At 66.4% G+C, this 57671-nt stretch carries 48 protein-coding genes and 2 pseudogenes (1 of these 50 running past the window's edge); 8 read left to right on the forward strand and 42 right to left on the reverse strand.

The window, feature by feature from the left end; genetic code table 11:
- The 14 genes and pseudogenes from AC1DP9_RS26400 to AC1DP9_RS26465 all read right to left on the reverse strand — a co-directional run.
- Nucleotides 1–488: pseudogene (locus AC1DP9_RS26400) on the reverse strand (hemagglutinin); the annotation flags it as partial.
- A gap of 62 nt (nucleotides 489–550) precedes the next feature.
- Nucleotides 551–1012: pseudogene (locus AC1DP9_RS26405) on the reverse strand (DUF2846 domain-containing protein).
- A 227-nt stretch (nucleotides 1013–1239) separates the two neighbouring features.
- A complete protein-coding gene (locus AC1DP9_RS26410) occupies nucleotides 1240–1443 on the reverse strand; it encodes a hypothetical protein (RefSeq protein ID WP_144203472.1) in 204 nt (67 codons plus the stop codon).
- Between the two features lie 3 nt (nucleotides 1444–1446).
- A complete protein-coding gene (locus AC1DP9_RS26415; protein ID WP_477108927.1) occupies nucleotides 1447–2271 on the reverse strand; it encodes a hypothetical protein in 825 nt (274 codons plus the stop codon).
- Nucleotides 2272–2330: 59 nt separating this feature from the next.
- Nucleotides 2331–4091: a filamentous hemagglutinin N-terminal domain-containing protein gene (locus AC1DP9_RS26420; RefSeq protein ID WP_477108928.1), complete on the reverse strand. Its 1761-nt coding sequence runs from the start codon at nucleotides 4089–4091 to the stop codon at nucleotides 2331–2333.
- A 419-nt stretch (nucleotides 4092–4510) separates the two neighbouring features.
- On the reverse strand, nucleotides 4511–5257 hold the full coding sequence (locus AC1DP9_RS26425) for a hypothetical protein (protein WP_477108929.1): 747 nt from the start codon (nucleotides 5255–5257) through the stop codon (nucleotides 4511–4513).
- Between the two features lie 70 nt (nucleotides 5258–5327).
- On the reverse strand, nucleotides 5328–6155 hold the full coding sequence (locus tag AC1DP9_RS26430; RefSeq protein WP_477108930.1) for a M55 family metallopeptidase: 828 nt from the start codon (nucleotides 6153–6155) through the stop codon (nucleotides 5328–5330).
- Nucleotide 6156: 1 nt separating this feature from the next.
- A complete protein-coding gene (locus AC1DP9_RS26435; protein ID WP_477108931.1) occupies nucleotides 6157–7185 on the reverse strand; it encodes a DmpA family aminopeptidase in 1029 nt (342 codons plus the stop codon).
- A gap of 7 nt (nucleotides 7186–7192) precedes the next feature.
- Complete coding sequence (gsiD, locus tag AC1DP9_RS26440) at nucleotides 7193–8098, reverse strand: glutathione ABC transporter permease GsiD (RefSeq protein ID WP_092289329.1); 906 nt, start codon at nucleotides 8096–8098, stop codon at nucleotides 7193–7195.
- 9 nt (nucleotides 8099–8107) lie between these two features.
- Nucleotides 8108–9028, reverse strand: a complete 921-nt coding sequence (gsiC, locus tag AC1DP9_RS26445) for a glutathione ABC transporter permease GsiC (protein WP_092289330.1) — start codon at nucleotides 9026–9028, stop codon at nucleotides 8108–8110.
- Nucleotides 9029–9221: 193 nt separating this feature from the next.
- Nucleotides 9222–10778 (reverse strand): glutathione ABC transporter substrate-binding protein GsiB, encoded by a 1557-nt coding sequence (gsiB, locus tag AC1DP9_RS26450; RefSeq protein ID WP_092289332.1) that lies wholly within the window; start codon nucleotides 10776–10778, stop codon nucleotides 9222–9224.
- Between the two features lie 66 nt (nucleotides 10779–10844).
- Nucleotides 10845–12737, reverse strand: a complete 1893-nt coding sequence (locus AC1DP9_RS26455; protein ID WP_441645280.1) for a dipeptide ABC transporter ATP-binding protein — start codon at nucleotides 12735–12737, stop codon at nucleotides 10845–10847.
- 89 nt (nucleotides 12738–12826) lie between these two features.
- The gene (locus AC1DP9_RS26460) at nucleotides 12827–13801 is read right to left on the reverse strand and encodes an isoaspartyl peptidase/L-asparaginase family protein (protein ID WP_092289336.1); all 975 of its coding nucleotides are present in this window, start codon (nucleotides 13799–13801) and stop codon (nucleotides 12827–12829) included.
- Between the two features lie 8 nt (nucleotides 13802–13809).
- Complete coding sequence (locus AC1DP9_RS26465) at nucleotides 13810–14724, reverse strand: MurR/RpiR family transcriptional regulator (protein WP_441593600.1); 915 nt, start codon at nucleotides 14722–14724, stop codon at nucleotides 13810–13812.
- A 279-nt stretch (nucleotides 14725–15003) separates the two neighbouring features.
- On the opposite strand from AC1DP9_RS26465, the gene AC1DP9_RS26470 reads away from it, so the two are divergent.
- Nucleotides 15004–16938, forward strand: a complete 1935-nt coding sequence (locus AC1DP9_RS26470) for an ATP-binding cassette domain-containing protein (protein ID WP_477108932.1) — start codon at nucleotides 15004–15006, stop codon at nucleotides 16936–16938.
- A 54-nt stretch (nucleotides 16939–16992) separates the two neighbouring features.
- Here the strand turns inward: AC1DP9_RS26470 and AC1DP9_RS26475 are convergent, their stop codons facing one another.
- From AC1DP9_RS26475 to alr, 6 genes are all read right to left on the reverse strand, one after another.
- The gene (locus AC1DP9_RS26475) at nucleotides 16993–17478 is read right to left on the reverse strand and encodes a disulfide bond formation protein B (RefSeq protein ID WP_477108933.1); all 486 of its coding nucleotides are present in this window, start codon (nucleotides 17476–17478) and stop codon (nucleotides 16993–16995) included.
- Between the two features lie 129 nt (nucleotides 17479–17607).
- Nucleotides 17608–18903, reverse strand: a complete 1296-nt coding sequence (gene oxlT / locus AC1DP9_RS26480) for an oxalate/formate MFS antiporter (RefSeq protein WP_477108934.1) — start codon at nucleotides 18901–18903, stop codon at nucleotides 17608–17610.
- 103 nt (nucleotides 18904–19006) lie between these two features.
- Nucleotides 19007–20575 (reverse strand): gamma-glutamyltransferase family protein, encoded by a 1569-nt coding sequence (locus tag AC1DP9_RS26485; protein WP_477108957.1) that lies wholly within the window; start codon nucleotides 20573–20575, stop codon nucleotides 19007–19009.
- Between the two features lie 215 nt (nucleotides 20576–20790).
- Nucleotides 20791–21570 (reverse strand): GntR family transcriptional regulator, encoded by a 780-nt coding sequence (locus tag AC1DP9_RS26490; RefSeq protein ID WP_477108935.1) that lies wholly within the window; start codon nucleotides 21568–21570, stop codon nucleotides 20791–20793.
- Between the two features lie 25 nt (nucleotides 21571–21595).
- Nucleotides 21596–22963, reverse strand: coding sequence for a DNA repair protein RadA (gene radA, locus AC1DP9_RS26495; RefSeq protein WP_477108936.1), 1368 nt, complete (start codon nucleotides 22961–22963; stop codon nucleotides 21596–21598).
- 46 nt (nucleotides 22964–23009) lie between these two features.
- Complete coding sequence (gene alr, locus AC1DP9_RS26500) at nucleotides 23010–24119, reverse strand: alanine racemase (RefSeq protein WP_477108937.1); 1110 nt, start codon at nucleotides 24117–24119, stop codon at nucleotides 23010–23012.
- Between the two features lie 485 nt (nucleotides 24120–24604).
- On the opposite strand from alr, the gene lplT reads away from it, so the two are divergent.
- Entirely contained in the window at nucleotides 24605–25924 is a 1320-nt protein-coding gene (gene lplT, locus AC1DP9_RS26505; RefSeq protein ID WP_477108938.1) for a lysophospholipid transporter LplT, read from the forward strand.
- 60 nt (nucleotides 25925–25984) lie between these two features.
- On the opposite strand, the gene AC1DP9_RS26510 is transcribed toward lplT, so the two are convergent.
- The 6 genes from AC1DP9_RS26510 to tsaB all read right to left on the reverse strand — a co-directional run bounded on the left by AC1DP9_RS26510 (nucleotide 25985) and on the right by tsaB (nucleotide 35275).
- On the reverse strand, nucleotides 25985–28909 hold the full coding sequence (locus AC1DP9_RS26510) for a putative mucin/carbohydrate-binding domain-containing protein (protein WP_477108939.1): 2925 nt from the start codon (nucleotides 28907–28909) through the stop codon (nucleotides 25985–25987).
- 69 nt (nucleotides 28910–28978) lie between these two features.
- The gene (locus AC1DP9_RS26515) at nucleotides 28979–31933 is read right to left on the reverse strand and encodes a putative mucin/carbohydrate-binding domain-containing protein (RefSeq protein ID WP_477108940.1); all 2955 of its coding nucleotides are present in this window, start codon (nucleotides 31931–31933) and stop codon (nucleotides 28979–28981) included.
- A gap of 91 nt (nucleotides 31934–32024) precedes the next feature.
- Nucleotides 32025–33158, reverse strand: a complete 1134-nt coding sequence (locus AC1DP9_RS26520) for a DUF1853 family protein (RefSeq protein ID WP_477108941.1) — start codon at nucleotides 33156–33158, stop codon at nucleotides 32025–32027.
- On the reverse strand, nucleotides 33139–33975 hold the full coding sequence (locus tag AC1DP9_RS26525) for a uracil-DNA glycosylase (RefSeq protein WP_477108942.1): 837 nt from the start codon (nucleotides 33973–33975) through the stop codon (nucleotides 33139–33141). Before AC1DP9_RS26525 ends, AC1DP9_RS26520 begins: the two co-directional genes overlap by 20 nt.
- Entirely contained in the window at nucleotides 33972–34508 is a 537-nt protein-coding gene (gene rimI / locus AC1DP9_RS26530) for a ribosomal protein S18-alanine N-acetyltransferase (protein ID WP_441593594.1), read from the reverse strand. The genes AC1DP9_RS26525 and rimI overlap by 4 nt, the downstream gene beginning before the upstream one ends.
- Nucleotides 34505–35275, reverse strand: a complete 771-nt coding sequence (gene tsaB / locus AC1DP9_RS26535) for a tRNA (adenosine(37)-N6)-threonylcarbamoyltransferase complex dimerization subunit type 1 TsaB (RefSeq protein WP_477108943.1) — start codon at nucleotides 35273–35275, stop codon at nucleotides 34505–34507. The genes rimI and tsaB overlap by 4 nt, the downstream gene beginning before the upstream one ends.
- Nucleotides 35276–35450: 175 nt before the next feature.
- Here tsaB and AC1DP9_RS26540 point away from each other — a divergent pair, with 175 nt between their 5' ends.
- Nucleotides 35451–35720, forward strand: a complete 270-nt coding sequence (locus AC1DP9_RS26540) for an acyl-CoA-binding protein (protein WP_477108944.1) — start codon at nucleotides 35451–35453, stop codon at nucleotides 35718–35720.
- A 7-nt stretch (nucleotides 35721–35727) separates the two neighbouring features.
- Here AC1DP9_RS26540 and AC1DP9_RS26545 read toward each other — a convergent pair whose 3' ends face one another.
- Nucleotides 35728–37185: a DHA2 family efflux MFS transporter permease subunit gene (locus AC1DP9_RS26545; RefSeq protein ID WP_477108945.1), complete on the reverse strand. Its 1458-nt coding sequence runs from the start codon at nucleotides 37183–37185 to the stop codon at nucleotides 35728–35730.
- Complete coding sequence (locus tag AC1DP9_RS26550; protein WP_092289366.1) at nucleotides 37182–37652, reverse strand: SRPBCC family protein; 471 nt, start codon at nucleotides 37650–37652, stop codon at nucleotides 37182–37184. The genes AC1DP9_RS26545 and AC1DP9_RS26550 overlap by 4 nt, the downstream gene beginning before the upstream one ends.
- A 284-nt stretch (nucleotides 37653–37936) precedes the next feature.
- Between AC1DP9_RS26550 and AC1DP9_RS26555 the strand changes: the two genes are divergently transcribed.
- Nucleotides 37937–38347: a VOC family protein gene (locus AC1DP9_RS26555; RefSeq protein ID WP_477108958.1), complete on the forward strand. Its 411-nt coding sequence runs from the start codon at nucleotides 37937–37939 to the stop codon at nucleotides 38345–38347.
- Nucleotides 38348–38420: 73 nt separating this feature from the next.
- On the opposite strand, the gene aceB is transcribed toward AC1DP9_RS26555, so the two are convergent.
- Nucleotides 38421–40007 (reverse strand): malate synthase A, encoded by a 1587-nt coding sequence (gene aceB, locus AC1DP9_RS26560; RefSeq protein WP_477108946.1) that lies wholly within the window; start codon nucleotides 40005–40007, stop codon nucleotides 38421–38423.
- Nucleotides 40008–40056: 49 nt separating this feature from the next.
- Entirely contained in the window at nucleotides 40057–40758 is a 702-nt protein-coding gene (locus AC1DP9_RS26565) for a haloacid dehalogenase type II (protein ID WP_477108947.1), read from the reverse strand.
- A 155-nt stretch (nucleotides 40759–40913) separates the two neighbouring features.
- Here AC1DP9_RS26565 and AC1DP9_RS26570 point away from each other — a divergent pair, with 155 nt between their 5' ends.
- The 4 genes from AC1DP9_RS26570 (at nucleotide 40914) to AC1DP9_RS26585 (ending at nucleotide 45932) form a co-directional block, all read left to right on the forward strand.
- Nucleotides 40914–41870 (forward strand): LysR family transcriptional regulator, encoded by a 957-nt coding sequence (locus AC1DP9_RS26570; protein ID WP_092289372.1) that lies wholly within the window; start codon nucleotides 40914–40916, stop codon nucleotides 41868–41870.
- Between the two features lie 136 nt (nucleotides 41871–42006).
- Nucleotides 42007–42441, forward strand: coding sequence for a universal stress protein (locus tag AC1DP9_RS26575; protein WP_092289374.1), 435 nt, complete (start codon nucleotides 42007–42009; stop codon nucleotides 42439–42441).
- A 624-nt stretch (nucleotides 42442–43065) separates the two neighbouring features.
- Entirely contained in the window at nucleotides 43066–44280 is a 1215-nt protein-coding gene (locus tag AC1DP9_RS26580; RefSeq protein WP_477108948.1) for a DUF3131 domain-containing protein, read from the forward strand.
- An 80-nt stretch (nucleotides 44281–44360) separates the two neighbouring features.
- Nucleotides 44361–45932 carry a glucoamylase family protein gene (locus AC1DP9_RS26585; protein WP_477108949.1) on the forward strand — a complete coding sequence of 524 codons (1572 nt, stop codon included), beginning with the start codon at nucleotides 44361–44363 and terminating at the stop codon, nucleotides 45930–45932.
- Between the two features lie 90 nt (nucleotides 45933–46022).
- Here the strand turns inward: AC1DP9_RS26585 and aceA are convergent, their stop codons facing one another.
- The 12 genes from aceA to AC1DP9_RS26645 form a co-directional block, all read right to left on the reverse strand.
- Nucleotides 46023–47318 (reverse strand): isocitrate lyase, encoded by a 1296-nt coding sequence (gene aceA, locus AC1DP9_RS26590; protein ID WP_092289378.1) that lies wholly within the window; start codon nucleotides 47316–47318, stop codon nucleotides 46023–46025.
- Nucleotides 47319–47617: 299 nt separating this feature from the next.
- On the reverse strand, nucleotides 47618–48613 hold the full coding sequence (locus AC1DP9_RS26595; protein ID WP_477108950.1) for an alpha/beta fold hydrolase: 996 nt from the start codon (nucleotides 48611–48613) through the stop codon (nucleotides 47618–47620).
- Between the two features lie 120 nt (nucleotides 48614–48733).
- On the reverse strand, nucleotides 48734–49150 hold the full coding sequence (locus AC1DP9_RS26600) for a gamma-glutamylcyclotransferase family protein (protein WP_477108951.1): 417 nt from the start codon (nucleotides 49148–49150) through the stop codon (nucleotides 48734–48736).
- Nucleotides 49151–49230: 80 nt separating this feature from the next.
- Nucleotides 49231–50046 carry a LytR/AlgR family response regulator transcription factor gene (locus AC1DP9_RS26605; RefSeq protein ID WP_477108952.1) on the reverse strand — a complete coding sequence of 272 codons (816 nt, stop codon included), beginning with the start codon at nucleotides 50044–50046 and terminating at the stop codon, nucleotides 49231–49233.
- Between the two features lie 29 nt (nucleotides 50047–50075).
- Nucleotides 50076–51233, reverse strand: a complete 1158-nt coding sequence (locus AC1DP9_RS26610; protein WP_092289385.1) for a sensor histidine kinase — start codon at nucleotides 51231–51233, stop codon at nucleotides 50076–50078.
- Between the two features lie 326 nt (nucleotides 51234–51559).
- On the reverse strand, nucleotides 51560–52507 hold the full coding sequence (locus AC1DP9_RS26615) for a CysB family HTH-type transcriptional regulator (RefSeq protein ID WP_092289387.1): 948 nt from the start codon (nucleotides 52505–52507) through the stop codon (nucleotides 51560–51562).
- Nucleotides 52508–52543: 36 nt separating this feature from the next.
- Nucleotides 52544–53626: a sulfate/molybdate ABC transporter ATP-binding protein gene (locus AC1DP9_RS26620; RefSeq protein ID WP_092289389.1), complete on the reverse strand. Its 1083-nt coding sequence runs from the start codon at nucleotides 53624–53626 to the stop codon at nucleotides 52544–52546.
- Complete coding sequence (gene cysW, locus AC1DP9_RS26625; RefSeq protein ID WP_441593587.1) at nucleotides 53623–54543, reverse strand: sulfate ABC transporter permease subunit CysW; 921 nt, start codon at nucleotides 54541–54543, stop codon at nucleotides 53623–53625. The genes AC1DP9_RS26620 and cysW overlap by 4 nt, the downstream gene beginning before the upstream one ends.
- A gap of 1 nt (nucleotide 54544) precedes the next feature.
- Nucleotides 54545–55477 carry a sulfate ABC transporter permease subunit CysT gene (gene cysT / locus AC1DP9_RS26630; RefSeq protein ID WP_092289392.1) on the reverse strand — a complete coding sequence of 311 codons (933 nt, stop codon included), beginning with the start codon at nucleotides 55475–55477 and terminating at the stop codon, nucleotides 54545–54547.
- 107 nt (nucleotides 55478–55584) lie between these two features.
- Nucleotides 55585–56274: an RBBP9/YdeN family alpha/beta hydrolase gene (locus AC1DP9_RS26635; RefSeq protein ID WP_477108953.1), complete on the reverse strand. Its 690-nt coding sequence runs from the start codon at nucleotides 56272–56274 to the stop codon at nucleotides 55585–55587.
- Nucleotides 56271–57125: an EAL domain-containing protein gene (locus AC1DP9_RS26640; RefSeq protein WP_092289396.1), complete on the reverse strand. Its 855-nt coding sequence runs from the start codon at nucleotides 57123–57125 to the stop codon at nucleotides 56271–56273. The genes AC1DP9_RS26635 and AC1DP9_RS26640 overlap by 4 nt, the downstream gene beginning before the upstream one ends.
- 161 nt (nucleotides 57126–57286) lie before the next feature.
- Nucleotides 57287–57671, reverse strand: partial view of an ATP-binding cassette domain-containing protein gene (locus AC1DP9_RS26645; protein ID WP_477108959.1) — the end only. It continues 530 nt past the right edge of the window; the window shows 385 of its 915 coding nt (coding positions 531–915); its start codon lies beyond the right edge, outside the window — the gene reads right to left on this strand; it ends in the stop codon at nucleotides 57287–57289.

Raw genomic sequence — 57671 nt, forward strand, 5'->3', positions numbered from 1 at the left:
ATCTGGCCGATGATGCCGAAGCCCTTCTTTTCCTTGATAAACCGGGTGTGGATGTCGTCCTGGAGCGTGTCCTCGGTGTAGTTCAGCCCGAGGCTCTCCTTCAATTGCTCCACCAGCGCCGCGCTGGCTTCCTCGTCCACCGTGCCGTCGGCTCGGGTGATCCGGAACGCGTCGTTCACCGCGTGGATCGTGCCGGCGTCGATGTCCATGCGCATCGCCGACAGGAACCCGCCCGGCTGCACCACCGTGCCCGTCACCACATTCCAGCCGCCCTGCGCCTTGTACGCATTCGTACCGATGTCCACCACGTTCGGGCTCAGGTCAAGGCTGCCCGCCTTCACCTGCAGCAGATCCCCAGCCGTGATCTGGCCGCTGTTGCGCAGTTGCCCGTCGATGTCCAGGCTGACGTTCTGCCCGCTGATCGTGCCGCCGTTGGGCGTCGCCAGCGCCTGGACGTAGCCGTCCGGCAGGTAGACCTGATAAGCCAATCAGCTAAGGGCGCAACGCCTCAGCTTGGAGGGTGCCGGAGCCTCCCTCCCAACACTTCCTATTACTTCGCAGCCGTCTTGACCTGGTCGCCCGTATAGCTCAGCGACGCGAGATCTTCCTTTGCTTTTTCCGGCGTCTTCAGTTCCAGTACCACGCGACCCACCATCAAGCCCATCGACGGCGAGCTGCGCACGTACTTGGTTTCCCCGGAATCGAGCACAAAGCTGAGGGTCTTCTCCGTCTCGGTGGCAGCCGCGGCGACGTACTTCCCAGCCGGACGATCCACAAAGAAGAAGCCGCCGGGGCTTCGATTCTCACACCACTTCGTTATTCAGGCGAATATCGGGCTGGATGGCAGCACCGAACATCGACGCCGAGCGCAGGAAAAAAACACGCCCCTCGCCCAATTTTTTAGCGACGGGATGGAAGACGCCATTTCCGAATGCTTCACGCCCGAAGCGCAACCGGCCATCAGGAACGACAGGGCCATACCGGCCAGCGCGAGGCGAACGACTCGTTTCATTAAAAATTTCGGGGCGTCCCGTTAATGCACATGCACTGGCTCTTGAAAACTATTTGTGAATACAAAAAATAGTTCGATGACCGGCTCGTTGATGCAAAAAACCACCGATTTTCTTTCATAGATGCGGGCGACCATCCTATCCCGGGGCCTGTGATGGCGTTCTTATCAACACTTCGGAACGATGTCCTCGCAGTTATTGCGAGTTGCCTTGCGGTTGGATTTTGGAGTTAGCTTTTCGGAATCTGGTCTAGCACCATTTGAATCTCTGCCATCAATTTCTCCGCAACCGCACGAGAGGTTCCTATTCTAGTTTCGAATTCATGGACATCTATTCCGTTACAAATCTCGTTGAGTGCTGCGTTGAGCGTAAGCAACTCCTCACAATCAAGCTCGATTTGAGCAATCTTACCCTCGACTTCATTGATTTTCATGTCTCACCTTAGATTATCGAAATAAATCTTACCATTCGTCGGCTTAAATGCAGTTCCACGATCCGAAGCCTTCGGATTAACAATTATCACCACGCCGGTCGCGTCATCCCAGTATGCTGCGCGCTCATTACTCAATTGCTTGGTCGCCGATGGGTTGTTGAGTATAGTCTCAATTTTTTCAGCAAACTGCTGTTTCGATGTAATAGAACCTCCGAACTCATTCTGAATTAGCACATGCTTGTCAAACGCGTGACCATTTGCTATTTGCTCAGCGGTCAGCTGATTCGCCAGCCTCTCGCTATTGGCCGTATTCGCGGCGCTGTCGGCACCGGCGGGTGTACTCATGCCGAGCGCGTTGGAAAGCTTGTCAACACCGTCCTTGACGGAAGCAATAACCGAAAGTCCGACACAACCCAAGCCTGCAGCCGAGCCACACCCCGGATTTGCCAAAATTGTCAGCCCTTGTGGACCGCTTGCGGGCGTCCCCGTCAGCGTCCCGCCCTGCGGCCCATTGTTTGGCGTCCCAATGGGCCCACCATCATTCTCCGCTTCCAGCGGATTCGCCAACGGGTCGGACTTCTGCGGGCCGTTGTTCGGGGTGTACGTTCCGCCCGGCCCAGTTGGCGCAGGTCTCGGCACCATCATGGCGGTGGCGTTGTTGATCGCCTCGTTCTGCGCCGCCAAGCCGGCTGAGGTCACGTCAGCACCCAGTAGCGCGCCGGCTGCACCACCAATCAACGTCGCAAGACCAACTGTAAGTGCCTGCCGAACGGCATCATCGCTGTATCTGACGGCATCGCTGCCGGCATATACTTCATCGCGAATCAACGGCGCCGCAATAGCACTCGCCGCCCCGCCAATCGCGCCACCAGCACAGTCCCCACCGCTCAGGCTCTGTGCCGCGCAGCCCACCAGTGCATGTCCCAGCACATTGGTGAGGAGGCGCCGATAACGGGCTGTTCGGCGTTGGCGCCATTGGACTTGGTGATGGCGTTGACGAGGTCGCCGGCGGCGGTCACTTCGAGCCGGGCGTTGGACAGCATCCGCGCATGGCGGTTGATGACGTCGCCGCCGGCGCGCACCACGACGTCGTCGTTGACGCCGAAGAGGATGGCGAGGGAATCGGGCGTCGATTCGTTGCGGAGCGAGCCTCCGGTTTGCACCGTGACCGCGCCGAGGGACGCCGCCGTATCCTGAATGCGCGTCTGGCCCTGCACCAGCGCGCCCAGGTTGACCATGTCGCCATCGGCCTGCACGAGCACGCCACCGCTGCGGGCGACGACGGTGGACTGGCGTGCTGCCGACTCGAGTCCGATCGATCCGGCGTGCAGCCTGATGTCGGTGGCGGCCAGGATGTCGCTGTCACGCAGGGCAAAACGCCCGGCGGCGTCGATGTTGGCGGCGCCGCCCACGGACGTCAGCACCGTTCCATCGAGTGCCACGTCATGGGCGCCGACGATCAGGTGCCCGCCTGCCGAGGCGCGCGTGCCGGTCAATTGCATGGCCGTGCCCGCGTCAAAAAGGCCGATGCCGCCGCTGGCATCGAGCGTCGTATCGGCCAGCCGTACCGGTTCGGTATGGACCTGGCCGCTGGCGCCGATCACGATGTCCCCGGCTCCCTTGGAGCCGGCCCGGATCGCGGCATTGGCCAACTCCACCCGGTCTGAAGCCACCGACACATGCCGCCCCGCCTCCACCGTTCCCGTGCCCCGCAAGCCACCGCTGGCTACCACCACGTCGCGATTGGCCTCGATACGGCCCGATGCGAGCCGCAGGTCGCCGCTCCCCGACACAACGAAATCGCCGGCGGTCGCATAGGCCGCGCCAGCATGCCGCACGCCGGCGCCCTGGTCCGTCACCATCAGTTCGATCCGGCCCGCCATCAGGCTGCCGGCAGCCGTGATGTCGAGCGCGATGCCATTGGCCGGCGTGGCGGACGGTGCGCTGTAGGCAATCCAGGGGGACAGGTTGTCGGTTGGGGAAACGCTGGCGTCGATCTCGGCATGGCTGTCCCCCACCACCGCGCGGACGCGCGCGTTGGCATCCGCATACAGGTTCTCGACCTTGCCGGCGATGCGCAATTGCTTGGCGATCAGCTCCAGGTTCAGCAGCGTGCCGGACAGCCCGCCGGGGCCAATGTCGATGGCGCCCTGACGCGTATTCAGCACGAGGTTGCGCTGCAACTGTCCGTTGACCGTGAAATCGTTGAACGTGACCTGCCCCGTGGTCAGCGCCAGGTTGCCCATGTTCCGCACCACCATGCCGTTGACGCTGATGCCGTTGGGATTGGCGATCACGACGTTCGCGCGGGGGCCCAGCACGCTGAGCTGGCCCTCGAGCAGGGACGGATTGGTGCCGGTGACCTGGTTGAGGATGGTGCGTGCGCGCGCCGCCGCGTTGTCGAGATCGACCCCGGCACGCGGCACGTTGAATTCGCGGTAGGTATTGGTGGAAACGCCGCCCACGGCGCCGGCCACGCCGACCGTGATGCGGCCATTGGCGCCCGTGACGGCCGTGGTGGCAGTGCCGCCGTCCGGCACAACGCCGGCGGCAAGGCAGTGCGCGGCCAGTGCGAACTGGCTCAGACCCGTGACCCATCCGGCCACCCCACGCGGCAGCCAGGCAAAATTCCCCCGTACTCGATACAACGACCTACTCCCTTCTTTCTTATCCTGTGCTGCGCATGTGACGAACGCAGCGGCTATCGGGGCCGGAAGATAACAAAGGCGGGATCTGCCTCAAATAGCCGATCGGCTAAAAGCACCCGCGTCGTTGGGCGGAGTGCAACGTTGCAATTTGAGGCGATTTCGTAATTTTTAAGGGAGAAGTAAGCAGGATTAAATTCAAGCCGCACCGCGCACAGCAATGCGTGAACACCCCACATCTCACGCCTGACGCCAGTTACATCACGACATGAGGTTAAGGATGATGTGCGGCGTGCCGTTATCTGTCGATGCGGGGGATTGCACCTTGTCGAAAGACGTCCGAGCGCCCACGCCGCCCCTCCCCCACCGACGAGGGAGGTACCCCCTCAATCGTGGGATTTGCAGAGCCGCGCCTGCCCCCCCTAGAACAACTCCCCCTCCCCACCCCCACTCGGCCAGGCCGACCGGAACGCGTGGGGATGCATGACGATGCCGGCGGCGTCCAGCTGCGCCGTGGATAGCACGAGGTGGCGCGCCAGCCAGTCGTGGAGGCTGCGCAGGAAGCGGATGTTGTCGAGGTTGTTCGAGGCGGCGATCAGGCGTTCCAGCTTCACGTGGGCCGTGTAGACGTCGAGCAGGTTCAGCATGCGGAGCTTGGCTGGCGTGGCGGCGCTGCGTTCGATGGCCAGCACGCGGGTCACCTGGGCGTTGGAGAGCGCGCCGCCCTGGGCGATCTGCTGGTAGAGGTCTTCCAGCGCCGGGAAGCGCACCGTGGGCTGCACGCGTGGCACGGCGGCCACCTTCTCCATGCGTAGCACCACGTAGCGCGTGGCGGCGTTGCGGCGGGCGAGTTCCTGCTCGGCGGCGGTGGCCTTGCGGCTGCGGCGCGGGGGCGGGATGTCGGTGAAATCGGGGAGGCGCGGCACGGCGTCGCGCTCGGTGTAGTCGGGCACCTGTTCAAGCCAGGCTGGCTCGGGCAGCGCGGCGCGGGCACAGTCGGCGCCGAAGGGGTATTCGTGGCCATCCGGCCCGCGCAGGATATAGGCGTGGCCCTCGGGAAAGCCGTGGTGGCGGCCGCCCTTGGCGCCGCGCGCGTGGCAGCGGGTGTTGGCGGGATCGACGAAATCCTTGCGAACGGGTATCCAGCCGCCGGGCGGGGCCTGCTTCATGGTGACGAGGGGTAAATCCGGGGAACGGGCGCTATTGTCGCACCGCGCGCCCCGCCGCCACCATTTATCGTTACTTCAGCATGAAGGCCATGGCCGAGCAGCAGTTCAGCATGCGCACGGCGGCCTGCACGGTGGGCGCCGTGAAGGCCAGCGTCACGCCGTCCACGCGCTCGAAGGTCGGCCACTGGCAGAACAGGTCGGCGTAGGCGGAGGACATGCTCTGCAGCCGGCAGTTGACCGGGCCGGCCAGTTCCAGGCAGCGGGCCTCGGGATGGGCGATGGCATTGCGCGTCACGGCCTCCGCCGCGTGGGCGATGGCATCGCGCGCAGCCGTCGGTGACAGCGTGGTGCCGCTGCCCTGCCCGCCCGCCGTCTTGGTCTGCACGTAGCGCACCCAGGGCATCAGCGGCTGGGTTTCGGCGATGAACACGTCGTCGCCGCTGGCCAGCAGCACGGGCACGTCGAACTCGCCGGCCAGTGCGGCATAGATGCCCGCCTCGCCCAGCTCCAGCCCGTTGAACCAGACCCGTGCGAAGGCGCTGCTGTTGATGGTGTGCGCCAGCACGCCCCGGCCCTGTGCGCGGCTGTGATAGCCGATCATGAACACGCCGTCGCAGTCGTGCTCCACGCCGGCCATCATGCTCAGGTAGCGCGGCTTGCCGAGCACCAGTTGCGCGCGCGGGTCGATCTGGTCCGGCAGCAGGTTGCGGAAGCCGCCGTGCGAGTCGTTGACCAGCACCTCGGTGGCGCCGCCCGCGAAGGCGCCCTGCACCGCCGCGTTCGCCTCGGCCGTCATCCAGGCGCGGGCGCGCTCGTACTCGCCATTGCCGGCGCGCGTCTGCTCGGTGTGGAATACGCCCGCCACGCCTTCGATATCGGCGGAAATCAGAATCTTCATATCAGGTCTCGGAGAGATCCGGCAGCAACTCGCGCAGCGCCGCGCGGTGGTGGCCGTCCCGGCCGGTCACTGGCTCGGCATGCCAGAGGGCGTGGACGATGGCCTGCTCCACACTGTCGGCGGCGGCCCGGAACAGCGGGTCGAGCCGCGATTCGTGGACCATCGGCACGGCAGGCATCGGCACATCGGCCAGATGGGGCACGGTGTAGGCCGTGGAAAAGGCCAGCGCGATGTCGCCGGAGCCATGGCCGAAGATCGACCCGGTACGCGCGAGGCCGGTGCCGGCGCGCAGCGCCAGGCGCCGAAGCTGCCGGGCGTCGAGCGGCGCATCGGTGGCCACGACCATGATGATCGAGCCCTTCTCCGTCTCGGTCTTGGCAGCCAGACGCTCGGCCAGCCTGGAACCCACGGCCTGGCCCGCATAGATCAGCGACTCGGCCGTGCCGAAGTTCGACAGCACCATCGCGCCGACGGTATACCCACCCGCCAGACGTGACGCCGTGCCGATGCCACCCTTCACCCCGAACGACGACATCCCACGCCCGGCGCCCACGGCGCCCTGCGCCACCTCGGCCCCGGCAGTCGCCAGCGCCCCGGCGTAGTCGGCTTCCTGCACCGCCATCGCCTGGATATCGTTCAGGTAGCCGTCATTGCATTCGAAAACCAGCGGATTGACCGTGGGCCAGCCGCGCCCGATCTCGGGGTTCTCCGCAATCGCCGCGCGGATCTGCGCCTGCGCCACGGTCCCCACGCTGAACGTGTTGGTCAGCGCGATGGGCGTCTCCAGCACGCCCAGTTCCTCCACCTGCACCAGCCCGATGCTCTTGCCGAAGCCATTGAGCACCACAGCCGCCGCCGGCACCTTGTGGGTGTAGACGTTGCCGGCGTGCGGGCGGATCACGGTCACGCCGGTCTGGCAGGCGCCGTCCGCCAGCGTGCGATGGCCGACGCTCACGCCCGGCACATCGGTGATCGCGTTGCGGGAGCCGGCCGGCAGGTTGCCGACCACGGGGGGCGCGTTGGCGGTCATGCGGGCATCACCGGCGGTCGATCTTTGGATCGAGGGCGTCGCGCAGCCCGTCGCCGAGCAGGTTGAACGCCAGCACGGTCAGGAAGATGGCCAGGCTCGGGAAGATGGCCACGTGCGGCGCGGTGACCATGTCGGCGCGCGCCTCGTTGAGCATCGCGCCCCATTCCGGGGTGGGCGGCTGGGCGCCGAGGCCCAGGAACGACAGCCCGGCGGCCGTGATGATCGACGTACCGATCCGCATCGAGAAATACACCACGATGGACGACACCGTACCCGGCAGGATGTGCCGCATCAGGATGGTCCAGTCGGACGCCCCGATACTCCTGGCCGCCTCCACATAGGTCAGCCCCTTGAGCATCAGCGTGTTGCCGCGCACCAGCCGCGCGAACGCCGGCACGCTGAACACGGCCACGGCGAAGATCACGTTGGTCATGCCATTGCCGAGGATGGCCACGATGCCGATCGCAAGCAGGATGCCGGGGAACGCGAACAGCACGTCCGACAGCCGGGTCACGATGCGGTCCCACCAGCCCTCGTAGTAGCCCGCCATCAGGCCCAGCACGGTGCCGATGATGGCGCCGATGATGACCGAGAAGAAGCCGGCCGCCAGCGAGATGCGCGTGCCGGCCAGGATACGGCTGAAGATGTCCCGGCCGAGCGAGTCCACCCCCATCCAGTGGGCGGCGGACGGGCCGGCGTTCAGCGCGTCGTAGTCGAAGAAGTTCTCGGGGTCGTAGGGGACGATGTACGGCGCCAGCACCGCAATCACCACCAGCATCAGCACGAAGGCGCCGGCCACCAGGGCCAGGTGCTGCTTGCGGAACTTGCGCCAGAACTCGGTCCAGGGCGTGCGGACGGCCTCCGGGGCGGTACTGGGGGATGCTGCCGCGGCGGGCGTGGAAAGCTCAGTCATGCCGGCCTCTTACTTGTAGCGGATGGTGGGATTGATCACGGTGTAGAGCATGTCCACCACCAGGTTGATCAGGATGAATTCGAGCGAGAACAGCAGCACCTCGGCCTGGATGACCGGGTAGTCGCGCATTTCCACGGCGTCCACCAGCAGGCGGCCCAGGCCGGGCCAGTTGAACACCTTCTCGACCAGGATGGAGCCGCCCAGCAGGAAGCCGAACTGCAGGCCCATCATCGTCACGACCGGGATCATCGCGTTGCGCAGCGTGTGCTTGATGACCACCACGGTCTCGCGCACGCCCTTGGCCCGGGCGGTACGCACGAAATCTTCCTGCAGCACCTCGATGAACGAGGCCCGCGTGAAGCGCGCCATCACGGCGGCCACGGCGGCGCCCAGCGTCAGCGAGGGCAGGATGTAGTGCTTCCAGCTATCGGCGCCAATCGACGGCAGCCAGCCCAGTTGCACCGAGAAGACCTCCATCAGCAGCATGCCGAGCGCGAAGGCCGGGAACGAGATGCCCGACACCGCCAGCGTCATGCCGAGCCGGTCCGGCCATTTGTTGCGCCACACGGCCGAGCCAATGCCGATGGCCATGCCGAAGATGACTGCCCAGACCATCGACGAGAGCGTCAGGTACAGCGTGGGCAGGAAGCGCTCGCCAATCTCCTCGGAGACCGGGCGCTTGGTGCGCAGCGAGGTGCCGAATTCCCCCTGCAGCGCGTTGGTGAAGAAGCGCACGAACTGCTCGGGCATCGGGCGATCCAGCCCCAGGTCCTTGCGCACCAGTTCGACGGTGGCCATGTCGGCTTCAGGGCCGGCGGCCAGCCGCGCCGGGTCACCGGGCAGCATGTGGACGAACAGGAACACCAGCACTGCCACGAGCAGCAGTGTCGGGATCACGCCCAGGAATCGTTTGAGGAAGTAATTCAGCATCTGGCTACCAGGAATTGAGACCGCGGGCCACCCGCCCATGCCCCCGCATCTCGGGCGGGCGGCCAACACGGCTTACTGCGTACGACTGTAAGGACGACTTACCGCGACTACAGCTACCACTTCGGCGGCGCTTGGTGGCGCCGTCTTTATATTTGCGCCCCTCCCCCGCAAGCGGGAGAGGGGCGCAAAACGCTTACTGCTTGATGTCGATCTCGTCGAAGTTGAACGAGCCGTCAGGCATCACGTAGGCGCCGCTCAGGCGCTTGGAACGCGCGAACAGCACCTTCTCCGTGATCAGGAACGCCCACGGGGCATCCTTCCAGATCCGTTCCTGGGCGTCCTTGTACAGCCTGGCCTTCTCGGCGCGGTCCGTCGTGCGCAGCGCGCCGGCGATGTCCGCATCGACCTGGTCGTTCTTGTAGTACGCCGTGTTCAGCAGCTTCGGCGGCATCGATTCCGAGGCCAGCAGCGGGCGCAGCGCCCAGTCCGACTCGCCCGTCGACGACGACCAGCCCACGTAGTACAGGCGCACGCCGGCGTCCTCAGGCTTCTGCACCGACTCCACGCGCTCCACGCGCTGGCCGGCTTCCAGGGCCTGCACCTGCGCCTTGATGCCCACCTGTTGCAGCTGCTGCTGCACGAACTGGATCACCTTCTGCGCCGTGGTATGGTTGTAGGCCGACCACAGCGTGGTCTCGAAGCCGTTCGGGTAGCCGGCTTCCTTCAGCAGCTCACGCGCCTTGGCCGGGTCATACGGCCACGGGCCCAGCTTCTCGGCGAAGTCCACGCCCGGCGGCACCACGCCCTGGGCCGGCACGGCGTAGCCGGCGAAGGCCACCTTGGCCAGCGCTTCCTTGTTGATGGCGTAGTTGATGGCCTGGCGCACCTTCGGGTCATTGAACGGCTTGACCTGGGTGTTGAACGACACATAGCGCTGGATGATCGACGGACCGTCGATCAGGTCCACCTTCGGGCTGGCCTTCAGCACGGCGGCCTGCTCGAACGGAATGCTGAACGCGAAGTCCGCCTCGCCCGTCTGCATCACGGCCGAGCGGGTGTTGTTGTCCACCACCGGCTTCCAGGTGATGGTGTCGATCTTCGGATAGCCCGTCTTCCAGTAGCCGGCAAACTTCTTGCCCTTCAGGTAATCGGTCTGCTTCCATTCGACGAACTCGAACGGGCCGGTGCCCACCGGGTGGAAGGCGATTTCCTTGCCGTACTTCTTCAGCGCGGTCGGGCTGATCATCACGGCCGACGGGTGGGCCAGCACGTTGATGAAGGGCGAGAACTGCTCCTTCAGCGTGATCTTGACCGTGGCCGGGTCCACCACCTCGGTCTTGGCCACGCGGTTGAACAGCGTGTAGCGCTTGAGCTTGTTGGCCGGATCGGTCACGCGGTCCAGGTTGGCCTTGACGGCGGTGGCGTCGAAGGTGGTGCCGTCGTGGAACTTGATGCCCTTCTTGAGCTTGATCGTGTAGACCAGGCCGTCCTTGGTCACGTCGTAGCTGTCAGCCAGCACGTTGACCAGCTTCAGGTCCTTGTCGAAGCCGAACAGGCCCTGGTAGAACGACTTCACGGCTGCCTGCGACAGCGTGTCGTTGGCATCGTACGGATCGAGCGTGGTGAACGTCGAGTACACGGCCATCACGGCGTCCTTGGCCGCGAACGCCGGGCTGGCGCCCAGCATGCCAATCGCGCTCATCGCCACGGCGCCGGCGATCAGGCGCGGCGAAACCATACGGGTAGACATATTTCTCTTCTCCTGTTGGAAAAAATCAGTACTGCGTGATGACTAGACTCAAGACTTGATAAAGGCTCAATACGCGCCGCCAACCGGGTGCCGGGCCACGAAGTGCCCGTGCGCGCCGCTGCCGGCCACCGCCACCAGTGGCTGCACCACCGGCTCGTCGCCCACTGCACGGATCGGGCTGGGGATTTCATCAGAAAGCGGCTCGCGCTTCACATGGCGGCGCGCCGGATCGGCAATCGGCACCGCCGACATCAGCTTCTTCGTATACGGGTGCTGCGGATTCTCGAAAATCGCGCGGCGCGGGCCGATCTCGACGATCTGGCCCAGATACATCACGGCCACGCGATGGCTCACGCGCTCCACCACGGCCATATCGTGGGAGATGAACAGGAAGGCGACGCCCAGCTCGCGCTGGAGGTCGAGCATCAGGTTCACGATTTGTGCCTGAATCGACACATCGAGGGCGGACACCGATTCGTCGGCCACCACCACCTTGGGGTTCAGCGCCAGCGCCCGTGCAATACAGATGCGCTGGCGTTGGCCGCCCGAGAACTCGTGCGGATAGCGCGAGGCGTGGGCGGGCGTCAGGCCCACCTTTTCGAGCAGCCACGCCACGCGGGCTTCGGCTTCGCGGCCGCTGGCCACCTTGTGCACCAGCAGCGGCTCCATGATCGAGTAACCCACCGGCACGCGCGGATCGAGCGAGGCGAACGGGTCCTGGAAGATGAACTGGATATTGCGGCGCAGCGCCTGCAGCGCCGGGCCCTGCATCTGGCTGATGTTCTGGCCGGCGAACTCGATCGTGCCGCTCTGGGCATCCACCAGACGCAGCAGCGAGCGGCCCGTGGTGGACTTGCCGCAGCCCGATTCGCCCACCAGCGCCAGCGTCTCGCCCGGGTACAGGTCGAAGCTGACCTGCTCCACCGCATGCACACGGCGCGTGACCCGGCCGAACAGGCCGCCCGGGACGTCGAAGCGGGTGACCAGATCGCGCACGCGCAGGATCGGCTCGGCGCCGGCGTGGACGGTGTCCTGCGGCACTTCGGCCTCGGGCGCGGCCACGTCGTTCACCTGCACCAGCGGGAACTTGGCCGGCAGATCCTTGCCGGACATCGCCCCGAGCTTCGGCACGGCGGAGAGCAGCGCGCGCGTGTACGGGTGGGCCGGCGCGTGGAAGACCTCGTCGGAGGTGCCCTCCTCGACCTTCTCGCCCCGATACATCACCAGCACGCGGTCGGCCACTTCGGCCACCACGCCCATGTCGTGGGTGATGAAGACCACGCCCATGTCCATCTCGGACTGGAGGTTGCGGATCAGTTGCAGGATTTCGGCCTGGATGGTCACGTCCAGCGCCGTGGTCGGCTCATCGGCAATCAGCAGCGCCGGCTTGCACGACAGCGCCATGGCAATCATCACGCGCTGGCGCATGCCGCCGGAGAGCTGGTGCGGATAGCGGTCCAGCACGCGGCGCGCCTCGGGAATGCGTACGAGTTCGAGCATGCGCAGCGCCTCGGCGCGCGCGGCAGCCTTGTTCTTGCCCTGATGCAGCCGGATCGATTCGGCGATCTGCTCGCCCACCGGGAATACCGGGTTCAGCGAGGTCATCGGCTCCTGGAAGATCATCGCCACGTCCGAGCCGCGCACGGAACGCAGGGCGGCGTCGGGCGCGCGAGCCAGGTCCAGCACCTCGCCGCCGCGCCGGCGCAGCAGCATGCTGCCGTTGGCGATCTTGCCGCCGCCATGCTCCACCAGCCGCATCAGCGCCAGCGACGTGACCGACTTGCCCGAGCCGGACTCGCCCACCACGGCCAGCGTCTCGCCGCGATCGACGTGGAAAGAGAGGTTGCGCACGGCCTCGACGGTCCGCTCCGAGGTGGCGAAGCGGACGGACAGGTTGTCCACCGCGACGACGCGTTCAGGGGGAAGTACGAGGTTTCGATGCGTAGAGGTGTTGGCCATGCGACTTGTCCGATGTGCTGCGATTGCTGCGTTCTACTGCGATTTGCTACGAAAGACTTCGAATTTGCGGGGCTGCGGGCTGACGACGATCAACCGTAGATCAGCACGCTGACAGGCTCGCCCACGCGCGCCACGCCGCGGTACATGCCCTCGGTGTTGAACGGCAGCGTGACGTTGCCCTGCCGATCCACGGCAATCAGGCCGCCCCGGCCCTGAATGGCGACCAGCTTCTCCATCACCACGCGGCGCGCCGATTCTTCCAGCGACAGCCCGGCGTAGCGCATCTGCGCGGACACATCGTGCGCGGCCACGGTGCGGATGAACATCTCGCCGGTGCCGGTGGCGGACACGGCCGCCACGTCATCGGCATAGCAGCCGGCGCCGAACACGGGCGTATCGCCCACGCGGCCCACCTGCTTGTTGGTCACACCGCCGGTAGAGGTGGCGGCAGCCAGGTTGCCCTGGGCGTCGCAAGCCACCGCGCCCACCGTGCCGAACTTCTTGTCCGGATCGATCGGATCGGTGCCAGCTTGCGCCGCCTTCGCTGCCAGCGCCGCCGCGTCGTGGTCGAGCAAGGCCATGCCGGTGCTCGCCTGCGCGCGCTGCCACTGGTCGTGGCGGGCCTGCGTGAAGTAATAGTCGGGGGAGACGAGTTCGAGCCCCTGCGCCTCGGCAAACGCCTCGGCGCCGTCGGCGGCGAACAGCACGTGCTCGCTGTGCTCCAGCACGGCCCGCGCGGCCAGCACCGGGTTGCGCACGCGCGTCACGCAGGCCACGGCGCCAGCGTTGCGCGTGGCGCCGTCCATCACGGCGGCGTCCAGCTCGAACGTCCCGGCGTGGGTCAGCACGGCGCCCTTGCCGGCGTTGAACAGCGGGCAGTCCTCAAGCAGGCGCACCGCTTCGGTCACGGCGTCGAGCGCGCTGCCGCCCTCGGCCAGCACGCGTTGGCCGGCCAGCAGCACCTGCTCCAGCGCAGCGATGTATTCGCGTTCACGGTTGGCATCCATGGCGGCACGGGTAATCGTGCCGGCGCCGCCGTGGATGGCAATGACAGCCTGGGTCATGACAGCTTTCACTCAGTAGATTCGGAAGATTTCGAGGTGCCCCGCTCGCGCTGGCCCGCACCGGGTGCGTCGTAGAGCCAGGGGAGCAGGAATTCGGTCATCTCGGCCGCCGCCTTGACGGAGCGCGCCGAGCGATAGGCCACGGCACCGCACAGCGCTTCGATCAGCGCGAGCACCGTGGCATCGGAATTCGCGGAAAGACGATTGCCGGCGTTGGCATACAGCGCGATATCGGCCAGCGGTGCCAGCGGCGAGGTCGGGCCATCCGTCAGCGCCAGCAGCCTGCCGCGATGGGCCTTCACGCGCTTGGCCAGCACCATGCTGTCCGTCACATATCGGGGAAAGGCGATGGCGATGACCAGGTCTTGCGGCTGGAGCTTGAACAGTTGCCGCGCCGCGTGCGACGCGCCGCCCACGGTCGACACCGACGTCACCATGCGGCAGTGCATCTCCAGCCCGTGCTGGAGCAGGCCGGCCAGGAAGCCGCTCGCCCCGAAGCCCATCACATAGACGCGCTCGGCGGCGAGGATGGCATCGACGGCCCGCTCGCAGGCCTCGGCATCGAGCGCGCGGCGCGTGGCTTCGAGGTTGCGCGCGCCGTCGTCCAGCGCGGCGGCGAAGACCTCGGCCACCGTCGTCGGGCGGGCCAGTTCGTCGCGCAGGCGCTCCACCGGCGCCAGCGTGGCCTCGAAGCCGCGCACGAGTTCGGCGCGGAACTGCGGATAGCCTTCGAAGCCGAGCGCCCGGGCAAAGCGGTTGGCCGTGGCCACGGACACATCCACGGCCGTCGCGAATTCGTCGATGCGCATGGTCGCCGCGCGGAACAGGTTGTCCAGCACGTACTGCGCCATGCGCTGGTGCGCGGGCGTCAGCGTCGGCAGGCTGCGGGCGATGCGTTCGGAAATCGACTGGCCTTCGGGCATGTCTGGGGAAAGAACCGGTTCAGGGCGCCGCGCGCACCATCCCGGAAAGTCCTTTGATGAAAAGGCACTTTCCCGGTGCGGCGGTCTATGTAAATAAATTTACACGCAAACCCCGTACCAGGAGAACCTGGAAGTGACGAATTAGGGGAAATCCCTGAATACATGGATGCGGACATGGGGCCCGGGGCCGGCTGGCGCCTGCAAGACCGGCCACCGGGCGCGCTACAATGCCGGCCTGCCCGCCTCCGGGCGTGTTCTTCGCCTTATCTCCCAGTCCTCGTGATCCGAATCGACCAGCTAGTCCTCCAGCGCGGCACCAAGGTGCTGTTCGACCACACCAGCGTGACGCTCAACCCGGCCGAGCGCGTCGGCCTTGTCGGCGCCAACGGCAGCGGCAAGTCCACACTGTTCGGCATGCTGCGGGGCGAGCTGCACCCGGATGGCGGCGATGTCTTCGTGCCCGCGCAGTGGCGTATCGCGCACGTGGCGCAGGAAACCCCGGCGGTTGACCGCTCCGCGGTGGACTATGTGATCGATGGCGACACCCGGTTGCGCGAGATCGAAGCGCGCATCGCCGCCGCCCAGGCCAGCGGCGACGGCAGCGCCGAGGGCGAGGCCCACGCCGCCTTCGCCGATGCCGACGGCTACACCGCGCCGGCCCGCGCCGAAGCGCTGCTGCTGGGCCTGGGCTTCACGTTGCCGCAGGTGACGCAGCCCGTGGCGTCGTTCTCGGGCGGCTGGCGCATGCGCCTGAACCTGGCCCAGGCGCTGATGTGCCCGTCCGACCTGCTGCTGCTCGACGAACCGACCAACCACCTGGATCTGGACGCCATCGTCTGGCTGGAAGACTGGCTGGCGCGCTACCCGGGCACGCTGGTGATGATTTCCCACGATCGCGAGTTCCTCGACGCGATCTGCAACGTCACGGTCCATATCGAGAACCAGCAGTTGCGCCGTTACGGCGGCAATTACACCCAGTTCGAGACCCTGCGGCTCCAGCAGATGGCGCTGCAGTCGTCAGCCTACGCGCGCCAGCAGAAAGAAATCGCGCATCTGGAATCGTTCATCAACCGCTTCAAGGCTAAGGCGACCAAAGCGCGCCAGGCGCAGAGCCGCGTCAAGGCGCTCGAGAAGATGGAGCGGCTGGCGCCGGTGCACGTGGCGGCCGGCTTTGCCTTCGAGTTCCGCGAGCCCGATTCGGCGCCGAACCCGATGATGGTGCTCGAGGGGGTGGATTGCGGGTACGCCGAGGCCGAGCCGCCCGTGACCATCCTGCACAACCTGGCGATGTCGATCCAGAACGGCCAGCGCATCGGCCTGCTTGGCGCCAACGGTCAAGGCAAGTCCACGCTGGTCAAGACGCTGGCCGGCACGCAGGCGCCGATGAACGGCACGCTGCGGCTGGGCAAGGGGCTGGTGATCGGCTATTTCGCCCAGCATCAGCTCGAAACCCTGCGCGACCACGATTCCCCGCTCCAGCATCTGGCGCGGCTGGCGCCGGACGTGCGCGAGCAGGAGCTGCGCGACTTCCTGGGCAGCTTCAACTTCCGGGGCGACATGGCGACCGCGCCGATCGAACCGTTCTCGGGTGGCGAAAAGGCCCGGCTGGCGCTGTCGCTGATCGTCTGGCAGAAGCCCAACTTCCTGCTGCTGGACGAGCCGACCAACCACCTGGACCTCGACACCCGCGAGGCCCTGACCATGGCGCTGGCCCAGTTCGAAGGCACCCTGATCCTGGTCTCCCACGACCGGCACCTGCTGCGCGCCACCTCGGACCAGTTCATGCTGGTGGCGGACGGCACCATCCGTCCATTCGATGGCGACCTGGACGACTACCGTGACTGGCTGCTCCAGCAAGCCGCCGCCAAGCGCAACGCCGCCACGGCCGTGCACGCCTCCGAAGCCGCGGCGGACGCCGGCGCCAACGTCAACCGCAAGGACCAGCGCCGCGCCGACGCCGACGAGCGCCAGCGTCTCTCCGTCCTGCGCAAGCCGCTGACCAAGGAACTGGAAAAAGTCGAAAAGCGCATGGCCGCGCTCCAGACCGACAAGACCGCCATCGACGCCTTCATGGCCGACGAGACCAGCTACGCCGAAACCAACAAGGCCAGGCTGATGGAAATGCTGAAGCGCCAGGGCGAAGTCACCGGCGAACTCGACCGACTCGAGGAGCGCTGGCTGGAACTGCAGGAACAGATCGAACAGATCGCGTAAGACATGTGAAAACGCCACCCTCGGGTGGCGTTTTTATTTGATCCCACCGGCGTCTCACCGGTAATTCTTCTCCCGCCGGATCAGCCCCACCGCGAGCGTCAGCGTCAGGATCACCAGCCAGATCAGTGACCAGCCGGGGATCGAGATGCCGAACAGGGGGGGCAGCGGCGCGGTGCACAGGCCGTCCGAGAAGAAGACCTGGGGCAGCAGGCGCGCGGTGGGCAGTTGGTTGACCCAGTTTTCCAACGGATCGATGCCGCACGAGGACTTCGGGTTCAGCAGCAGGGAGACGTGATACCCCGCCACCGCGATCCCGGCCACGCCCGAGAGCATGCCCAGCCCCTGCCACAGCGTGCGCGTGTTCTGCGCCAGCGCGGCCAGCAGGGAGAACAGGCCGATGCCGACGAAGGCGAAGCGCTGCATGATGCAGAGCGGACACGGCTGGTAGCCCTCCACGAACTGGAAGTAGAGCGCGGCGCCGAGCATCGCGAACGAGAGCACGGCGATCAGCAGGAAGTAGGCACGGGAATTGGCTTGCATGGGGGTCCGGGACGGAAGAGGCGTCGAGCCGAATTATTACCCATTTTCCGTCCGCCGTTGCCAGCGGCCCCTTGATATCCCGCCATTGCGCTGTCAATCCGCCGCGGCGGATTGACGCAGCGCCCGCGGTCAGGCTGCCGCGGCTGCCGAAGTGCCCGCCAGATAGCGCCGGCGCCACGGCTTGAGCACCGCGATGGCCAGCGCCGCCGTGACGATGTCCAGCGTGATGGCCACGCCGAACACCGGCATCCAGCTCCCCATGCGCTCATGCATCAGCGCCGCCAGCGGGCCGCCGAAAATCGAGCCGATCCCCTGCGAGATATAGAGCCAGCCGTAGTTGGTGGTGGCGAATTTGGTGCCGAAGGTATCGGTCAGCGTGGACGGGAACAGCGAGAAGATCTCGCCCCAGCCCAGGAACACCACGCCCGAGAGCAGCACGAACAGCACCGCGTTCTCGCGCGTGAGCAGCCACAGCGTCATCGCCACGGCCTCCAGCGCGAAGGCGAAGCACATCGTATTTTCACGACCCCAGCGGTCGGAAATCCAGCCGAACATCGGTCGCGTCAGCCCGTTGGTGAGCCGGTCGATGGTCAGCGCCAGCGGCAGCGCGGCCATGCCGAAGACCACCGCGTTGGACACCCCGAAGTCCTTGGCGAAGGCGGCCATCTGCGAGGTGACCATCAGCCCTGACGTGGACATCATCGTCATCATCAGGAACAGCAGCCAGAACAGCGGCATCTTGAGCATCTGACGGGTAGGCACGTCCACCACGTTGGAGGGCGTGTACGACGCGCGCACCGGCAGCCGCTCGCCCGGCGCCGGGGCGCGCAGCCCCTGCGAAGCCAGGAAGCCGATCACCGCAAAAATCAGGCCGAACTGCCACAGCGTGGTCTCCAGCCCCTTGCCGGCCAGCGCCGACGCAATCGGGAAGGTGGTGACGATGGCGCCCATGCCGTAGCCGGCCGCGACCATGCCGACGGCAAACCCGCGCCGGTCCGGGAACCAGCGCACCATCTGCCCCACCACGCCGATATAGACGATGCCCGTGCCCAGGCCGCCGACCACGCCATAGGTCAGGTACAGCATGCCCACGCTCTGGGCCGAGGCGGCCAGCACCCACGACATCCCGGCCATCACCGTGCCGGCCGCGATCAGCCGGCGCGGCCCGAAGCGCTCGATCAGCGCGCCCTGGAACGGCGAAAAGAACGTCTGCAGCACGATCAGCAGCGAGAAGGTGACCTGCAACTCCGAGAGCGGCACCCCCAGCTTGGCCGCCAGCGGCTTGGTAAACAGGGTCCAGACATACTGCGGACTGGAAATCGCCATCATGCAGACGAGACCCAGCAACAGTTGCAGCCAGCGCGTGCGCGCCAGCGGCATGGCCTGCGGCACGCCGAGGGCCGCGTTATCAGCAACGGTACGCATTTGCACCACTCCTTGAGACAGGAACTTCGAGGAAGACACGCGGCCACGCATTCGTCATGGCGGGCTCGCGCAGGTTGGAACTCAGTAAATTGCGACCCCCGCCCTACCAGGCCGCCACGCCGCCATCGCTGCGCGGATCGCTGCCGCCCTGGTAGAGGCCATCGGCCTGCAGCACGATGGCGCCGGCGTGGCCCATGGTTTCGTCGTACGGCCCCAGCACCTCCACGTCATGGCCCAGGCGGAGCAGCGCCTGCTGCGTGGCGTCGGGAAAGCGCGATTCGAGCTTGAGGGTGTCGCTGGTCTGGCCCCAGGTGCGGCCGAGCAGCCAGCGCGGCGCGTCGATGGCGGCCTGCGGGTTCATGCCGAAATGGACGATCCGCGAGAACACCGCGCTCTGCGACTGCGGCTGGCCGTCGCCGCCCATGTTTCCGTAGACCAGCGTGCGGCCGTCGTTCAGGCGCGCCATGGCCGGATTCAGCGTGTGGAATGGCTTGCGCCCCGGCATCAGCGGGTTGCGCGCGGTCGGATCGAGCGAAAAGCTGCAGCCCCGGTTCTGCCAGTTCACGCCGGTGCCCGGTAGCACGATGCCGCTGCCGAACTCGTGATAAATGCTCTGGATAAAGCTCACCGCCACGCCGCTACCATCGATCACGCCCATCCAGACCGTGTCCGCCGGCCCCATGCCCTGCCCCCACGGCAGCACCGCGTCCGGGCGGATGCGCGCGGCGGCGGCATCGAGCCACGGCGGCGCCAGCAGGTCCTGTGGATCGATCTCCATATAGGCGGGATCGGTGATATGCCGGTCGCGCACGTGGAACGCCTGCTTGGTGGCCTCCACGCAGGCATGGACGAAGTCCGGGCCGAGCGGGTCCATGCCAGGCGCCAGCAGGCGGTCCAGCTGACCGAGGATCAGCAGCGACACCAGCCCCTGCGTGGGCGGCGGCATGTTGTAGACCGTGCCGCGTGAATGGGCCAGCGCCAGGGGCGCTTTCCAAGTGGCGCGGTGCGCGCGCAGGTCGGCCAGCGTCAGCGGACTGCCCGCGTTGCCGAGTTCCCGGGCCAGCATCTGTGCCAGATCGCCCTGATAGAAGTCATCGAGCCCGGCCTGCGCCAGTTGCTCCAGCGTGGCGCCCAGACGCGGATGGCGGAAGCGCGTGCCCGCCGCCGGAGCGCGTCCGTCGATCAGAAATGTCTCAGCGAAGCCCGGCACATCGGCCAGTTCTGCGGCCTTGGCGGCCACGCAGGCCGACTGGCTCTGCGTGACCGGCACGCCCACGCGGGCATAGTCGATGGCATCGGCCAGCAGCCGCGAGAGCGGCAGGCGCCCGCCCAGCGCGTCGTGCGACCACGCCAGCGCCGCCTGCCAGCCGGACACCGTGCCGGCGACGGTGTTCGCCGCCATGCCGCCGCGCGTGGGAATGGCCTGGAAGCCGGCCTCCCGATAGCGCGCGATGGTGGCATCGCCGGCCGCTGCGCCGCAGGCGTCCAGGGCGCGCGGCGCCTCGCCGGGGCGGGAGATCAGCCAGAAGCTGTCGCCGCCGATGCTATTCATATGGGGATAGACCACGGCGATGGTGGCGGCGGCGGCGACCATCGCCTCGACGGCGTTGCCGCCCTCGCGCAGCACGGCCAGCGCGCTCTGCGACGCCAGCGCGTGCGGCGCCACGGCCATGCCCCGGCTACCCCGGATCGGATTGAGATGAAATGCCACGCTCCGCGACTCCTGCGATTTATGTATACATAAATTTCCTGTGCAGAAGGATCGCAATAGGCGTGCCACCACGTGCGTCCGGGCACGCTCGCCTAATAAGAAACGTCTCAAGCCCGCGTCAGCACGGGGCTGGCGGGTGGATGCTCACGTGGAAAGCGGAATGGGAAAGGCGGGAGTCAGCCGAAGCGCCTGCGCCGGACGGGTGCGTTCGGGGTCTGGGCCGGCGCGGGGCGCACAAGGCTGGTGCGGGCTTGTTCAAGCCGTTCGGTGGTCAGCCGGCTGACCTCGGCACGGCCATCTTCGATATGGGTAGAGAGCAGCGCCACGGCGCGGGCGCCATCGGCAGCTTCCAGGGCGTCGAGAATGGCCGAATGTTCGTCGTACGTCAGCGAAATCCGCGTGCCGAAGGCGAAGTCGAGCCGGCGGATGATGCGGATGCGGTCCGTCACCTGCTGGTGGACCGCCGCCGACTCGGGATTGCCGGCCGCGTCGACGATGGCGAGGTGGAAGGCCTCGTCCAACTGCGCCACGGCGTTGCCATCGGCCAGCCGCCGGGCGACGGGCACGCGCCAGATCGCGCCAAGCTGCCGCACCAGCGCCGCGAGGGCCGCCTGATGCGGGGCCTCGGGCCGGCACAGCCGCGTTATCGCGTGGGTCTCCAGCAGGGTGCGCAACTCGTAGAGCGCCTCGAAGCGGGCCAGATCCAGCGGCACCACTTCCCAGCCGTTGCGGTAGTAGCCGCGCACCAGCCCATCGCCCTGCAGGCGGTGCAGCGCCTCGCGCACTGGCGTGCGGGAAATGCCCAGCCGCTCCGCCACGTCGTTCTCGGTGAACCGATCGCCGGGCAGGAGGCGGAAGGCGAAGATGTCGTCGCGCAGCGCCTGATAGGCGGCCTGGGAGCGCTTGGCCTTGGCCAGGCTGGCGCTGCCATCGAGGGTGTCCGTTGCGTCTGCCATGCTCGTTCCCCCCGGCCTTGGCCCGTCAGTCCAGGTGCCGCACGCGGTCGATGGCTTGTTCGAGGCGATCCACGGGAATCACCTCGATACCCTCGATCTTCTGCTTCGGCGCGTTGGCCTTCGGGATCACCGCCATCGTGAAGCCGAGCTTGGCGGCTTCCTTGAGCCGCTCCTGCCCGCGCGGGCTCGGGCGGATCTCGCCAGCCAGCCCCACTTCGCCGAACACGACCAGCCCGCGCGGCAGCGGCTTGTTGCGCATCGACGAATGGATCGACAGCAGCACCGCCAGATCGGCGGCCGGCTCGGTGATCTTGACCCCGCCCACGGCGTTCAGGAACACGTCCTGATCGAAGCAGGCAATGCCCGCGTGCCGGTGCAGCACGGCCAGCAGCATCGCCAGCCGGTTCTGCTCCAGCCCCACCGCCAGCCGGCGCGGATTGGGCACGTTGGCGGTATCGACCAGCGCCTGCACCTCTACCAGCAGCGGCCGGGTGCCCTCCTGCGTGACCAGCACGCACGAGCCCGCCACCGATTCCTCGTGCTGCGAGAGGAACAGGGCCGACGGATTGCTGATGCCGCGCAGGCCGCGCTCGGTCATCGCAAAAACACCCAGTTCATTGACCGCACCGAAGCGGTTCTTGAAGGCGCGGATCAGCCGGTGCGACGAATGGGTGTCCCCTTCGAAGTACAGCACTGTATCGACGATGTGCTCCAGCACGCGCGGCCCGGCCAGGCTGCCCTCCTTGGTCACATGGCCGACCAGGATGATGGTGATGCCGGTGCTTTTGGCGATGCGCGTCAGTTGCGCCGCGCACTCGCGCACCTGCGCCACCGAGCCGGGCGCCGAGGTCAGCGCCTCCGAATACAGGGTCTGGATCGAGTCGATCACGGCCACTTCGGGCTGATCGGCCTCCAGCGTGGCCTGGATTTTCTCGAGCTGGATCTCGGGCAGCAGGCCCAGTGCGGGAGCATCCACGCCCAGCCGTTGGGCACGCAGGGCGATCTGGGCGCCGGATTCCTCGCCGCTCACATAGAGCACGCGCCGCTGGCCGGCCAGGTTGGCCAGCGTCTGGAGCAGCAGCGTGGATTTGCCGATACCGGGGTCCCCGCCAATCAGCACCACGCCGCCCGAGACCAGCCCGCCGCCGAGCACGCGGTCGAACTCATCGATGCCGGTGGAGAAGCGCGGCACGTCAGCCGCGTCGATCTCGGACAGCTTGCGCACCACGGCCGAGTTGGCCAGCGGCTGGAAGCGCCGGGCGGCGCTGGACCCGGAATCCGCCACGGATTCCACGAGCGTGTTCCAGGCGTTGCACTGCGGGCACTGGCCGGCCCAGCGCGGCGTGGTGCCGCCGCACTCGGTGCAGGAATAGACAGTCTTGGTCTTGGCCAAACGGCGTCCTTGTTCTGGGAGAGGGTCAGCGGCGGTCAGGCGCGGGTCAGGCCGGGGCGTCGGCCGTAGTCAGCGTGGCCACCGTGCAGGGTACGCGCATCGCCAGCGCGCACWTCAGCTCATAGCCGACGGTGCCGCTGGCCGCCGCCACCTCGTCGATCGGCAGGCCCTGGCCCCAGAGCGTGACCGATGTGCCGACACGGGCCTTCGGGCAGGGCGTGAGATCCACGCAGACCATGTCCATCGAGACCCGGCCGACCAGCGTGGTGCGCGTGCCATCGACCAGCACCGGCGCGGGGCGGTCGCCCCAGCCGGCCGCGTGGCGCGGGTAGCCATCGGCATAGCCGCAGGCCACGATGCCGATGCGCATCGCGCGGTCGGCCGTGAACATCGAGCCATAGCCGACCGTATCGCCCGGCTGCAGGTCCTGGACGGCGATCAGTTCGCTGTGCAGCGACATGGCCGGCTGCAGGCCGGTATCAGCGATATCCGCCGCCGCGCCCGTGGGCGACGCGCCGTACAGGATCACCCCCGGCCGCACCCAGGCGCGGTGCGCCTGCGGGTGCCAGAGCACGGCGGCCGAGTTGGACAGGCTGGCTTCGCCCGGCAAATTGGCCGTGGTGGTGTCGAAGGCCTCGATCTGGTGCGCGATGCCCCGCGCGCTGTCGGCATCCGAGAAATGCGTCATGTGCACGATACTGCCCACACAGGAGAGTCCGCGCGCACGTTCCCAGGCGGTCCGATAGGCCTCCGGCCGGAAGCCGAGCCGGTTCATGCCGGTGTTGAGCTTGAGCTGGATCGCCAGCGGCCCCCGGGGCCGGGCCACCTCGAGCATGCGCAGTTGTTCCTCGCAATGAATGGCCGTGGTGAGGCGATATTGTTCCAACAGGGGAACATCCTGCGGTTGGAAGAATCCCTCTAGCAAGAGGATCGGCCCCTGCCACCCGAGTTCGCGGAGCAGCACGGCCTCGTTGAGGTCGAGGAGGCCGAAGCCGTCGGTGCCGCGCATGCCCGCGAAGGCGCGCCGGATACCGTGGCCGTAGGCGTTGGCCTTGACCACCGCCCAGATGTGGGATTGGGGCGCGTAGCGGCGCACCACGTCCAGGTTGTTGGCCAGCGCGGGCTGGTGGATGACTGCGTGTATGGGTCTTGGCATGGTCTGGCTAAGGGTGCAGGTTGCGTCCCGGCATGCACCGGATCAGGGAAGACCCGGACGGCAACCCGCTGCAATCGGGCGTTGATGTTGCATACACTGTGCCGGCACCGCCACGCGCATGACGCGAAAGTGCGCTGGAATACGGAGCGGCCGGCACATGCGGGGCAACATCGCGCAGGCGATATTTGAACACAACCGGCGCCCACCTCAGGGAATCCGGAAGGCGGGTTCCTGTCAAAACGCGGGTCCGCCGGAGTGCTGAAATGTCGTGGTTTCGTGATATAAAGCCGGACGCTCCGGCCATGTTTTAAAAGAGAAGCAATATGTCAATGACGGTCAGGCAAGCCGAAAGGCGCGCGAAAGTTGCGCAACCGCCCCACTTTGACAAGGCCGTCGCGCCAGGTTCCCTACAAGCCGCGATGTTGCCGGTCGGCGTGCCCCTGCCCGCCGCGCCGGGCGTCCGCGATGGAGACAAAGTCGAAGGTATGAAGAAGGGTTTCTACACGATCATGGCCGCGCAGTTCTTTTCGTCGCTGGCCGACAATGCGCTGCTCATCGCCGCCATCGCCCTTCTCACCGAATTGCATTCCCCGCAGTGGATGACCCCGCTGCTGAAGCTGTTCTTCGTGCTGTCCTATGTGGTGCTGGCGGCCTTCGTGGGGGCCTTCGCGGACTCCATGCCCAAGGGCAAGGTCATGCTGATCACCAACGCCATCAAGATCGTCGGCTGCGCGATCATGATGTTCGGGCTGCACCCGCTGCTGGCGTACGGCGTGGTGGGCTTCGGCGCCGCCGCGTACTCGCCGGCCAAGTACGGCATCCTGACCGAGCTGCTGCCGCCCGAGAAGCTGGTGATGGCCAACGGCTGGATCGAGGGGCTCACGGTGAGTTCGATCATCCTCGGCACCGTGGTGGGCGGCGCGCTGATCTCGGTCCATATCTCGGACATCCTGCTCCGCTTCGACATCCCCTACGTGGACACCGGCATCAACACCCCGGCCGAGGCGGCCATGGTGGTGATCATGTTCTTCTACGTCGTGGCGTCGGTGTTCAACGTGTTCATCCCGGAAACCGGCGCGCGCTACCCGCAACAGGAAAAGAACCCGGTGAAGCTGATTGCCGAGTTCGGCGACTGCTTCATCGCGCTGTGGCGCGACAAGCTGGGCCAGATCTCGCTGGCCGTGACCACGCTGTTCTGGGGCGTGGGCGCCACCTTGCAGTTCATCGTGCTCAAGTGGGCGGAGAAGTCGCTGGGGCTGAACCTGTCCCAGGGCGCCCTGCTCCAGGCCGTGGTGGCGGTGGGCGTGGCGGTCGGCGCGATCATGGCCGCCGCCCGGATCCCGTTGCGCCGCTCGCTGTCGGTGCTGCCGTTCGGCGTGGCGATGGGGATCACCGTCATGATCATGGCCTTCTACACCAAGGACGCCATGCCGGCCGTGATGCTGAACGTGCTGGGTTACCCCATGCCGCTCTACATGGCCATTGCCTATGTGTTCCTGATGATCGTGGGGGCCATGTCGGGCTACTTCGTGGTGCCGATGAACGCGCTGCTCCAGCATCGCGGACACGTGCTGCTGTCCGCCGGGCACTCGATCGCCGTGCAGAACTTCAACGAAAATGTTTCAGTTCTGCTGATGCTGTGCCTCTACGCGCTGCTGATCAAGCTGAACATCCCCATCGGCTTCGTGATCGTAGCGCTTGGCCTGTTCATCTCGGCTACCATGCTGCTGGTCATGCGCCTGCACAAACACAATATCAAGATGCACAACTCGTTGGCGATGATCGGCGAGGACAAGCACCACTGACCCGCGCGCGGGCAGCGAAACAGGAAACGCCCCGCCCGGCCTGCGCCGGCGGGGCGTTTTTCATGCTGGCAGCGCCTTCAGGCCGCGCGCCATGGTCTGGTAGCGCGCGGTCTCGCCGACCACGGTCCGTGCATTGGTTTCCGTGTTGACCAGTTGGGAACGGGTCGGATCGCTGTGGAACACCGTGACCGTATAGCCCTTCTGCAAGGAGAAGGTAGTCATCTCCGGGGCCACCGGCGCGCCGCCATGGACATCCAGGTCGTAGACCACCTGCTGATACTTATCCTCCACATGCACGCTGACGCGCAGGCCCCCTTGGTGCGTCCCGGCGGAAACGGAAACCGTCAGCGTATTGAAGACCAGACTGAGGTTCAGCGTTGCCACCGGATTGCCGGCAGCGTCGAACAGTGACCACAGGAACATGTTCCCGCGCACGGTCGGCACCACCGCGATCTCGGATGCTGACGCATAGGTGATGAGGCCATCGACAAGCACCTCGGCCACCATGTTCTTTACCCCGGCCTTGACCTGCCGCTGCATCACGTTTTCGATCGGATAGCGGCCAATGCTCGCCTCCTCCTTGAACGAGTAATACCGCTCGCCGCCGTAGGGGGACAACGGGAAGATCACGTTCATGGCGGTCGAATTCAATGTGCCGATACAGTCATATGAGAACAATTCATTACCGGTGACGTCGGAGAAACTGACATAGCCGTAGGTATCCGAAAAGTAATAGTGCGGCTTCCCGCCAACGATCTGGAAGCGGATCTCCCGCGCCGCCAGGTCGATCGTCACGGTACAGAACTGGAAGTCGCTGATGCCCTTCATCTTGAGGGTGAAGAGGTTGCCAACGTAGGCATCCGGTTCGAAGTTGAAGGTGGACATTACGTCCATGTACTCGCGCCGCGCCGCGGTGCGGGCCGCCGGCGGCAGCGCCATGACCGCCAGGTAGAGGTCGTCCTTCAACTGGGCGTAAGGCGCATGGGCGATCGGCAGGTGGTCGCGCACGATCGTCGCGCCGGCGGCGATGCGCGCCAGCAGATCCGCTTCGGGATCGTTGCTGGCCGCCGCGTTCTGCAGGCCGAACGCCGTGATCGTCAGGACGTGATTCTGTTGTGACGGGAGCAGGCCCGGCGTGGGAGGCTCGATGGACAGCACGCTGGCATACATCACGTACACCTCGAGCCGATAGCCGACCTGGAAAGGCACGACGTCTTGAACCGGTTCCGCCTCTTGAGCGCTGATCTCGCGCGCATACACGCTGGCTCCCGCGCCGTTCTTCACCCCGATGGCGGCGTATACCCCTGTGTCGGGCGCATGGAGCGGCTGGGCCGTGACATCGATGCGCACCTGCATGGTGGTGAAGTCGACGCGAATCGTGCCGCTCGCTTCGTTGTAGGCATTGAGCAGCACCAGCGTCTGGGTGATCGTGCCCGACGCCTGCTTGAAGGTGTACGTCAGCGACTGGCTGGCTTCCCGTTCCTTGACGATCAGGTAATCGGCATCCACCAGGTATTTGCGGTTCTTGCCCGTCGGCGGGCGGATCGTATAAGCGCCAATCGGCAGGCTGTCCAGAATCATCTCCGGCGCGCGGACCGGCGTGGATAACACCTCCCGTGCGCCTTCCATCAGCACCAGTGGCTCCCCGTAGATCTGCTTGAAATCGTCGATCAGGAACCGCAGGGAAAGGCTGCCAGTGACGCCGGTCCCCTGCAACTCCACCGTATCGACCAGCCGCAGTGGCGAATCGAGATGCAGCGCGCTCTGCACTGTCGGCAACGTCTCCGACGTCACCAGTTCGCACAGCGGATAGACGGCGCGGGCGTGGCTGAACACATTGAGCATGGCACGCAGCGGCGACAGCGGCGCGCCGGCCAGGGCGACAAACGGCGCAATGTCCACATCGCACCGTTCGACGCAGGCGGTAGCCATTTCGTCGAACCCCGCCGGCCGGGGCGCTGGCGAGGGCGACGTGTTCATCAGGATCCGGTCCACCTGGTTCAGGTGGCTGATCGAGGCATCGCCAGCCTTGTACTTCAGCAGCATCACCAGATAGACCTGGGCGCGGAGGTCCCAGGATTCATATGGCGTGCCACTGCGGAGCAGCGCCATCACACTCGCGAAGAACGCCGGCGCGCCCTGGTAGAGCCAGCCCTCCGTATAGACATCGGCGCCCATTGCGAAGTCCTGCCAAATCGCCGCAAACACATTGCCCCACACGGAATCCGGATCGGCGATACCTTTGTCGGAGAAGTGGCGCTGGTAGCCGCCAGCGATGGCATTCGGCGCATTCCAGCTGGTCGGCAGGTTGTCGAGCCAGACCGGCGCGACCGATGCCGACGTCGTGGCCGCCGCTCGCCGGCCGTAGTAGGCGGGTTCGGCGTCCAACGCGGCGTCATCGGCCGCCAGGTAATAGTGGTTCCTGACGTTGAGATCCGTGGGACGCTGGGGCTGGAAAGACACCCCCATCAAGGCATTGAAGGAGGTCAACATGTCCTGGTAGTACGCGCCCAGCGCATTGAGACCGCCGGGATAGGCCCGCAGCACGGCCTTGTCCCGCGCGGGCACCAGCATGCACATATAGTCGCCCTCGATCAGGCCGAACTCGGCATCCTGCGCGTCCCAGGTGGCAAAGAATGGCGCCTCGGCATTGCCCGCCCGATAGATCGGTAGCATTTTGCTCGTCGAGGGATAGGCAAACTCGATCACCGGGGTGCCCACCTCATAGGGCGTCGCGACAAACGGGACACGCGCCGCGCTCATGGTGACATTGACCCACGCGTTGCCCACCGTCGCCCACTGCGCCGGGACCGTGCCGTCGCTGGCACATACCACCCACACCGGCGACGTGAAGCCGGGCGATATTTGCCGGAGCCGGAGCGTGGCGCCGGGCGCCAGGATGATGCCGAGCGCCTGCTTGTCGTGATCGAGCCCTTTCGGCAGCCCCCCCTTGCGAATCCATTCCGGATCCTGAAGCGTGTACAAAGACTTCGTTTGTAGGATTTCCGCCATCTTGGATACCTCGTGAAGGATGCAATCGGACCCGGCTGCGCGTCACGCCACCGCCCGCAAGCCACGCGGCATGGTCTGGTAGCGCGCCGTGGCCGCCACGGTGGTCCGCGCCGACGTCTCTGCGTTGATCAGTTGGGAGCGCGTAGGGTCCTGGTGGAACACCGTGACCGTATAGCCCTTCTGCAGCGGGAAGCTCAGGGCAGCGCCCACCACCGCGGCATTCCCCGGCAGGGCGATGTCATAGACCGGATCGCCGTAGCGGTTTTCCACCCCAATGCTGATGTAGACCGCCGACACGCCGGGGTCCGGCACGGTAACGTGCAGTGTCATGTTCAGCACGTTGATCACCAGGTCCAGTTCCAACTCGGCCACGAGCTGACCCGTGCTGCCCAGCAAATGCCATATGAAGATGTTGCCTCGCACGGCGGGCGTTTCGGAAATTTGCGATGCCGTGGCGGTCATCACCACGCCGTTGCCGGGCAGGTCCAGCATCGTATTGACCAACCCATTCCACGTGACGCCCTGCATCCTGTTCTCGATGGTGTAGCGCTGACCCAGTTCCTCCTTGAACGAGTAGAACTGCTCGCCACCGTAGCGGGACAGCGGGAACGTGCGGACCATGGCGGTCGCGTGCTGATTGCCGATGTAGTCATAGGAGAACAACTCCCGGCCGTCTGCGTTGCGAAAGCTGACGTAGCTGTAAGTACTCCCAAAATAGGTGTGCGGCTTGCCGCTGAAGGTCTGGAAGCGCACTTCGAGACGAACCAGGTCGAGCGTCATGGTGAAGAACGTCCAATTGCTGATGCCCTTCAGCGAGACGACGAAATTGTTTCCGATATTGGTGCCCGGCGCGGTGTTCTGCAGGGACATCACGTCGGCGTAGTCGACCACCGCCTGGGCGCGCGCCGGCTCCGGCAGCGCCATCACGGCCAGGTAGATGTCATCCTTGACCGTGGCATACGGTGCCGTGGTAATCGGCAGGCGCTCCCGCACCAGTGCCGCCGCTTCCGCAATGCGCAACGACAGGTCCGCCACCGGACTGTTCATCGCCTGCAGGTTCTCGAGCCCGTGCGCCGTGATCACGAAGTCGTTGGTCGCCTGCGGCCGAATCAGTCCGGGGGCGGCCGGCAGCACCCGCAGCCGCGATGGCTCCTCATGGCGCACCTCGATCCGATAGCCGACCTCGAACGGAATGTCGGCATGCTCCGGGGCTGGGTGGTTGCCGTGAAAGTCCCGCTGATAGACCGGATCGCCATCGGCTGTCCGGATCGTGACGCCGATGTAGACGGTATCCATGAACGCGGTATTGGGGTTGCTCAACAGGTCCACGATGATCCGGCGCGTGGGCGCGTCCACGCGGACCGTGCCGTACAGGCCGTTATCCGCCCCCAACAGCATGAAGGTCTGCGTGACGATGGCGGACGCCTGCTTGAAGACATAGGCCAGCGCCTGCGTGCTGGTGCCCTCCTTCACAATCAGGTAGGCCGAGTCAATCGCATATTTACGATTCTTGCCGGTGGGTGGGCGCAAGGTGTACACGCCAACCGGCAGATCGGCGAACGTCACCCCGGTGTCGGCGATGCGTGCCGAGGACACCTCCCTTGGCCCCTCCATCACGAACAGCGGTTCGTCGTAGATCTGCACGAACTGGTCGATGGCAAACTGCAGCGTCACGCTGCCGCGCAGGCCAGTACGGCGCATCTCCGCCGGGTCCACCAGTTGCAGCGGCGACGCCGCATGGAGCGCCTCCTGCGCCGGGACCAGGCTGGCCGCGCTGACCAGCGCATAGAGCGGGTACACCGCGCGCGCGTCGCTGAACATATTGAGCACCGTCCGCACCGACGCCATCCTGGCGCCCACCATGCCGATGAATGGCGCCACATCCACCCCGGCCTCGGCGGCATAAACCTCGGCCATCATGTCGATCACGGGCGGCGCGATCGGCGGCAACGGCAGCGCGTTGGCATAGGTCCGGTACTGCCGGTTAAAGCTGGCAAACGCCGTGTTGCCAGCCTTGTATTTGAGCAGCATCAAAAAGTAGAGCTTCTCGCGCACGCTCCACTCCTGCAGCGGCGTACCGCTCGTGATCCGGTCAATGACACCGCTGAACAGCGCCGCCTCGCCCTGATAGAGCCAGCCATCGGTGTGCACCGCAGCGCCCAGCGTGATGTCCTGCCAAGTGGCGGCATAGAGCTTGTTCCAGACCTCGAGAAAGCTGACCGAACCGGCCGCCATGAAGGTGCCGAGGTAGGCGTGGCCCAGCGTTTCCAGCGGGGTCCAATTGGTGCGCAGGCCGGCGAACCAGTCCGCCGTCATGGACGCCGAGGTCGATGCGGCCCACGCGGGGCCGTAGTAGGCGCTGCCGCTGCCCTCCGCATCGGCCTTGATGAAGAACTGGTTGCGGATGTTGAGATCCGTCGCCCGTTCGGGATCGAACGCTATGCCACACAGCGCGTTGAAGGTGGAAACCACGTTGTCGTAGTACGCCGTCAGTGCGGCGAGGCCGCCCGGCAAGGTCCTGAGCGTGGGCTTGTCGGCCTCGGGCACCAGCATCCGGACGTAGCGCGACTCGATCAGCGCGAACTCGGCCGCCTGCTGGTCCCACGTCGCAAAAAATGGGGATTCCGCACCGCCGGCTTCGAACACGGGGAGCGTCTTGCTGGTTGGCGAGCAGGTGTACCAGACGGTGGGCGGCGTGCCGCCGCCGAGGTACGGGGTCTCGATAAACGGCACCGAGGCGGTGTGCGCCGTGATCGTAAGTGGCATTTCGCCGAAACTGAACACGCGCTCGGTGCGGCCATCGCTGTTGAGCAGGCGCAGTGTCAGCTCGCCCATGAAATCCATGTCAATCTGGCTGATCGTCAGCTCGCCGCCCGCCGCCAGGACCACGCCGAGATGCTGGCGGTCATGGCCGAGACCCTTGTCGAGTCCGGCCTTGTGGAACCACTCGGGGTCCGTGAGCCAGTGGAGCGTCTTGACCTTCTCGATGTCCGACATCTGCCATCCCCCTTCGTCGCGACGTCCGGATCGGACGTTTCGATGCAGCGTGAGGGGAAGTATCGCGGTGCGGTGCGGAGGCCGGAATGGATTAGCGAGAGGCGGGTGCGGGAGGGGATTTGTCGGCAGTGGCCCGCTCGGCGGCGCGCGCCTGCCAGCCCGGCGGCACCACGAAGCCGCGCGAGCGTTCCTGCCAGATGCCGGGCTGCTCGGGCCCGGCGGGCGCCAGTTCGCAGACCATCACCGGGGCTTCACGCCGCCAGCTATGCGCCTGGTGCGGATCGGCAAAGCGTTGCGCCAGCGCGGTGTGCAACGCGGCGGCGGACTCCGTCTGCGACTCGGGCACCCGCGCGCCCGAGAGCCAGTCCGCGCGCGGCAGCCGGCACCAGCGCGTGGTGGCCGCCGCCGGGTGGGCCTGCGCCCGCGCGGCCCAGTCCTCCAGCGTGGACCACCAGCCATGCAGGTGATCGGGCGCGATGCCCAGCGTATCGAGCCCGGCCGGCAGGCGGCCATCGTGATAGAACAGCCAGCCCAGCAGGTAGACCTCGCTGCGGTCGACGGGATGGGTGAGCACCGCCTGTGCTTCGGCCGCGCGGCCCAGCGGCAGCTGACGGCCGACGATATGGTCGAGCTTGTCCCCTAACCGATCGACGAGATTGGGGCCGACGAAGTTGCGGCGGTCGGGCGGCGTGCCCGGCTGCCCATCCACCATCAGGTAGAACTTGGCGGCCATCTCCCAGTGCACGGTCTGCGCGCTGGCGGGGTCGCGCCAGATCACGTCCAGCTCGCCCAGCGTCTGGATGCCATGGCCGTTGGCGCGCCGGATCGGCACATTGGCGGCGACGAGTTCGATCCCATCGGCCCGATGCAACGCGAAGTGGAGCAGCCGCTCGGCATGGCGGCCCAGGCGCAGGCTGCGGCTACCCGTGGGGTCCGGGTGGCCGCTCAGTTCGGCGATGGTTTCGGGAAGTGTGGCGGGGTCGGCGCGCTCCAGCCAGCGCTGCCACGCGGCCTGCGCGCCGGGCGGCCAGTAGGCCAGCGCGGCGCCGGCGCCGTAGCCAGCCGGCAGGTGCGAGAGCAGCGGCGGCGAGAGCGAGCACCACGCGAGATCGCGCACCCGCTGGGACGCGGCGGTGCGCCACAGGGGCGCCGGCCCGTCGGCGCCGGCTGCTACCGGCCCGCCCGGGCGGATGGCCTGCGCGGGATCAGGCTTCAGCTCCCGCACGGTCGTGTACCTCGCGGGCCAGACACAGGTCTTCCCATGCACGCGCCTTGTCGGTCAGCGTGCGCAGCAGGTAGGCCGGATGATAGGTCACCACCACGGGAATCCCCTCGTACTGGTGCACGGTGCCACGCAGCTTGCCGATGGGCGTCGTCGAGCGCAGCAGCGACTGCGCCGCGAAACGCCCCAGCACCACGATCACCTTCGGCCGGATCAGCGCGATCTGGCGGCGCAGGAACGGCTCGCAGTGCGCCACCTCCTCCGGCTCCGGATTGCGATTGCCGGGCGGGCGGCACTTCAGCACATTGGCGATAAAGACATTGCGGTCGCGCGCAAGGCCCAGCGCGCCGAGCATGTTGTCGAGCAGCTTGCCGGCCTGGCCGACGAACGGCTCGCCCTGCAGGTCTTCGTTCTCGCCCGGGGCCTCGCCCACTAGCATCCATTCGGCGCGGCGGTCGCCCACGCCGAGGACCGTATTGGTGCGGGTGTCGCTCAGGCCGCAGGCGCTGCACTCGGCCACGGCGGCTTCCAGCGCGGCCCAGTCCATGGCGGCGATGGCGGCGTCCCGGGCCAGAGCGGCCTCATCCTGCACGGCGGGTTGCGGCGGCGACAGGGCTTCGATCACCACGGGGCGCGGGGTGGCGGCCGGGGTGGTCATCACCACGTCGACTTCGGGTTCGATTTCGGCCACGGCTACCGTGGCGACCTCGATTTCGACCTCGACGTCGGCTTCGGCCTCTACAGGCGCCCCAGCCAACCGGCGCGGCACCCATTCCGACGGGATGCCGAGCACTTCGAGGAACTGCGCGCGGCGATTCATGCGGACTCCTTGCCTTCGTGCCAGGCCCGGCGCAGCACGAGCGCGTCTTCGCGCCCATTGGCCGTGGCCGGATAGTAGCCCTTGCGGCGGCCGATCTCGGCAAACCCGGCTTCCTCGTACAGCGTCAGCGCGCCCACATTGGACGGGCGCACTTCCAGCAGCATGGTGCCGAGGTTGTGGGCATGGGCGGTGGCCAGCGCCACGGCCAGCAGCAGCCGGCCATGGCCCTGCCGCTGCCGGCGCGGGTCCACGGTGATATTGAGCAGGTGCATTTCGTCGACCACCGGCATCAACACGGCATAGCCGACCAGCGTATTGGCTGGATCACGGAGCGTCAGGCCGATATGGCCCGATTTCAGGGAATTCTCAAAATTGCCGCGCGTCCAGGGATGGCTGTAGGCGCGCTGCTCGATATCGGCCACGGCGTGCAGGTCCAGCGCGCTCATGCGGCCGAGCGTCCAGCCATCGCCCAGCTCGGGCATGACCGGCACGGCCGGCCATTGGGGCGACTCGGGCAGCAGCGCGGCGCTCACGCGGCCTCCCCTGCGGCGGCCTTCGCTGCCTTGGCGGCTTTCTCGGCGGCAATCGCCTCGCGCTCCACGATGGTGTGGGCAACCTTGTTGCGCACATAGATCGGCATGGCGTCGGCAGCGTCGATGGTCTCGCCGCGCGCCAGCGCCCGCAGGCCGATGGCCACCGCGGCGCGGGCGTCCGGCATGGCTTCGGGCATTACGCGGCCGGCCTGCGCGGCCACCTGGAGCCGTTCACCAAACACGGTCGAACCATTGCCGGCGAGCCAGAACGCGCCATCGGGCTGCGCCACGGCTTCGGGCGGTCCCACCTGCACCGGGCCCTCCATCGACCACTCCATTGCGGCGGCGTCCCAGCGGAACGTGGCGGCATAGGTCTCGTCCATGCGGGCGTCGAGCGCAACCAGCACGCGCGTGTCCGCCGGCAACGATGAAGTGCCGGATCGGACGCTTTCCGCGCACATCGTCAGTACATTGATGGGAATTACCGGCAGATCAGCGCCGAAGGCGAGCCCTTGGGCCACGCCGCAGGCGGTACGCAGGCCAGTGAACGAGCCGGGGCCGGCGCCAAACGCGATGGCGGCACAGTCGGCCAGCGTGATGCCGGCCTCGGCCAGCACTTCGGCCACGGCCGGCAGCACGCGCGCAGACGACCGCGCGCCCGTATGCTCATGGCGGGAGAAACACTCGAGGGCGCCGTCAGTGGCGGCGCGCCCCAGTGCGACGGAGCACCACTCGGTGGAGGTCTCGACAGCAAGAATCCAGGACATGGCGCGATTGTATCCGGAGCGCGGCCAAAGCTGTATTGGCAGGCACGCCGGCACCGTGCGCGACAGACCGTGCCGCCGCGCGCGGACCGAAGGCTTCTTCGGTTTTTCCGCCGCAAACGGCGCGGCGCGGCGGCTATCATCGCACTTCTACGCCCACTCATTACCCGGAGACACCATGAGCGACCTGCAGGCCCGCTTCGACCAGGCCCTAATCGACGTCAAGACCCTGAGCGAGCGTCCCAACAATATGACGCTGCTGCGCCTCTACGCGCTTTACAAGCAGGGTGCCGAGGGCGACGCCCAGGGCGACAAGCCCGGCATGACCGACTTCGTCGGCCGCTACAAGTTCGAAGCCTGGGAAGCCCTCAAGGGCACCAGCCAGGACGACGCCAAGCAGAAATACGTCGAACTGGTCGGCGAACTGCTGGCCGGCACCGCCAGCTAAGCCGCCGCTAGGCCCCTGCCCCGACCGGCATCGGCTTCGGCCGGATACGCCACGCGGCCAGGATCGCCGTGGCGATCACCACGCCCACGGCCAGGAAGGTCTCATCGAATGCCGCGATCCGGGCGACCGGATCGCCACCCGGCCCGAGCACCGCGCCGTGCTCCGCCAGCCGCCACTGCAGCCCCACCCCCGCCAGACTCACCCCGATCGCCCCGCCAAGCTGCCGCAGGAAATTGATGCAGCTCGAGCCTTGGGCGATCAGCGAGAAATCCACCCCGCGCATCGACCCGAGCGTCAGCGACGGCAGGATCGAGCCGAGCCCGATCCGCCCAATCACCGCATAGAGCACCAGCAGCAGGTAAGGCGTGGCCATCGACCCGGTGGCCATCAGCAGGAACGACGCCGCCAGCAGCGCCAGCCCGAACGACACCTGCCGGTGCGGCAAGATGTAATTGGTCATCCGCCCCGCCACCGCAATCGTCACCGCCAGCACAATGCCGGCCGGCATCAGCACGATGCCCGCCTGCGACGGCGTATAGGCCAGCGCCATCTGCATGTAGACCGGCAGCAGGTAGGTGGAACCGAACAGCCCGGCGCCATAGATAAACGCCACCACGGCCCCGGCCGAGAACTGGCGGTAGCTGTAGAGCCGCATATCCATCAGCGGCTCGGGCGCGCGCAGCTGCCAGACCACAAAGCCCGCCAGCAGCAAGACGCCCAGCCCGGCCAGCGCCAGTCCGGCCGGCACGTTCTCGCGCATTTCCACCAGCCCGTTGAGCAGCGTCACCGTGGCCACGCCGGCCAGCGCCAGCCCGCGCCAGTCGAGTGCCTTCCGCTCGCCGATCATCGCCGAGTCCACGGCCATATAGCGGCGCGCCATCCACAGGCCGATGAGGGTCAGCGGCACCACCACGAAGAAGATCGAGCGCCAGCCGAAGGTCTCCACGAGGAAGCCGCCCACGCTTGGGCCGATGGCTGGCGCCAGCACCACGCCGAAGCCGAACAGGCTCAGCGCCTTGCCCTGCTCGCGTTCTTCGAACACGCGCAGGATGAAAATATTGGGCAGCGGCTGCATGATGCCGGCCGCGATGCCCTCGGCCACGCGCATGGCCAGCATCACGCCGAAGGTGGGCGAAAACCCGCCAATCAGCCCGCCCGCGCCCAGCAGCAACAGGCTGCCGACGAAGGTGCGGCGCAGCCCGAATCGGTTCAGCAGCCACGGCGTGAGCAGCATCGACAGCGTCATGGCGATCATGAAACTGGCCGCCACCCACTGCGCGCGCTCCTGGCCCAGGTGGAAATGCCGGCTCAGGTCCGGCACGGCCACGTTGACGATGGTCGAGGACACGATGGACGACATCGTGCCCAGCATCAGCGTGACCAGGATCAGCCAGCGCAGGCGCTCGCCATAGCGGGCGCGCAGCACGGCGCGTGTCGGCCCGCCGGCCGGCTGCGAGCCCGTCACCCGAGCCGCCCGGTGTGAGCGATCTCCCGGATCTTGCGCACCGTGTCGAGGTCCGCCTCGTGGTATGCCGACTTGACGATCTCCGCATAGCGGTCGTCGCCGCTGTCATCCGTGTCGGGCAGGGTCGTTTCATAGATGAAACGCACCAGCAGCGCGCCCGGCGCGGGGGTCTCGATGCTCATCGACAGCCTGCCGCCGGCATGCTCGGCCGTGGCCGCAGTCTCATAGCGCACCGCGCGCCGTGGCTCGAATACCACGCGGTCCTGTATCGACGTTTTTCCGAAATGCAGCACGCGGTCCAGCCAGCCATCGCCCCGCGCCAATACCTCGGCGCGCTCCAGCCCCAGGACGAACAACTCGGGCGACTCGGCCCGCAGCACCAGGCCCTGCCACAGCTGTTCAGCGGTCAGCGGCTCCAGCGTGGGATTGCCTGGGTCATTGATCTCCACCAGGTGTTCAAAACGCAACTTGACTCTCCAATCTCGTGAATGTCCATATTATGAAGGCTCCTTGCGCGCCGCGGCGGTCCGCGCTTTCGTTTTCAGAGTCATCTCATAGCCGCCATGCAGCGCATCGATGATCCTGTCCGGACTGGCATCACTCCTGACAGCTCTTGTCAGGAGTGCCGGCGCACAATGCTGGCCCGGGCAAGGAAGGCGTCAGGAGCCGTCAGGAGCGGACAGAAGCGGAAAGCACGAACCGACACTGGCCGCCGCCACGCCCGAGAACGCTCATGAAGCAGGAGGCTGGCATGGAGTTGCTGATCAATATCGACGTCGATGACCTCGAACACGGCATCGGCTTCTACGAAGCAGGACTGGGATTGCGGCTGGGCCGCCGGCTGTTCGACAACAGCGTGGCGGAAATGCACGGCGCCTGCGCGCCGATCTACCTGCTGGCCAAGGAGGCCGGCACGGTGGCCACGGCGCGGGCCGATGCGCGGCGCGACTACGCGCGGCACTGGACCCCCGTGCACCTGGACTTCGTGGTGGAAAACCTCGAAGCGGCCATCGAGCGCGCGCTGGGCGCCGGCGCTGAGATCGAGGACTGGCCGCAGGACTTCGACTGGGGCCGGCAGGCCCGCCTGTCCGACCCGTTCGGCCATGGCCTGTGCTTCATCGAATGGCGGGGCCAGGGCTACGGCGCCGTGGCGGGCCCCTGACCCACGAGCCAGCCACAAACAAAAAACCCCACGGCGCGAACCGTGGGGTTTTTCATTGCAAGCCTGAAGAAACTCAGACTTCCTCGTACAGCGGCAGCGTCAGGAATTCGGCGAAGTCTTCCGACGTCGACATTTCCTCGAAGATCTGCGCGGCGCGATCATAAGTGCTGGTATCGCCACCCACGAGTGCCTTCACCTTGGCCAGTTCTTCCGGAATCAGCGCGCGCACCAGCTCGGCGGTCACCTTGCGGCCGTCTTCCAGCTTGCCCTTCGGCGAGCGGATCCATTGCCAAACCTGCGAGCGCGAGATCTCGGCCGTGGCGGCATCTTCCATCAGGTTGTGGATCGGCACGCAGCCGTTGCCGGCCAGCCAGGCGCCCAGGTAATGGATGCCCACGTTGATGTTCATGCGCAGGCCGTGCTCGGTGATCGGGGCCTCGGGCTCGAAGTCGAGCAGGTCGGCGCCCTTCACGTTCACGTCCGGACGCTGCTTCTCGAACTGGTTCGGCTTGTCGCCGAGCACTTCCACAAATTCCTTCATCGCCGGCGCGACCAGGCCCGGGTGGGCCACCCAGCCGCCGTCGTAGCCATCGGTAGCGTCACGGCGCTTGTCGCTGATGATGCCTTCCATGGCGATGGCGTTCTTCTCCGGATCGTTCTTGATCGGAATCAGGGCGCTCATGCCGCCAATCGCGGGCGCACCGCGCTTGTGGCAGGTCTTCAGCAGCAGCAGCGCGTAGGCGCGCATGAATGGCGCGGTCATCGTGACCTTGGCGCGGTCTGCCAGGCAGAAGTCCTTGTCCACCTTGAACTTCTTGATGCACGAGAAGATGTAGTCCCAGCGGCCGGCGTTCAGGCCAGCGCTGTGGTCGCGCAGTTCATAGAGGATTTCCTCCATCTCGAACGCGGCCAGGATGGTCTCGATCAGCACCGTGGCCTTGACCGTGCCCTGCGGCAGGCCAATCTCGTTCTGGGCCATCACGAAGATGTCGTTCCAGAGGCGGGCCTCCAGGTGGCTTTCCATCTTCGGCAGGTAGAAGAACGGGCCGGCGCCACGCGCGATCTGCTCGCGGGCGTTGTGGAACAGGAACAGTGCGAAGTCGAAGATGCCGCCCGAGATGCGCTTGCCGTCGATGGTGACGTGCTTCTCTTCCAGGTGCCAGCCGCGCGGGCGCACCTGCAGCGTGGCGATCTTGTCGTTGAGCTTGTAGTGCTTGCCGTTGGAATCCAGCGTCAGCGTACGGCGCACGGCGGCCTTCAGGTTCACCTGACCCTGCATCTGGTTGTGCCAGTTCGGGGTGTTGGAGTCCTCGAAGTCCGTCATGTAGCTGTCAGCGCCCGAGTTGAAGGCGTTGATCACCATCTTGGCTTCCACCGGACCGGTGATTTCCACACGACGGCACTCCAGCGCCTGCGGCACCGGTGCCACCTTCCATTCGCCTTCGCGGACGCTCTTGGTCTCCGGCAGGAAGTCCGGGAGTTCGCCGGCATCCAGGCGCTTGGCGCGCGCCACGCGGGCGGCCAGCAGTTCCTGGCGGCGCGGCTCGAAGGCGCGATGCAGCTTGTCGACCAGGGCCAGGGCTTCCGGCGTGAGGATGTCTTCGTAGGCCGGCAGGATGTCGCCGGTAATCTTCATGCCCGCGGGCAGCGTGATAGCCATCAGTCTTCTCCTGTGTGTGCGATGGTGTGTTGTTGGGTGGACCCGTCCGTCAGACCGCGACGCCGGAGGCGGCGAGGAAGGCCAGCAGGTCGTTCATGTCGTGCCCGGTGCCGGTGGGCGCCACGTCCAGGCGCTCCGCCGGGTGGCCGGCACGGTTGATCCAGAAAGTCTTGTAGCCATACCAGGTGGCGCCGCACGCGTCCCAGCCGTTCGAGGACACGAACGCGATGTCCCCGGCGGGCAGGTCGAAGGCCTGCGGCCCCAGCGCGTAGGCGGCCGGCGCGGTCTTGTACTGGCGCACCGCATCGACCGACAGCACATGGTCGAACAACCCGTGCATGCCTGCGCTCTTGACCGAGATGTCGAGCATCTCGGGGTTGCCATTCGACAGGATGCCCAGCGGCAGCCCCGCGCGGCGCAGCCGCTTGAGCGCGCCGAGGTTCTCGGGGAAGGCCGAAAGGCAGGCGTACTCCTTGAGCAGTTGCGCCTCGGTGGCCTCGTCCAGCTTCAGCCCGAGGCGCTCCGCGGCGTAGCGCAGCGCATCCACGGTCAGCGCCCAGAACGGCTTGTACAGCGAGCCGTCCGGCGCGGCCATGGTGCGCAACCGCGTGTAGTCGATCTGGCGTTCGCGCCACAACAGCGCCAGGGCCTCTCCCTTGCCGGGAAACAACTGCTCCGCGCGCGCCGTGACCGAATACACGTCGAACAGCGTGCCGTAGGCATCGAACACCACCGCGCGGATCTTGTTCATGGAGGGACTGAATGGGCCTGTACACCGTTGAATGCATCCGATTGTAGTCAGTCGTTGCAGTGCGGCAAAGTCGCACCGGGTCACTTGATCTTTTACTTTTGGGCAACTAATCTTGGCCGATCCGCACAAGACTGTGTATTAACCGGCGAGCTTTCGTGGATCATTTCAAGCAATTGGAGACTTTTGTATCGGTCGCGTCACGTGGCAGCCTCTCGGCTGCCGCCGCCGCGGAAGGCGTGGCGCCGGCGATCATCGGGCGTCGCATCGATGCGCTGGAAGAACGGCTCGGCGTGAAGCTGCTGGTGCGCACCACACGCAAGATCACGCTGACGTTCGAAGGCTCCGCCTTCCTCGAGGACTGCCAGCGCATCCTGAACGACCTGCACAACGCCGAGGCCAGCGTCTCGGCCGGCGGCGTCAAGGCCAGCGGCCACCTGCGGGTGACCGCCCCGGCTGGCTTCGGCCGCAAGCATGTGGCGCCGGTGGTGCCGCTGTTCATCGAATCGCACCCGGACGTGACGCTTACGCTCGACCTCTCCGATCGGGTGGTCGATCTCGTCAACGAAGGCTTTGACTGCGCCATCCGCCTCGGTGACCTGCCCGATTCCAGCCTCGTCTCGATCCGCCTGGCGGAAAACCGCCGCGTGGTGGTGGCCTCCCCCGGCTATCTGGCCCGCGCCGGCACGCCGAAGCTGCCGGAGGACCTGTCACGCCACAATTGCCTGGCTTTCGGCGCCAGTGCCAACGTGCAGCGCGGCTGGGTGTTCCAGCAGGATGGGCGCGCGGTCACGGTCAAGGTGGGCGGCAATATGGAATGCACCGACGGCGCCGTGCTGCACGCGTGGTGCCTCGAAGGCCATGGGCTGGCGTGGCGGTCCTGGTGGGAGGTGGGCCAGGAAATCGCCAGCGGCCGGCTTGTCACCGTGCTCGACGACTTCCAGGCGCCGCCCATCGGCATCCACGCGGTGTTCCCCCAGCGCAAGCACCTGCCGCTGCGCGTACGGCTGTTCATCGACCATCTGAAGCACACCTACGGCAACCCGGCCTACTGGCGCCGCGCCGAGCAGGCGCCGACCAGCGCCGCCGCCGAGGCGTCCGCCGCCGTGGCATAGGTGGTTTCACCCACTGTAAACATTGATATTCCGCAATGGCGACTGCTTCACACTGACTACAATCCAATCAGACAGGCGCCGTCTGGCCTGCCCCGCCTTATCGTGAAATCTTTAAATTCGTGAAAGGAGGTATGGCATGTTCAAGCACATCCTGTTGCCCACCGACGGGTCGGAACTCTCCAAAAAGGCCATCAATGGCGGCCTGGAGCTGGCCAAGGCGATTGGGGCCCGGGTCACCGCCTATGTCTGTCTGGAGGAATACCCCTACACGCCGTTTAGCGAGATTGTCGTGGAGGCCCCGCAAGCCTTCCGGGACCGGATTGAGAATCAGGCGCGGCTCTACCTGAAGGAGATCGAGACCGCCGCCGTGGCCGATGGCCTGCCGTTCGACGCCGACATGACCACCTTCGCGGTGCCCTACCTCGGCATCATCGACGCGGCCGAACGCCATGGCTGCGACGTGATCTTCATGGCTTCGCACGGCCGGCGCGGACTGTCCGGCCTGCTGCTTGGCAGTGAAACGCAGAAGGTCCTGACCCACACCGACATCCCGGTCATCGTCTATCGATGACGCGCTGAATAGCGCCTTCTTTTACGTCAGTTCTAAACAAGGCCGCGCACGGCAACATGCGCGGCCTTGTTGTTTCATACGTCTCAGCCGCATCGCAATTACGCCAGCATTGTTCCGATTGCCACTAGGAATTGGACGAACTGCGATTTTCCTGACCTCTGCCGTTGACGAGAATTCCGCCATCGATCTTCAACTGAGAAAAGCATCATGGCACTCGATCTTTGCGTCCGGCCCCTGGCCCGCCGAGCAATCTGTCTTGGCGTAAGTGCGTTGCTGGCCGCCTGTGGTGGCGGTGGTGACGAGTCCGAACCCATTAACACGGACATCTCCGTGACCCAACCGGAGGCGGGCCCCGCCCCGCTGCCCCCCAGCGTCCCACCCGAGCCGACGCCCGCGATGCCGGAGCCACCGGCGCCGATGCCGCCAGCCCCAACGCCGGAGACACCGGTAACGCCCGCGCCTCAGCCTACCCCGCCCGTTCCCGAGCCGGCACCACCCACGGTGCCCGAGCCAATCGCTCGGGACGCCATTCTGAAAACGCAGGCTCGCGTATACGCCGAAGCCCTATGGAAGTCCGCCGAAACGCTGGACCCTGGCCGCGCGCTGCCGGTCAACAAGTCCTGCATGAACGCGCAAGGCGTGGCCAGCCCGGTGGGCTGGGTGTTCACCGGCAACCTCGGCCAGTTCATCTGGAACGTGACTGCCGCGCGTGATCTTGGCCTGCTGGACGCCGCCGAAGCCCAGCGGCGCGTGGCGCGCCATCTGGACTCCCTCGCCGTGCTGCAAGCAACAGCCCGGCAGAATGGCGCGCCCGGCGGCCTGTTCCATGGCACCACGGACAACCGGACGGCCGTACCCTCCGGCGATGTGGGTTCGATCGAGAATGCCTGGCTGGCGGTCAGCCTCGCCATGGCCAAACAGGCGTACCCCGAGCTCGCCGCGCAGGCTGGCGCCATCCTCGGCCAGATGCGCTTCGAGACCATGGTGCATCCGCAAAAACAGCAATACGAGATCTCCTTCAATCCCAAGACGCAGACATATTCGGGGATGACCTACGGCCTGCTCGGCGAGACACGGCTGCTGGCCTATGTGGGCATCGCCCTCGGAACCGTGCCGCGCAGCCAGTATTTCAACATCGGCCGCGTACCGACCTGGGCCGAGCGCTCGCAGGACCCGGCGAAGTTCCGCACCTACGAGGGCGTCCGGGTATATGAAGGCACCCGCTCCTATGACGGCCGGCATTTCATGCCGACCAACGGCGGCTCCGTGTTCGAATCGTTCGCGGTGCCCGTGGTGATTTCCGAATCCAAATGGGGCCCCAACAGCTGGGGGCGCTCGCATCCGAACATGGCCAAGACGCAGATCAAGTACGGCCTCGACACCTTTGGCTACTGGGGCTTTTCGCCCGCTTCCGTGCCGGCCAACGCCGGATACACCGAGTACGGCACGCCGCCGGCTTCGCTGGGCGGCTCCGGCTACAACCCGCGCGGGCAACRCGTGGCGACCCGTGCCGGCCCGGTGGTGTCGCTCTACTCGGTCCTGCTGTTGATCGAGGAGGACCCCGAGGCGGTGATGGCCAACATGAAGAAGCTGCTCGACAACTTCCCCACGCTGAACCACTCGCAATACGGCCTGATGGACAGTGTCGACGTGGAAAACGGCACCGTTTCCAAGTGCCTGCTCGCCGGCAACGTCGGTTGGGCGCTGGGCGCCGTGACCAACTACCTGACCGATGGCAAGCTGCGCGGCTATGTGGACAAGGAATGGGGCCACATGCTGCAGCCGCTGCTGGAGATCGAGGAATTCAGCATCCCGGCGGAGCCTGCGCAGCAGGGCTAAAAATGGACGAACTACGATTATCTTGATCGCTCTCGCGGACGAGAATGGTTCATCAGAACATTCCCCGCACGGAGCGCATCATGGCACTCGATTCATCCGCACATCCGCTGGCTCACCGAGCCATCTGCATCGGCCTCAGCGCCTTGTTGGTTGCCTGCGGAGGCGGCGGGAGCGACGAGCCGGTCGCCCCGCCGGCCCAGCCGGGCAACCCGGTGCAGGTCGATACCGGCGCTGCGCCGGTGCCCACCCCGACGCCCCAACCGCCCCCCAACCCCACCCCTGCCCCGACACCCACCGAGGTCCCCCCTTCCGACGTGGCGCCCGATGTCCCCGTCCAGCCCGACCCGCAGGCCGCCCTGAAGGCCGAAGCTCGCATTTATGCGACGTCGTTGTGGAAGTCCATCGAGGCGATGGAGACCAAGCCGGCGTTCCCGTCGAACAAGGCATGCGTCAATGCCGAGGGCAAGATGAACGCGGTCAACTGGATGTTCATCGGCGAGCTTGCCTCGTATATCTCGAACGTAGTGGCTGCGCGGGACCTGGGCCTGATCACGCCGGAAGACGCCAGCCAGCGCATGGCGCGCATGCTGCCCGCCATCGCCGTGCTGCAGCAGCAGGCGAAGGACAAGGGCGCACCGGGCGGATTGTTCCTCGGCTCGCTCAACAGCACCACGGGCGTGCCGGACGGCGACGTGGGTGTCATCGAGAACGCCTGGGTGGCCACCGGCCTGGCCATGGCCAAGCAGGCCTTCCCGGAACTCGCCGCGCAGGCCGGCGCCATCCTCGCCCAGATGCGCTTCGACACCATGCTGGACCCGGCGAAGCAGCAGTTCTACATCAACTACAACCCCGCCACGCAGCAGAACTCGGGGAGCACCTATGACCTGATGAGCGAGACGCGGCTGATCAGCTATGCGGCCATCGCGCTCGGCAATGTGCCGCGCAGCCAGTACTTCCACCTTGACCGCGTGCCGGAATGGTCCGAGCGCAGCATCGACCAGACGAAGTACCGCACCTATGACGGCGTGCGCGTCTACGAGGCCTCGCGCAGCTTCGGCGGCCGGTCCTTCATCCCGACCTGGGGCGGCTCCGTGTTCGAGACCTTTGCCGTGCCGATCATGATCAACGAGCAGAAATGGGGCATCAATAGCTGGGCGCGCTCGCATCCGAACATGGCCAAGGCGCAGATCCAGTATGGGCTCGACCAGTTCGGCTACTGGGGCTTCTCGCCCGCCACCATTCCGGCCACGGGCGGGTACACCGAGTACGGCGCACCGCCGCTGTCCGTGGCTGGCGGCTACCGCCCGGTGGGGCAGCGCGAGTCCACCCGTGCCGGCCCGGTGGTATCGCCCTACTCCGTGTTGTCACTGATCGAATACGAGCCCGAAGCCGTGATCGACGCCATGCGCAAACTGACGACCAACTTCCCCACCCTGAACCATCCGACATATGGCCTGATGGACAGTGTCGACGTGCAGACCGGCGTCGTATCCAACTGCGCGCTGTACCTCGACAACTCGCTGGCACTGGGCGCCGTGGCCAACTATCTAACCGATGGCAAGCTGCGTGGTTACGTCGACAAGGAATGGGGCCACATCCTCCAGCCGCTGCTGGAGATCGAGGAATTCAGCATCCCGGCGCAGCAGCCCTAGTCCGGCTGCCGTCCCCGGAATGACAAACGCCGCGCCGTCCCCTACCGGACGGCGCGGCGTTTTGTCGCCTTATCGACGACTAGCCAGGTATCAGGCCACCTTCTTGTCGAAGAACTGCTCGTCTTCCGTCGAGCCCTTCAACGCGGTCGTTGACGACTGGCCGCCTTCGATGGCCTGCGTCACGGCGTCGAAGTAACCGGTGCCCACTTCGCGCTGGTGCTTGACGGCGGTGAAGCCCTTCTCGGCCGCGGCGAACTCGTTCTCCTGCAGTTCCACGAACGCGCTCATCTGGTTGCGGGCGTAGCCGTGGGCCAGGTTGAACATCGAGTAGTTCAGCGAGTGGAAGCCGGCCAGCGTGATGAACTGGAACTTGTAGCCCATCGCGCCCAGTTCCTTCTGGAACTTGGCGATCGTGGCGTCGTCGAGGTTCTTCTTCCAGTTGAACGACGGCGAGCAATTGTAGGCCAGCATCTTGCCCGGGAACTTGGCGTGGACGGCCTCGGCAAACTTCTTGGCGAACTCCAGGTCCGGCTTGCCGGTTTCGCACCACACCAGGTCAGCCACTTCGGCGTAGGCCAGTGCACGGGCGATGGACTGCTCGATGCCCGGCTTGGTGCGATAGAAGCCTTCCACGGTGCGCTCGCCGGTCAGGAACGGCTGGTCGCGCTCGTCCACGTCCGAGGTCAGCAGGTCGGCGGCTTCGGCGTCGGTCCGGGCGATCACCAGCGTCGGGGTGCCCGAGACGTCGGCAGCCAGGCGCGCGGCCGTCAGCTTGGCCACGGCTTCACGCGTCGGCACGAGCACCTTGCCACCCATGTGGCCGCACTTCTTCACCGAGGCGAGCTGGTCTTCGAAGTGAACGCCGGCGGCGCCCGCGTCGATCATCGACTTCATCAGTTCGAACGCATTCAGCACACCACCGAAACCGGCTTCGGCATCGGCCACGATCGGGGCGAAGAAGTCGGTGTCACCCTTGCCTTCGCTCCATTGGATCTGGTCGGCGCGCTGGAACGTGTTGTTGATGCGCTTGACCACCATCGGCACCGAGTTGGCCGGGTACAGCGACTGGTCCGGGTACATCTCGCCGGCCAGGTTGGCGTCGCCGGCCACTTGCCAGCCGGACAGGTAGATGGCCTTCAGGCCGGCCTTCACCTGTTGCATGGCCTGGTTGCCGGTCAGCGCGCCGAGCGTGTTGACGAACGGCTCGGTGTTCAGCAGGTGCCAGAGCTTGTCGGCACCACGGCGAGCCAGCGTGTGTTCGATCTGGACCGAGCCGCGCAGGCGCACCACGTCTTCGGCGGTGTAGTGACGTTGAATGCCCTTCCAGCGGGGGTTGGTGTCCCAGTCTTTTTGCAGGGCGTCGATTTGTTGTTGGCGGGAAGTCATGTTCACTCTCCTGATGACAGATGGGTAGTTGGCGAAAATTCGGGTACTTGGCTTCGGATCTTGTGACACCCTGCGTCGCCGTGATTTTGGCGTCTCAGGTCATGTGTCTTATATAAGAGTGTAGGGAAGCTTCCCGCGTCGCAACAGCGCTCATTCATCGTCAGGCAGAGATTTTTATTCCTTAATAATCAGTATGTTGAAAAACAATTTTCACGATGCGGCACGCAATCTTTCATGATGAGAAATGCCCGTTGTGCCGCGCACCCATGTATTTTTGCGCACCAAAACAGCTTTCCACATCATGAAATATTGGCAGCCGAGGACGACACTCGGGCTTTTGCGAGGTCCGGCGACGCCGGTGCGCCTTCCAGATGGTCGACAAATTCGCTGACCATCGTCGCCATGCGCCGGGGCTGGGCCAGCGGCAGCCAGTGGTGGGCCTCCACCTGCCGGCGCCAGAGGTCCGCCACCCATTTGCCGAGGTTCTCGGTGAGTGCGGGACGCACGTAGCGGTCCAGCGTCGGCACGATGACCTGCACCGGCGCATGGGCCCGGCGCTCGCGCGGGGCGCGCAGCCGGGCGCGGAAGTTGGCGCGATAGAGCCGCAGGCCATGGATGCCATCGGCGGTCTGCGTGGGATTGGGCGGCGCGAACAGCCCCTCGGTATGGCGCAGCCAGTGTGTCCAGCCGCGCCCGAGCCAGAGGCGCCAGTGCCATTCGGGCAGCTTGGGAATATGAAAGAAGACGATGTACCACGAGGCCAGCGCCTGCCGCAGCGTGGCGCGCCGCTGCGCCCACGTGCGCCGCTCCGATGTGCGCAGCGCGCTGGCGGCATGGTCGAGGCATGGCCCCGAGCACGAGGTGAACGACGCGATGCGCCCGTAGAGGCGCGGGTCGGTCACGAATTCCCAGCCCTGGATCGATCCCCAGTCGTGGCCGACCAGATGCACGCGCCGATCTGGCGCCACGGCGTCGATGACCGCGATGAAATCATCGGCGAGCCGTTCCAGCCGGTAGTCATCCACGCGCGGCGGCACGTCCGAGGCCCCAGCGCCGCGCACGTCGTACGCAATCACATGGAAGCGGTCGGCCAGCGCCTGCGCCACGCCTTGCCAGACGTGGCTGTTGTCCGGGTAGCCGTGCACCAGCACGATCACCGGCTTGGCGGGATCGCCCCACGCCGTTGCCGCCAGCCGTACGGCGCCGGACTGGACGTGGAAGCGGCAGGCCGGATAGGGATACGGCTGCGGCCCGTCTCGCTCTGTATCTATATGCAGGGGATGGCTGGCAGGCATCGGCGGCAGGCTCCGGGGATGGCGCGATGACAGCCGGTGCTGTCATCGTCGATCCATGCTACGCCGAACGCCGCACCGCCGCGAGCCGCGCGACGGTGTTTGAAACGTGACAAGTCTTGATCAGGCCGCCACGCCGTCGCGGGCCTTGCGGTAGGCCACCCAGTCGCCGCTGTCGATGCGGGCGAGCCCGGCCACGGCAGCATCGGCCACCGGATACAGCAGACATTCGATGGGCGCGCCGTTGCAGTCGACGATGCAGGATTCGCGCAGGAACAGCGTGGCCTGACCCGGGTAGACCTCCTCGATCTCGTCGAGCACGGGCAGCAGCGCGTCGGGGATGTCGTAGAGATCGCCGGTCACCGGACCGGCCGCCGCGTCCGGCACAAGCCCCGGATAGGTGCCGAAGTCATACAGCCGGCCCGCCAGCACGCCCGTGCCGATCAGCATCGGCGCGGCAATGCCATGGCGCGCAGCCGCGCGGTTCAGGTCGTTGACCTCGCCGGCACGCAGCGTACCGTAGACGAAAACGCGGGGCATCAGGACGTCTCCTCGGAAAATAGCCACTCGGGAAGCGGCCATGGTAGAGGAAATATGGCGGATTGAGGCGGCCTGCCGCCTTACATCTGCTTGAACAGGTGCGCGTACTGCCGCGCCACCGGCAGCACTTCCTCGCGGTCGCGCAGCCGCAGCGAGAGCCGGCCCAGCGACTGGGTGATCGCGCTGGCCACGCAGTCGATATTGACCACCGTGCCGCGATGGATCTGCCAGAAGCGGTCCGGGTCCAGCTGCTGCGCCAGTTCGCGCAGGCTGGTGCGGATCAGCGCCTCGCCGCTGGTGGAGACCACGTTCACGTACTTGTCGGTGGCTTCGAGGTAGACCACTTCGTCCACGGGGATGATGCGGACCTCCTGCCCCACCAGCGCCTTGATAAAGCGCAAATACTGCCCGGCGGAACGCGTCGGGGTCTGGTTCTCGAGCGACTCCAGCCGGTGCAGCAGTTGCGCGAGCCTGTCTGCATCGACCATCGCGCCCACGTCGTGGGTCTCGTGGCTGCTGTCCCGCGCCTCCATGCGTGCCTTGAGCCGGCAGACGGTGGCCTCCAGCCGCTCGCGCTGCACCGGCTTCAGCACGTAGTCCACGGCGGCGCGCTCGAAGGCTTCCAGCGCGAACTGGTCGTAGGCGGTGACGAAGACCACCAGCGGCGGGTCGTCGAACTCGATCAGTTCGCGCGCCACGTCCATGCCGCTCATGCCGGGCATGCGGATGTCGAGGAAGGCCACGTCGGGCCGATGTTCGCGCGCGGCATCGAGCGCCGCCACGCCGTCATGGACCACGGCGACGATATTCGCCTCGGGCCAGAGGCCGGCCAGTTCGGACGCCAGCACGCGGGCCAGCAGCAGTTCGTCGTCAGCGATCAGCAGGGTCGGACTCATGGGGTCGGACTCGGGGAGGCAGAAAGGAATCAGGAACTGGAAACGGCAGGCGCGGCCATGGCCGGCGCACTGCCTTGCGCGGGAGCGCGCACGGGGGCGAGCGTGGGATCGGTCCGCCGTACCAGCGGCAGCGTCACCCGCACCACCACGCCGCGCGGGGTGTTTTCTTCCATCTGCATGCTGGCTGTGGCGCCGAAAATCCGCGCCAGGCGCTCGCGCACATGGGTCAGACCCATGCCCGAGCCCTTGCTGTGGCCCTGGCAGAAGCCCACGCCGGTATCGGCGATGATGACCTGCACGCTGCCGTCGCCGGCTTCCCGGGCAGACAGCGTGATCTTGCCGCCACGCATGCAAGGCTCGATGCCGTGCGTCACCGCGTTCTCCACCAGCGGCTGGATCAGCATCGGCGGAATCTCGGCCTCGGCCAGCGCCGGCGGCAGGTCGATCTGGAAGTCGAGCCGCGCGCCAAAGCGCATGCCCTGGATATCGAGATAGCTGCGCAGCAGCTCGAACTCCTGCTTCAGCGTGCACTGCTCCGCCCGCGTGTGTTGCAGCGACATGCGCAGGAAGCCGATCAGCCGCTGCAGCAGTTGCCGCGCCGCGCGCGGATCGGTGGCGATCAGCCCGTCGAGGTTGGCCAGCGAGTTGAACAGGAAATGGGGTTCGATCTGCGCCTGCAGCGCCATCAGCTGGGCGCGCACGAGCTGCTTCTCGGATTCCTCGCGCTGGAGCGCGTCCAGCGCGGCCTGCCGTTCCAGGTAGGCCAGCTTCTCGCGCGACCAGTAGAAATAGATCATGCTCGCCGAGGCCAGCATGCCCACCACCAGGCACATGCGCAGCATGTCGCCGGTCTCGGCCTGCGACTTGACCGGCAGCCCCAGCAGCGCGCGCGTGGCCCAGCTACCGAGCACCACGCCCAGCGGCACGGCCACCACGGCCAGGCACATGAACGGCCAGCGGCGCGGGCGGTCGTTCCACCAGATCAGCACGCGCGGCACGTCGATAAAGACCCAGATCGACAGGCCAATCAGCTGGCTATAGAGGAAGTTGTGCGCGAAGGTGCCACCCGTCTGGAAGCCGTAGTTCAGGCTGACGGCGATCACCGTGTTCATGCAAAGCACGAACAGCAGGTCGCGGCCAAGGATATTCAGCCGCGATGGCAGCGCGGTGGAGAGGCAGCGCTTCATAGGCGGACGTCCGCCAGGATGACGCACCCGTCCCCGGCGACATGGATTTGCCGCATGGTCTTCCCTCCTCGTTGATTCACGGCAATGGCCGCGTGGCATTCTGATGATGCACTGCAGCATGCATCCGCCTGTTAATCGCAATTTGCTTAAAAGGCGGTCTGCGTGAGGGCACTTTACGCCGGACGCGGCGAGGAAGGAAGCATCGTGCGACGAAACGGCGGCACACGGCGCGAAGTGTGCGCCGGGCCGACCGGGAGGCGGGATTTTGGGGAGATCTGTCGTTGGCGACACCCGCGAACGGCCGTTTGAAAGCCGTTCGCGCAGAATCAGGCGGCCAGCGCCGGACGGTTGACGCTCTCGGCCAGCGCCGTGGACACCGTGTCGCGCGACAGATGCGGCGCGAACATATTGATGAACGCGTGCGCGTAGCCGCGCAGGTAGGCGCCCCGCCGCACGGCCACGCTGGTCGTGTTCGGCTCGAACAGATGGTCGGCGGAGATCCGCACCAGGCCGGCGTCCTTGCGGGCGTCGTAGGCCATCGAGGCGATGATCCCCACGCCCAGGTCCAGCTCGGCATAGGTCTTGATCACGTCGGCATCCATTGCCGTCAGCACGATTTCCGGCTGGAGACCGGCATCGGCAAACGCCCCGTCGATCTTGCGGCGCCCGGTGAAACCGGCGTCGTAGGTGATGATCGGGAAATTGGCGATGTCCTCCAGCGTCGGCTCGGGCAGCCGCGTCAGCGGATGCTCGGGCGAGACCACCAGCACGTGCTGCCAGCTATAGGCCTCGAACGAGGTCAGCCCGGCCTCGTTGGCCACGGCCTCCGTGGCGATGCCGATGTCGGCCTGCCCGGTCAGCAGCAATTCGACGATATGGGACGGCGACGCCTCCTGCAGCGCCAGCGTCACATGGGGATATTCGCGGCGGAAGCTCTGCACCACCTTCGGCAGCGCATAGCGCGCCTGCGTGTGGGTCGTGGCCACGGTCAGGCGGCCGGTATGGCGGCCCGCGAACTCGTCGCCGGCCTGGCGCAGGTTCTCGGCCTCGAGCAATAGCCGTTCGACGATGCGGACGATCTCGCGGCCCGGCTCGGTCAGCCCGGTCAGCCGCTTGCCGTAGCGTTCGAAGATCTCCACGCCGAGTTCTTCCTCGAGTTCGCGGATCTGGCGCGACACGCCCGGTTGTGACGTATAGAGCGCATTGGCCACTTCCGTCAGGTTGAACTGACGGCGCACCGCCTCGCGGATCGATCTCAGTTGCTGGAAGTTCATGGGGGCGCTCCTGGGTGCTCTGTTTATAGGGGGCGATCAGTTACGGGTGCCGGCCGTGAAGACGCGCAACTGGCGCGGACGCACCGCCAGCAACTCGCCTTCCCGGAAGCCCGCATGGCGGAAGCGTTCGAGCGGCAGCGCCACCTCGATCACGTCCTGGTTGTCCTCGCGTTCCAGTTCGAGCTGGGCCACCGGGCCCAGCGTCAGCGCGCGGCGCAGCGTGACGGCGATGCCATCGGTGCCCGGCGCGTAGCGCTCCACGTCCAGGTCATGCGGGCGGACGTAGGCCACCGCGTCGCCGGCGGTCTCGTGGCCGCTGCCCACCACGGGCAGCACCGAATCGCCCGTGTGCAGCAGCCCGCCGGTATCGCCCACCTCCAGCCGGCCATGGAACAGGTTCACATTGCCGAGAAAGCCGAACACGAACGGCGTGGCCGGATGGTTGTAGACCGCCTCGGGCGTGCCGAACTGCTCCACGCGACCGTGGTTCATCAGCACCACCTGGTCGGCCACTTCCAGCGCCTCTTCCTGGTCGTGCGTGACGAAGACGCTGGTCACGTGCAGTTCATCGTGCAGGCGGCGCAGCCAGCGGCGCAGTTCCTTGCGCACCTTGGCATCCAGCGCGCCGAACGGCTCGTCGAGCAGCAGCACGCGCGGCTCCACGGCCAGCGCGCGGGCCAGCGCAATCCGCTGACGCTGCCCGCCCGAGAGTTGCGCCGGGTAGCGGTCGGCCAGCCAGTCGAGCTGCACCAGCTCCAGCAGCGACTTCACCTTCTCGCGGATCTTCGCCTCCGAAGGCCGCTCGGCGCGCGGCTTCACGCGCAGGCCGAAGGCCACGTTCTCGAACACGCTCATGTGCTTGAACAGCGCGTAATGCTGGAACACGAAGCCGACGTTGCGCTGGCGCACGTGCTGCGCGGAGGCGTCCTGCCCGCCCAGCACCACCTGGCCCGCATCGGCGCGCTCCAGCCCGGCGATGATGCGCAGCAGCGTGGTCTTGCCGCAGCCCGAGGGCCCCAGCAGCGCGGTCAGCTCGCCTTCGTCGAAATCGAGCGAGACGTTGTCCAGCGCGACGAAATCGCCGAAATGCTTCTGTACGTTCCTGACCTGAATGCTCATGATGGCTGCCCTTGCAGTGTCGGCGCGGGGCGGCTCGCGCCCTCGTCCTGATGTTCCTTGCTGGCGCGGAGTTCCACCAGCGTCTTGATGCCCAGCGTGACCAGCGCCAGCAGCGTCAGCAGCGACGCCACCGCGAACGCGGCCGCGAAGTTGTACTCGTTGTAAAGAATTTCCACGTGCAGCGGCATGGTGTTGGTCAGGCCGCGGATATGGCCCGAGACCACCGACACCGCGCCGAACTCGCCCATCGCCCGCGCATTGCACAGGATCACGCCATACAGCAGGCCCCAGCGGATGTTCGGCAGCGTGATGTGCCGGAAGGTCTGCCAACCGGAGGCGCCCAGCACGATGGCGGCCTCCTCTTCCTCGCTGCCCTGGGCCTGCATCAGCGGAATCAGCTCGCGCGCCACGAACGGGAAGGTGACGAAGATCGTCGCCAGCACAATGCCCGGCACCGCGAACATGATCTTGATATCGTGCGCCTCCAGCCACGGGCCGAACCAGCCCTGCGCGCCGAACATCAGCACGTAGATCAAGCCCGAGATAACCGGCGAGACCGAGAACGGCAGGTCGATCAGCGTGGTCAGCAGCTGCTTGCCCCGGAATTCGAACTTGGCGATGGCCCACGCGGCGGCCACGCCGAACACCACGTTCAGCGGCACGGCGATGACGGCCACCAGCAGCGTGAGCTGGATCGCCGAAACGGCGTCCGGCTCCACGAGCGCGGCGAAGTAGGTATCGACGCCCTTCTTCAGCGCCTCGTAGAACACCGAAGCCAGCGGGATGAACAGGAACAGGCCGAGGAACAGCACCGCCACTGTGATCAGGGTGTAGCGCACCCACGGGGCTTCGCCGGTGGCGTCGTGGCGGTGCGGGGCGCCGGTGTTGGCGCCGAGTCGGGAAATTGCGCCGGCCATGTCAGTTCGCCTCCGGATTGCCGTCAGGCAACGCAGCAGCGCGGCGGCCCGACTGGGAACGGCGCGTCCACGCCTGCAACAGGTTGATCAACAGCAGCAGCCCGAACGAGATCACCAGCATCACCACCGCCACGGCAGTGGCGCCGGCGTAGTCGTACTGCTCCAGCTTCGAATAAATCATCAGCGGGGCAATCTCGGACACCATCGGCATGTTGCCGGAGATGAACACCACCGAGCCGTACTCGCCCGTGGCCCGGGCGAACGACAGCGCGAAGCCGGTCAGCAGCGCCGGCAGGATGGCCGGCAGGATCACGCGCCAGAAGGTCTGGAGCCGCGAGGCGCCCAGGCTGGCAGCGGCTTCCTCAAGCTCACGCTCCACGTCTTCCAGCACCGGCTGCACCGTGCGCACGACGAACGGCAGGCCGATGAAGGTCAGCGCCACCACCACACCAAGTGGCGTAAACGCCACCTTGATGCCGAGGGGCTCCAGATACTTGCCGATCCAGCCATTGCCCGCGAACAGCGCCGTCAGCGCGATACCGGCCACGGCGGTGGGCAGTGCGAACGGCAGGTCCACCAGCGCGTCGATCAGGCGCTTGCCCGGAAAGCGGTAGCGCACCAGCACCCACGCCACCACCAGTCCGAACACGGTATTGATGATGGCCGCCACCAGCGAGGCGCCAAAGCTCAACTGATAGGACGCCACCACGCGCGGCGCGGTCACCGTGGTCCAGAACGCGTCCCACGTCATCGTGAACGTCTTCAGGAACGTGGCCGACAGCGGGATCAGGACGATCAGCGTCAGATAGAAGATGGTGAAACCCAGGGACAGGCCGAAGCCGGGCAGCACGGTAAACCGTTGCGTGCCGGAGCGGGCCGGCCGACGCGGCGCGTCGGTGGGCGCGGGGGCCGCCAGGGTGATCGATGGGGGCATGTCGTCTCGTCTTATGAAGCCGGCGCATAAGGCGCCGGTGTACGAGACAAATTTTGCAGATGCGCCCTTATAAACAGAACGAATCTTTACGAATTTCTTTAATCGTTTTAAATATAAGGGACGGTCGGACTGACCTCGGCGGAGGCATCCCAGGTGTCTGACCCGTCACCTGACGCCAAAATTCGTCCATCGGACTCAATTCTTTGCAGCAAAGTGGCGAGTAAGGCCTGCCCTTCTGGCCACTCGTCCAACCCCGAATCGGCATTGATATGACCGAGATGACCGGCATCGACCAGCTCGCTGCCCCACAGCGTGCCCCAGCAGAAGGCGGTGCGCTGGTGCATCCATGGATCGTTGCGGCTGGCGACGAGAATCGTCGGAAACGGCAGCCGGGAGGTCGGTAGCAGCGAGGCCACGCCGAATTTGTCCGGGTCGGCCGGGGCCACCAGCAGCACGCCCGCCACGCCGGCCGGGTCCAGCACCGCCTGGCGCAGCGTGGCCAGGCACCCGAAACTGTGCGCGACGAGTACCGCCCCGCGCGGCGCCACGCGCTGGGCGCGCGAGATGCCTTCCGAGACCCGTTCCGCCCAGAGCGGCAGGCTGGGGCGCCCCCAATCATGCTGATCGATGCGCTGCCAGTCCGGAAACTTCGCTTCCCAACGGCTCTGCCAGTGGGCCGGCCCACTGCCGTGGAGCCCGGGCACGGTCAGGATCTGCAAGCCGCGCGGCACCGCCAGGCGCGGCGCGGCCTTGCTATCCGGCAACAACGCAGACAACGAAGCGATCGATGCAGTCATGCGGGCTCCCTTGGCGCGGCAGTCGATGAATGTTCCGTTGCATGCAAGTGACGTGCCGACACCGGCTCCCCGGCCACAGCCACGCCCTGCCCCAGCGCGATGCCCGCGTCCTGCAGCCGCGCCACGGCCACGTCGTCCTGCAGGCGGCGGCCGATCAGCGTCACGCCGGCGGTATCGGCGCTCGCACGGAGGCCGGATAGCTGGCGGTCGGTCCAGGTGCGGCGCATGTCGAGCTTGAGCCAGTCCGGCAGCGCGTGCGCCATCAGCGCACCGGCCTCGGCCGGGTCCGATGCCTGCAGGCTCACCTTGAAGCCGTTGCGCCGGTAGTTGCCCACCACGTGCAGCAGCAGCGGCAGGTCATCATTGGCGCTAGCCGGCACCTGGATCACGAAACGATCGATCGGCAGCCCCAGCGACTCCAGCGCGCGCCGGAACGCCGCGCCGTGGTCGTCCGCCACGGCGGCCAGCAGCCGATTGTGAACATTCAAGACAAGCTGATGGGAACCATCGGCCGCGAAGTAGTTGATGGCGTGCACCAGCCGCGACAGGCGGTCCAGCGAGACCAGCGAGGCATCGTCCGCCGCCATCGCGAACAGCTTCCACGCGGCCAGCCCCACGCCGTCCTCGGCATAGGTGCGGATGGAGCCCTCATGGGCCACCACCTCGCGCGCCGCCAGCGTCACCAGCGGCTCGAACGCGCTGGTCAGCGAGCAGTTGAAGTACTGGCCCTGCACCTGCCCGCGCGCATCGCGCCACAGCTCGCGCCCCGGCACCGGCTCACGCGGCAGGGTGTCGAGATAGGTGGCCAGCGGGCTGGCCGACGAAGACAGGGCTTGCGTCGAAAGGGTCATGGCAACTCCGCCGGCAACGCCGGTGTGTGGATGGCCTGATGGATCATCATAGAAGGTCGTCCGATAAAGGGGAGACGAAGTTTGTGGCCGCAGCGGGATGGCATGCGCCTACCCTCTCCCCCGCCCCTCTCCCGGAAGGAGAGGGGAGAAAGAGAGGCATTTCAAATGCTGAATGTGGTCTCCCCTCGCCCGCTTGCGGGAGAGGGGTCGGGGGAGAGGGTGGGCGCGTCAAACACCACGTGCGTCGGCTCTGCCTTCCGCATCACGCGGTCGAGCACCGCCGCCTCCAGTTCCGCAAACGCCGCCGCGCCGCGTTGGCGGGGCCGGGGCAGGTCCACGCGCTGGTCCAGCGCGATGCGGCCGTCCTCGATCAGCACCACGCGGTCGGCCAGCGCAATCGCCTCGGACACATCGTGCGTAACCAGCAGTGCCGTGAAGCCGAGCCGGCGCCACAGGGACTCGATCAGCCCCTGCATCTCGATGCGCGTCAGCGCGTCCAGCGCGCCGAGCGGCTCATCGAGCAACAGCAGGCGCGGATGATGGACC

The organism is Cupriavidus sp. 01L43 (genome assembly GCF_056399925.1).

Coding starts and splice junctions, on each gene's coding strand:
- AC1DP9_RS26410 (WP_144203472.1), bottom strand. CDS start 1,443: ATGAAAATCAATGAAGTCGAGGGTAAGATTGCTCAAATCGAGCTTGAT.
- AC1DP9_RS26640 (WP_092289396.1), bottom strand. CDS start 57,125: ATGACCCTTTCGACGCAAGCCCTGTCTTCGTCGGCCAGCCCGCTGGCC.
- AC1DP9_RS26615 (WP_092289387.1), bottom strand. CDS start 52,507: ATGAACTTCCAGCAACTGAGATCGATCCGCGAGGCGGTGCGCCGTCAG.
- AC1DP9_RS26435 (WP_477108931.1), bottom strand. CDS start 7,185: ATGACCGCCAACGCGCCCCCCGTGGTCGGCAACCTGCCGGCCGGCTCC.
- aceA (WP_092289378.1), bottom strand. CDS start 47,318: ATGACTTCCCGCCAACAACAAATCGACGCCCTGCAAAAAGACTGGGAC.
- AC1DP9_RS26475 (WP_477108933.1), bottom strand. CDS start 17,478: ATGCAAGCCAATTCCCGTGCCTACTTCCTGCTGATCGCCGTGCTCTCG.
- gsiC (WP_092289330.1), bottom strand. CDS start 9,028: ATGCTGAATTACTTCCTCAAACGATTCCTGGGCGTGATCCCGACACTG.
- AC1DP9_RS26485 (WP_477108957.1), bottom strand. CDS start 20,575: ATGGCCGTGGCGCCGCACGCGCTGGCGTCGCAGAGCGCGCTGGCCGTG.
- oxlT (WP_477108934.1), bottom strand. CDS start 18,903: ATGCGTACCGTTGCTGATAACGCGGCCCTCGGCGTGCCGCAGGCCATG.
- AC1DP9_RS26465 (WP_441593600.1), bottom strand. CDS start 14,724: ATGCCCGAAGGCCAGTCGATTTCCGAACGCATCGCCCGCAGCCTGCCG.
- AC1DP9_RS26515 (WP_477108940.1), bottom strand. CDS start 31,933: ATGTCGGACATCGAGAAGGTCAAGACGCTCCACTGGCTCACGGACCCC.
- gsiB (WP_092289332.1), bottom strand. CDS start 10,778: ATGTCTACCCGTATGGTTTCGCCGCGCCTGATCGCCGGCGCCGTGGCG.
- AC1DP9_RS26455 (WP_441645280.1), bottom strand. CDS start 12,737: ATGGCCAACACCTCTACGCATCGAAACCTCGTACTTCCCCCTGAACGC.
- AC1DP9_RS26460 (WP_092289336.1), bottom strand. CDS start 13,801: ATGACCCAGGCTGTCATTGCCATCCACGGCGGCGCCGGCACGATTACC.
- AC1DP9_RS26605 (WP_477108952.1), bottom strand. CDS start 50,046: ATGAGTCCGACCCTGCTGATCGCTGACGACGAACTGCTGCTGGCCCGC.
- gsiD (WP_092289329.1), bottom strand. CDS start 8,098: ATGACTGAGCTTTCCACGCCCGCCGCGGCAGCATCCCCCAGTACCGCC.
- AC1DP9_RS26610 (WP_092289385.1), bottom strand. CDS start 51,233: ATGAAGCGCTGCCTCTCCACCGCGCTGCCATCGCGGCTGAATATCCTT.
- AC1DP9_RS26595 (WP_477108950.1), bottom strand. CDS start 48,613: ATGCCTGCCAGCCATCCCCTGCATATAGATACAGAGCGAGACGGGCCG.
- AC1DP9_RS26585 (WP_477108949.1), top strand. CDS start 44,361: ATGGCACTCGATTCATCCGCACATCCGCTGGCTCACCGAGCCATCTGC.
- lplT (WP_477108938.1), top strand. CDS start 24,605: ATGAAGAAGGGTTTCTACACGATCATGGCCGCGCAGTTCTTTTCGTCG.
- AC1DP9_RS26555 (WP_477108958.1), top strand. CDS start 37,937: ATGGAGTTGCTGATCAATATCGACGTCGATGACCTCGAACACGGCATC.
- AC1DP9_RS26635 (WP_477108953.1), bottom strand. CDS start 56,274: ATGACTGCATCGATCGCTTCGTTGTCTGCGTTGTTGCCGGATAGCAAG.
- aceB (WP_477108946.1), bottom strand. CDS start 40,007: ATGGCTATCACGCTGCCCGCGGGCATGAAGATTACCGGCGACATCCTG.
- cysW (WP_441593587.1), bottom strand. CDS start 54,543: ATGGCCGGCGCAATTTCCCGACTCGGCGCCAACACCGGCGCCCCGCAC.
- AC1DP9_RS26425 (WP_477108929.1), bottom strand. CDS start 5,257: ATGAAGCAGGCCCCGCCCGGCGGCTGGATACCCGTTCGCAAGGATTTC.
- AC1DP9_RS26490 (WP_477108935.1), bottom strand. CDS start 21,570: ATGGCAGACGCAACGGACACCCTCGATGGCAGCGCCAGCCTGGCCAAG.
- AC1DP9_RS26575 (WP_092289374.1), top strand. CDS start 42,007: ATGTTCAAGCACATCCTGTTGCCCACCGACGGGTCGGAACTCTCCAAA.
- cysT (WP_092289392.1), bottom strand. CDS start 55,477: ATGCCCCCATCGATCACCCTGGCGGCCCCCGCGCCCACCGACGCGCCG.
- AC1DP9_RS26565 (WP_477108947.1), bottom strand. CDS start 40,758: ATGAACAAGATCCGCGCGGTGGTGTTCGATGCCTACGGCACGCTGTTC.
- tsaB (WP_477108943.1), bottom strand. CDS start 35,275: ATGTCCTGGATTCTTGCTGTCGAGACCTCCACCGAGTGGTGCTCCGTC.
- AC1DP9_RS26430 (WP_477108930.1), bottom strand. CDS start 6,155: ATGAAGATTCTGATTTCCGCCGATATCGAAGGCGTGGCGGGCGTATTC.
- AC1DP9_RS26540 (WP_477108944.1), top strand. CDS start 35,451: ATGAGCGACCTGCAGGCCCGCTTCGACCAGGCCCTAATCGACGTCAAG.
- AC1DP9_RS26525 (WP_477108942.1), bottom strand. CDS start 33,975: ATGAATCGCCGCGCGCAGTTCCTCGAAGTGCTCGGCATCCCGTCGGAA.
- AC1DP9_RS26600 (WP_477108951.1), bottom strand. CDS start 49,150: ATGCCCCGCGTTTTCGTCTACGGTACGCTGCGTGCCGGCGAGGTCAAC.
- AC1DP9_RS26620 (WP_092289389.1), bottom strand. CDS start 53,626: ATGAGCATTCAGGTCAGGAACGTACAGAAGCATTTCGGCGATTTCGTC.